The sequence below is a fragment of the Burkholderia sp. Bp8963 genome (genome assembly GCF_003854275.1).
GTDB lineage: Bacteria > Pseudomonadota > Gammaproteobacteria > Burkholderiales > Burkholderiaceae > Burkholderia.
Genome location: NZ_QTQP01000013.1, coordinates 112,412 through 167,599, shown reverse-complemented (window position 1 = coordinate 167,599; position 55,188 = coordinate 112,412). Strand labels below are relative to the sequence as shown.

Genomic DNA, 55,188 nt, shown 5'->3' with positions numbered 1-55,188 from the left:
CCTGGTCCCAGACACGTCAGACCAACGGGTTCCTGGAAGCCATCAACGGCCTGTTTCAGGCCGCCAAACGACGTGCTCGCGGCTACACGAACTTCGAAACTATGCGCACCGTGCTGTTCCTGATCGCTGGCAAGCTCGACTTCACTTCGATCAACCCGCATACCGCATAACCCATTCAGATTTCAAAAGAGCCAGATAATTCCTGGTCTGCTTCGAGTCGGCTGCGGAAGTTGGGTGCGGCAAGAGGGGGCACGGATCGGCGGTAGGCGATGAACTTCCGGGTTCGGCCAGAAGCCGACGGCCGCGCTGTTAGGGGGTCAAGGGCGGGTAACCGAACTGATCGGACATCCGAGCCGGCTTCTCGGGGACAGCAGTTCGGCCTTAGCCGACATTGGGGCGGGATGGGTTCTATGTCCGCAATATTGCGGATTGCTGTCAGCGGCTGCATCGAGCAGCCGACCGTCAGCTTCCTGCATCAGCGAACTCACACTCACGACCCGAGACGCCCGTTGCTCACCCTTGAGCGAACGACAGATACAGATCTACGTGCGGTCAACGGCTCCTAAAGGTTGCGCAGGAACTCGATCAGAGCGGCGTTGACGAGGTCCGGGGCCTCTTGTTGAAGCCAGTGACCCGCTCGTTGAATGATTTGAGAATCTCGCAGGTGGGGCACAAGCTTCCGCATGCCGCCGATGATTTCCTGCATGCCTGGAATCGCTAGTCCGGTGTCGTATTCCCCGACTAGATAAAGGGCGGGAGTTTGGACAGGCAGGCCATTGAAGGCTGCCTGCAATTCCCAGTTACGGTCGAGATTGCGGTAATAGTTCAGCCCGCCGCGAAACCCCGACGCCTCGTATGCCCGCACAAAAGCGTCGAAGTCGGCCTTATCGAGCCATGTGGGTGGCGACGCAGGTTCAGGCAAAGCGCCGAGGAGTCCCGCCTGCCGCGCAACGAGTCCGAAAGGATTGGGTGTTTTCTGGTCGCGCGGGCCGGCGTCCCCTGATGCCCAGAAATAAAGCTTACGCAGTGTAGCGGCAACGTCGAGCTCGAGTTCGCTCTCGGCTTGCCCCGGTTGAGAAAAGTAATGCGTGTAAAACCACGCTTGTTCAGTTTGCGGAAATATCCGGCTCGGCGCGATCGGGGCTCGGTCCATCATGGGAACCCCGAGCGCGACGACAGCGCGAAAGCGGTCGGGGCGCAACAGCGCGGCCTGCCACGCAATGGTTGCGCCCCAGTCATTTCCCACCACGACAGCCTTTGTCTCTCCGAGCGTGTCCATGATCCCGACGAGGTCACCGATGATGTCGAGCGTCGTATACCGCCCCGGTTCAATCGGACAATCGCTGAGTCCGAAGCCCCGCAGATCCGGTGCGACTGCGCGAAATCCTGCATTCGACAAGCCCGCCAATTGGTGTCGCCACGCGTACGACGTCTCAGGAAACCCATGAAGAAGCAGGACTAGCGGCCCCGCTCCTTGGGCGGCGACGCTCAGGCGGACGCCATTGGTTTCGATGAAGGACTGAGTAAATGCGTACACGATCGCGCTCCGATGGTTGCCTTAAGTCACGCGAAATCGTAACATCAAATGTCACGAATAGCTTGCTTCAAAAAACATGCAACGAGATATACGGCTGGCCCGGCTTCTTCACGTACTCGTACACATGCACCTGCGCGGCGGCACAACCACCTCCGAGACGATCGCGCAAATGCTACACACTCAGCCGTCGCTGGTTCGACGCACTATGGCTGCGCTGCGTGCGGCCGGTTATGTAGAGTCGATCGTCGGACCGGGGGGAGGCTGGGCTCTCTGTCGTGAACTCGGCGATCTCACCGTGCGTGACATATATGCGGCTATAGCACCCAAGAGCGCATTCGCAATCGGTACGGCGGACGACAATCCGGCCTGCCCGGTGGAGTCAGCAGTCAACCGGTTCCTCGACGATGCACTGAGTTCGGCAGAGGACGAATTGCTCCGGCGTCTCGCGAAAATGCGTCTTTCCGACATAGCACGGCACGTGAAGGTGCCGAAGGCCTAAGGAACGTCCACTTTTGGCGCGGTGGCAGTCGTCTGTCTGTAGGCCGCGTACGACCGCTTCTGGCCGACAGTTGCCTGTCGGTTTCGGACCGGACCTCGGCCTTAGCGGACGTTCGGGGAAGTGAAGCGTTGAGGCAGCTACAGGTCGCTGTCCGGACATTCGGACCACCGCGGCCGCGAATGTCTGATGTCACTGCCAGCGAATGCGTACTGTCGACCCGAAGCAGCCAACGGCGTTCGCGCGAGATCAGTGGCCACTTTCGCGGAAAAAACGACCTCTCACGCCCCTTGCGGTGCTCTTGCCAATCCCAGATACCCGAACACCGCCCGTCTGACACGCTGCTTCAGCGCAGCTTTATCGGATTCTCCGGCTACACCTGCCGCATTGATCATGCCTTTGCTAAGGGCGACGATATCGCGAGCCGCCACCATCTCGTCAGGAATGCCATGCCGATGCAGCAGATCGGCCACCCTTGTTTCAAGTTCGCGCTGAAGCTGATCCGCTTCAAGGTCACTTCCAATCATTGTCGAAGCATATTCAAGCGTCCGTGCCAAAGCCGGACGATCCAGCTGATGTCGTACTGCGGCCTCAATAATCCGATCGATCTGCCCCTCCAGGCCCGCGCCCGGTAGCACCTGAATCGCTTCGATCACGTCGTCGGTAAGCTGGGCTCGCCCCCGCCTGATTAACTCCACAATCAAGGCGTGCTTCGACGGAAAGTACTGGTAAAGGCTGCCAATACTGACGCCCGCGAGATCCGCCACCGCATTGGTGTTGAATCCGTCGAATCCGGAGGATTCGACAATGCGAGCAGAAGCTTCGAGAATGACCTCGAACATTGCAGCGGAGCGCGCCTGGCGTGGCCGTTTACGCGGATAAGAGAGGAGTTCGGTCATCAATGAAAAATGCGAGTATGAAATACGAGCAATTACTCACATACTGATCGAACCAGCCACCTCTTGCAAGACCCAACTCATGGACCATTCGACTCGCCGTTACAACGTATTTGTGCTGCTCAAAACCACGCCAGCGTGGCTTGCCATGTCGCGTTCTCATCGCGACGGACTTTCTGCCGCGATCATGGAAACGGCATTGACGGGTACCGATGTTCGGGTCAGCCATTTCGATGCCGAAGCATTCAGCGGGCGCTGTACCGACGTCGCCCAATTTGAGGCAAGTGACTTGCGCACGTTTTATGGCGTGATGGAACGTCTGCGCGATTCCGCACTGTTTTCAGTACCCTATTTCGAGGTGGTCGATATCATTCCCTCGATCCGGAATGGGTATCGGGAAATCGACGTGGTGTGATGGTGAGCCCGGGTTACGAAGTCACGGGCGCCAATACTCCGCCCAAGAGCGGCCCTTCGCTGCTTGGTCGAGTCAGTTGTTTGAACGGCTGCTCGCGTAACTGGAGCGGACTCTTGAGTGTCTGAAGAGCGAAGAACCCGAACGACGCTTTCTGGCCGGCTGCCACCTGATACGGTCGGCCGAAGGTGACGGTGGATTCAACCGGTCGATACACCGGCTGAACGATTCCATCAAACTGTTGCATCGACCGGTTGAATCCACCGCCAGTTTGAGCCATTCAGAGGAAGCGTTCGCGGGTCCGCTCCCGGCTCGACATGAGACGGTCGCTGATCGCGCTCTGAGCTTGCCGTCCGCCATTCCAGGGCGTCGCGAATTGCGGACGAAGGGTGACCTGCTGTGTGACCTGACGTCCAGGTGCGACGACGCCGGTGAATAATGCCCGGCCCACCCGTGAGGCCGTGCTGCAGAAAGGCAGAGGCTCGTTTGGCGGGCACACCACGTGAAGGCCGGCGCCTGAACGGGAACCGCGAACAGCTACCTGCGAAACGCGCTTCGCGTACGCCAAGCACGTCGAGGTCCACCGACAAGCGGCTCAAATCACGCAGTCGGAACGGTTCCGCCGTCGATGACGTACTCAGTGCCGGTGATGGCGCTGGCCCGCGCAGAGACGAGGAAACCGATGAGTTCTGCGACTTCTCGGGGAGAGCATGGCCGGCCGAGCGGAATGCCCCCGAGCGAATCCATGATGATCTTGCGGGCGCCTTCCGTGCCGATGCCGTTCTGCCGGGCGATCTCAGCAACGAGACTCGCGGCGGCATCCGTCTCGACCCAGCCCGGGGAGACACGCACGACCCGAACGCCTTTCGGACTGACTTCCTTGGACAAGGCTTTGCTGTAGTTCGACAGGGCAGCCTTGGCGGCGGCATAGGCAATCGTGGCCTCCGTCAACGGTAACTGCCGCTGGATCGATGTGACGTGGACGATGACGCCCGAGCGCTGCTCGACCATCAAGGGCAACAGCGCGCGATCGATGCGCACTGCCGGGAACAGGTTCAGGCTCAATGCCTTGTTCCATTCGTCGTCGTCGAGCACCCTGAAGCCACCCGCCGGCGCAGATGAGCCACCCGCCACGTGCGCGATTATATCGACGCCGCCGAGCCGTTCGAGCACGGCGTCGACAATGGTTTTACAGCCCTCGGCCGTCGTGATGTCCGCACCGATGAACCGTTCTTCGGAAAGGTCATCGGGACGCGAACGTGCCGTCGCAAGGACGTTCGCGCCGGCCTCGCAAAGTTGCGCGACAACGGCTTTACCGACTCCTTTGGTCCCGCCTGTGACAAGCGCCCGAAGGCCCTGAAGTTCAAGTGCGGCGCTCATCAGTGAATCTCCAGAGACGCGATCTTGCCGCCGGCTAGGACAAACGTGTAGGTCAGTTCGACCGGGCTACCGGGGAAGTCGCCGGTGAGCCTGGCGCGCATCGTCACGGCGGCGCCATCTTGGGACAGGTCCAACGGCTCGACGTTGTATTGGTACCGGGATTTGGCGTCTTTCTTCCAGGCCTGGATGGCTTCGAGCCCCTCGATAGTGCGGCCCTCGTCGCGCACGACGGCATCGGCAGCGAAACAGTTCGCGAGAGGAGCGGTGTCGCTGGTGGCTTCCGCGTTCAGATAGACATCCAGTGGCGGGGGCAGGGTCATGTTCATCGGACTTTTCCTGAACGTCACGTTTGCATGTCCCAATGATGGCGCTATAGTTACCACATCGCAAGAACGCACTAAAAAGTAAGTAAGCCGTGCCCAACCGAAGAGCCTACACTCCCACGACCGCTGCGATCGACGTCGAAGCCGCATTCAAGCTGCTGGAAGGACGTTGGAAGCTGGTCATCCTGTTTCACCTTTTCGGTGGTCAGGTGCGACGCTTTTCGGACCTGGAGAGGCTGATCCCAGGCATCACGCAAAAGATGCTTGCCCAGCAGCTACGCCGCCTCGAAGAGGACGGCATTGTGACGCGCACGGTCTATCACCAGGTGCCGCCGAAGGTGGACTACCGCCTGACCGATTGGGGGCAGGCGCTGTGCCCGGCACTGGACGCGATCCTGAAATGGGCGGAGCGCCGTGAAGACTTTCCATCGGCTGCGTCAAGCGTGCGTGCCTAAGGCTGACTGACCTGTTTTCCTGAATTCGAATTCGGTGGGTCGTCAACGAGGTGTCTGCTAAGTCAACGACGGATGCGTCTGCATCGGTTTTGGGTTCTCTCCCAACGTTTTTGGAGTCACGCCGTCGGGTCGCGGTATGGTCGGACCGCGTCAGCGATCCGCCACTTTCCGTGATGGCCGACGAGATAAAGGCCGACGCGCTATCCGCGGTCGTCTCATGTTGCCCCCGGAGCGGACGGTGCGGAATGATCACGCACTCACTGAACCTGAATGCGCGAACATGGCGGACGCATGTTCTGGATGAGCTGTCAATTCGTCACCGGCGTGGCGCCTGCCCAATTTCCGTCATTCCGGTCCCAAGGGGGCACGCCACCGAACGCATCGACCAGGTAATCGATCATGACGCGCACTCTGGCACTCAGATGCCGACGGCTCGGATACAGCGCGAGTATGTCGATATCCGGCAAGCGGTACTCAGGCAACACATGAACGAGCCGACCTTCGCGGAGATCGTTGCCGATCAGGAAAGTGGGCTGCCAGATCAAGCCGTGTCCGGCGAGGGCGGCTGTGCGTGCCGTATCGCCGTTGTTGGTATGCATGTGACAGTCGACCTTCACCGAGTGAAGCTTGCCGCGCGCGTCGATCAGTTGCCAGTCGTCGCCCGTGGCCGCATACGTATAGCCGATACCGCGGTGCCCGACCAGGTCCGCTGGACCTGCCGGAACGCCGAAACGAGCCAGATAGGCCGGCGACGCACACAGGATGTTTTGCGACGTCGCCAGCTTGCGGGCCGCATGACTGGTCGAACCGGCGCGTGAGATACGAATGGCGAGATCGTAGCCTTCATCCACGATATCGACGACGCGGTCGATCAGGCCAACGTCGAGCTCGATTCCCGGGTATTTCCGCATGAACTCAGGCCACAACGGCGCCAGATACAAAATGCCGAAGCTTACGGGGGCATTGATGCGTAGCCGTCCGCGCGGCTCGACTGACGCCGATGACACCAGACCCTCGGTCTCGGCAACGTCGTCGAGGATCGACTTGCAACGGGCGTAAAGCGTCTCGCCGCCCTCGGTAAGAGAAAGCGTGCGCGACGAGCGATTCAACAAGCGCGTGCCTAGATGTGCCTCCAGTTCATTCACATAACGGGTGACATTAGCGGGCGACGTGCCGAGCGCGTCCGCGGCGCGCGCGAAGCCGCCCCGGCTCACCACCGTCACGAAAACCTCGAAGGCGCGCAGGCGATCCATCAAACACCTCGGTTCATTCACAAAAGCTGAATGATAGAACCATATTTTAGGACCTTTCTGCTATCAGAACTGAAGCCTATATTGCTTTCCACGGGCCAACGCATAGGGCACTGGCCGATGAAGTCCATCAGGAGATTGACAATGCAACGCTTGACAGAAAAGGTCGCGATCGTCACGGGTGCCAGCGCAGGAATTGGCCGTGCGACTGCAAAGCTGTTCGCGAAGGAAGGCGCCAAGGTGGTCCTCGCGGCGCGGCGCGCGGCGGAACTTGAAACGCTCGCTGCGGAGATCGTCAGCGAAGGCGGCGAAGCCGCATATCTGGCGGGTGACGTGCAATCGGAGGACTTCGCGAAGGCGCTGGTCGCGCTCGCGGTGAGCCGCTTCGGCCGCCTGGACATTGCCTACAACAACGCCGGTACGCTCGGCGAGATGGGGCCGAGCACCGGTATTTCCGAAGCAGGCTGGAATGCCGCGCTGTCGACCAATCTGACGAGCGCCTTCCTTGGCGCGAAACATCAGATTCCGGAAATGGTGAAGCAAGGCGGCGGATCGATCATCTTCACGTCGACGTTCGTCGGTTACTCGTTCGCGTTTCCTGGCACGGCGGCCTACGCGGCGAGCAAGGCCGGCCTGATCGGCTTGACGCAGGCACTGGCTGCCGAATATGGCGCGCAAGGCGTGCGCGTGAACGCGGTGTTGCCGGGCGCCGTCGACACGGACATGTATCGCGGTATGAACGACACCCACGAATCGCAGGCGTTCGTCACGGGCCTGCATGCGCTCAAGCGCGTTGCAAAGCCGGAGGAACTTGCCCGGTCGGTGCTGTATCTCGCGTCAGACGATTCGTCATTTGTGACCGGTACGGCATCACTCGTCGACGGTGGCGCGTCCATTACCCGGACGTGATCTCTCTCCGCAGTCGGCATCTGATTCATACGAGGCGATGCCGCCAGTTTTACTCCACTCATGCAAAAAGGAAACGACTCATGAACCTGAATCTGCAAGGCAAACTCGCATTGGTAAGCGGCAGCACCGCAGGCATTGGCTTCGCTATCGCCAGCACTTTGGCGCGGGAGGGCGCGCGCGTGATCGTGAATGGCCGCTCGCAGTCATCGGTGAATGACGTGGTCGCACAACTAAAAGCCGAGACGGGCAGCGATGTATCGGGTTTTGCGGGCGATCTTGGCACAGCTGCGGCGGCCGATGAACTCGCAACGCGCTATCCGGACGTCGAAATCCTCGTCAACAACCTCGGTATCTTCGAGCCTAAACCGTTCGAGGAGATCCCCGATGCCGACTGGTCGCGTTTCTTCGACGTCAACGTGTTGAGCGGTGTACGCCTCGCTCGCCTGTTTCTGCCCGCGATGAAGCGTGCCAACTGGGGGCGCATTATTTTCATTTCGAGCGAAAGCGGCGTGCAGATTCCAGCCGAAATGATCCACTACGGGATGACGAAAGCCGCGCAGATTGCCGTGTCGCGCGGGCTCGCCGAAGCCGTTGCCGGCACTGGCATTACAGTCAATAGCGTGCTGCCGGGGCCGACGAAATCGCGTGGCGTGGGCGAGTTCGTGGAGGCTCTTGCAAGCGCCGACGGCAAATCGTTTGAAGCGTTCGAACAGGAGTTCTTCGAGAGGGTCCGCCCCACATCGCTCATCAAGCGATTCGGTTCGCCGCAGGAGGTTGCGTCGCTCGTGGCCTATATCGCCAGTCCGCTTTCATCGGCCACAACGGGAGCCGCGTTGCGAGCCGATGGGGGCGTTATAAAGAGCGCCTTTTAAAACCCCGGCCGACAGCAGCGCGGTCACATCGGGACATTGACCGAGACAACTTTGGAAACCCCGGCCCAATGCACCCGCGGGCCGCTATACCCCACGAAACGGCCATTGATGCCACGAGATCGTGAACGGCCGTTGCGGGTCGGATTCGGAAGTTGGCGGCTGGTGCTGCAGCGCACGATCGATACCCGGCGCCGAACTTCCGGGTTCGGCCATTAAGCGACGCTCGCTCGACAGCTACAAATGACTGAAACCCGACGCGTTCGTGCTTTCGACCAGCCTGGTATCGACGAAGGAGCGCATAGGCCGCGCCGCATTGAACGCTGGCCGACGAGGCTAGCCGCGTCCGGCGCCGGGCACCGCCACGCCAGCCTGGGTCGCCCATTGTTGCGGGGTCAGCGCGCGTGAGTACCCGCGCGTCCAGCTGCCGATGCCAAGCGTCGCACGCTGCTGGCACACGACCGCGACGAACTGTTGCGTTGCGAGTTCAGGCGCCGCGCGAAACGCGAGGTTCGCAACCTCGCGCACGCCGTCTTCGCTAACGAGTCCCGGATCGGTTGCGCCCACCGTGATCGTCGTCTGCTGGTACGACTGCCGCGCCATCCTGACGTTGCTTACCGTGACACCGCTGTAGCGGACGCCCTTCACGGTCGACATCGCGCGCAGTACGGATTCGCTGTACGGCACCAGAAGGTGCGAGACCCAACGGTTGAGCGCCATGCACCCGACTCCCACGACCACCGCGCCCACGCCCATAGCGGCCCAGTGCCGCTTCGCCATCGGTCGCGGCGCGAGGCCGCTGACGGCCACCGGCACCACCACGCTCGACGTGGCGAAATCCTGCAACGAGCGCCGGTCACGGCGGTTGAAGATCATGAGGTAACCCAGCGCGAAGGTCCACCGGAAGATGACGAAGCCGTTGAGTTTCCAGATGACCGGCATCGACGCGTACTGCACCGGATACGCGGCGGGTACGTCGATGAAAGCGATCCCGAACAGCACCGTCGGCACCGCGATTACCGCATAGCGCAGCCAGGCGCCGGCACGCGTGAGCGAACCACCCGTGCTGCCGTAGATGATCACCTTGATCTTCATCAGGCGCTTGCCCGGTGACTGGCCGACCGCATCGGTCAGCGCAAACATCATCATTTGGCAGACCCGCATCAGCATTTGCGTCTGCTGACTGTATTAAGTGAGCGCGCAAAGGTAGTTCGGAGGAGTTGCATGCCCTTGATCTGAGCGAATGGATTCTACCCAGGAAAGGAGTGCAGTATGAATCTAGCTACGGGGAGATTGCTCACAAAGCGAATTATTCTGTTTGGGGCACTCTTTTTTGTTCTGGTCAATCTTTCGCTGGCAGTGGATTAATTTGTTTTTCGCGTGCGGAAGATGGCGGGGTTCTCAATATTCGACCTGCTAACATCCGTCTTGATGGGAGGCGAGTCATGTCCATACTTGGTGGGACTCGAAAATGCCTTAAGGTAACCGCGGGTCACCATGTCGTCGTGGCGTATTCTTCTGACCCGTACGATCCAAACGCTAGGAATGAGGATGCTTGGCGATCCGATCCAACGTAAGCGCCCGGCAAAGGCGCCTTGAAGCGCAGGAGTTCTGACGCGAGCATCGTGTCCATTAACAACTTTTAATGGACAGGTGTACACGATGGAAGAACTCGCAGCGAATCCCGAAGTCGCCGTGCAGCCGGTGCGCCGCCGCCGGCATAGCAAAGAATTCAAGGCGGAAGTGATGCGTGCGGCGATGCAGCCGCACGTATCAATCGCAGCGGTGGCGCTGCACTATCGCCTCAATGCCAATTTGGTCCGCACGTGGATCACCCGGCAAGCCAAGTGCCAAGGCGGTGCACAAGCCAGTCATTCAACCGATGCGTCGCCTGCGGAATTTGTTCCGCTACAGCTCGCGGCGCCGCCGAGCACAGCACCGGCATCTGGCGCAATCGAGGTGGAAGTGCGCCGTGGGGCAACGACGATCACGGTGCGTTGGCCGTTGTCGGCCGCCGGCGACTGCAGCGCGTGGCTGCAAGGCTGGCTGCGGTGATTCGCATCGAGGCGATTTGGTTGGCGACCGAACCGCTGGATATGCGCGCCGGCACGGAGACGATCCTCGCGCGTGTCGTCAAGGTCTTCGGCTCGGCGCGCCCGCATCACGCGTACTTGTTCGCCAACAAGAACTCGACACGGATGAAGGTGCTCGTCTATGACAGCTTGGGTATCTGGCTGGCCGCTCGGCGCCTGAACAAGGGGCGGTTCGTCTGGACGAATGGGAATCTGATGATCGCCACCGCGCTCAACCCCGAGCAATTGCAGGCGCTGGTGATGGGGCTGCCCTGGCGCACGCTCGCCCACGATCACGCGATCACGGTCGTGTAATGTCCCTAAAGCCGTAAACCGGCTTGCTTCCGCGGCGCGGTGGGTTCTGGCAGACTGCCTGCATGAACCTACCCGCCAATCTCGACGCTATGAGCCCCGACGAGCTGCGCACGCTGGCTGCGCAGTTGATGGCTCAGGTCGGCGAGAACGAGCGGGAACTGCACTACCGTCAGACGCGTATCGACCAGCTCACGCACGAGATTGCTACGCTCAGGCGCCTGCATTTCGGCAAGCGCAGCGAGCAACTGAACGTCGAGCAGATGAGCTTGCTGAACGAGGCCATCGACGCCGACCTGGCTGCACTGGAAATCGAACTCGAGCAGTTGCAGTCGAAGACGCCCGAGGACAAGCAGCGCCCGCAGCCCAAGCGTGCACCGTTGCCGGCACACCTGCCGCGCACCGACGTCCACCATGAGCCCGACGACATCACGTGCGCCTGCGGTTGCCAGCGAGTGCGTATCGGCGAGGACATCAGCGAGAAGCTGGACTATACGCCGGGGGTGTTCACGGTCGAGCGTCACATCCGCGGTAAATGGGCCTGCAAGGCATGCGAGACGCTGATTCAGGCACCTGTGCCGCCCCATGTGATCGACAAGGGCATTCCCACCGTCGGGTTGCTCGCCCAAGTGTTGGTCGCGAAGTACGGCGATCACTTGCCGTTGTACCGTCAAGAACGCATCTTTGAACGCGCGGGTCTTGCCATCCCCCAGTCAACGCTGGGCGAGTGGGTCGGCGTATGCGGCGTGCGATTACAGCCGCTGGTCGACGCGCTTCGCGAGGTGCTTCTGCAGCACGACGTGCTGCATGCCGACGAGACGCCGGTGCAAATGCTCGTTCCCGGCAAAGGAAAGACGCAGCGCGCGTACGTGTGGGCATACGCCACCACGCAATTCTCTGACGTGCGCGCCGTCGTCTACGAGTTCGCCGATAGCCGCGCGGGCGAACATGCTCGCAAGTTCCTCGGTGACTGGCGCGGCAAGCTGGTATGTGACGATCACAGCGGCTACAAAGCCGGATTCGAGTTGGGTATCACCGAGATCGCATGTGTCGCCCATGCAAGACGCAAGTTCTTTGAGCTGCACGCCAGCAACAAGAGTGAAATCGCTGAACAGGCGCTGAAATACTTCGGCGAACTTTACGCGGTCGAGCGCGATGTTGCAGAACCCACACCCGATCACAGACGTGAAGTGCGCCAAGAGCGCGCTCGGCCGATCGCCGATGCGTTACATCAATGGATGCTCGCCCAACGCAAACTCGTCTCCGAGGGATCGGCGATCGCCAAAGCGCTCGACTACAGCCTCAGGCGCTGGGAGGCACTTACGCGTTATCTGGTCGATGGGCACGTGCCAATCGATAATAACTGGCTTCATGCCGCTAGCGGCATGAACCCAGTTATGCCGACTCCCCGATTATGCCGCGTCATGCATACGCGTGGCGGTGGGTATGGCCTTTCATGATCGCTGTGTCGGCATAAACGTATGATTTTCTCAGGCTGGCTATCGCGCTGGCCAGGAGAGATCAGATGAATGCGACACGCACAGTCAGCGAATCCGGCGGGCTGCCGGCCCATCACATCGATGCATTTCTTGATCGTCTACGGACGGCACACTATTCCGAGGTATCGCTTCGCAAGAAACGAAGAGTCCTGTGTGCGTTCTCTGGGTGGATGAAGAACAGGAACATCGACCTGATTGATCTCGATGAGTCTGTCACGGCTCGTTTTATGAATCGCATGATCGACGTTTCACGAGACCGTGTCCAGCGTGCGCGTCCCACCTTACGGCAGTTTCTTGCCTATCTGCGCGCGGAAGCCATTGTGTGTTCGCCGACGTTGGGCGGCCAGTCCGAGATTGCGCGCATTTATCGCCGATACCTGGACCATCTGAGGCAGGATCGTGGACTCGCGAAGAACTCGCTGCTCGTCTACGGCCCCTTCATTCGCGACTTTCTCGACAGCCACTCGGCCGGCGACGGAAGTATATTGCCAGATGCATTTTGCGCCGTAACGATCCGAGATCATTTTCTTGCTTACAGCAAAGGTCGATCGGCGGAGTACACGCGGCTGATGGCAGTTGCGCTTCGCTCGTTCTGCCATTTCCTCTTTCTGCGCGGCGATACGGCCCGAGACCTGTATGAGTCAGTGCCTTCGGTTCGTAGGTGGCGACAGTCAACTGTACCGACGTTCCTCACGCCTGAGCAGCAAGAAGCTCTCATTGCATCTGCAGACTGGTCGACTCCGACTGGGCGCCGTGACTACGCAATTCTGCTGTTGTTGGCGCGGCTCGGTCTACGTGCCGGAGAAATAGTTGCCATGCAGCTCGACGACATTCATTGGCGTTCGGGGGAACTCGTCGTTCATGGCAAGGGGCAGATGGTGGAGCACGTCCCCCTGCCATCGGAGGTCGGAGCAGCAATCGCTACTTATCTCCGCGATGGTCGCGGAGCAAGTGCATCGCGGCACGTATTCCTTCGCAGATTGGCACCCCGGGTTGGTCTGGCGGGACCGGCGGCGATTGGCAAGATTGTATGTCAGGCCTTCGCACGTGCAGGTTTCCGCCCCGCGTGCCGTGGTGCCGCACATCTGTTTCGTCACGGTCTGGCGACGACGATGATTCGTCACGGTGCGTCGATGGCGGAAATAGCCGAGGTCTTGCGGCATCGTTCACAGGACAGTACCGCGATCTACGCAAAGGTCGCGTTTGAGGACCTGCGCGGGGTCGCGCGTTCGTGGCCCACGGCGGGAGGTGCAATATGACTGCGATTCGCGAGTCTCTCGCCCGGTACGTGGCAGTCCGCCGTGCTCTCGGGGCGTCATTCTATGAGCCTGCCTTGGCACTCGGTCATTTCGTTGATCTGCTGGAGCGCGAAGGCGCCGAGTTCGTTACAACCGATCTGGCTCTGCGCTGGGCGACGACGCCCGTACTCGTCGAACGCGCTACCTGGGGGCGGCGCCTCTCTCAAGTGAGAGGATTCGCCAGATGGATGAACGTGATTGACAATCGAAACCAGATTCCTCCAGCAGGACTCCTGAGTGCCCGAAGACGGCGCAACGCCCCGCATATTTACACTGAGCAGGAAATTGATCTGCTTATGGCCCACGCCGCTCAATTGCGATCCCGAACCGGCATGCGAGCACTGACCTATTCGACGCTCATAGGGCTTCTTGTAGCGACAGGCCTCAGGCCAGGCGAAGCGCTTCGGTTGGACCGGTCCGACGTTGACCTCGTCAGCGGGATACTCTCCATCCGAGAATCGAAGTTTGGCAAATCCCGCTTTGTTCCTGTAGCAGAGTCTTCCCGGGTGGCACTCGAACACTATGCCCGGAAACGCGATCAACTCTGTCCTGTACGATTGAGCGAGGCATTCCTGGTTAGTGAGCGCGGCAAGCGCCTGAAGGCAGGCACTGCGCGAAGCATGTTCGTCAGAATGTCGCGCGCTGTTGGTCTGCGATCGGCGACAGAGGACGGGCGCGATGGTTACGGCCCGCGCCTCCAGGACTTCCGACATAGCTTCGCGACTGGAAGGCTGGTCGAATGGTATCGCGCCGGTCTGGACGTAAGTCGGGAATTGCCGAAACTTGCCGCCTACCTCGGGCATGTCAACATCGGCCTTACGTACTGGTACATCGAAGCGGTTCCTGAGTTGCTTGAACTCGCGGCAGCCTATCTCGACAAGGACTGTCCGGGAGAACGGCCGTGAGCGCCGCCAGCCTCCCAGCCCTCGTTCAGCGCTTCTTCACCCAGCGCCTGCTCGAGCAGCAAGGTCTGAGTTCGCATACGGTGGCAAGTTACCGTGACACGTTCCGGCTGCTGCTGGCGTTCGCCACGCAGCATATCGGGCGCGCGCCGTCAAAGCTGCGAATCGAGGACTTCGACGTGTCGTTGATCGAGGAATTCCTGCAGCACCTCGAACACGGCAGAGGCAATTCGGTGCGCACACGCAACACGCGGCTTGCCGCCGTGCATGCCTTCTTCCGGTTCGTCGCAGTCAGCGAGCCTGCGTTGTTTCTGCAGTGTCAGCGCATTCTTGCAATCCCATCCAAACGCTGCGAGCACGGCCCGGTTGAGTTTCTGACCGAGAGCGAGGCCGCCGCTCTGGTAGGGGCGCCCGACGCACGAAACTGGATCGGCAACCGCGACCGAACGCTGCTTCTTGTAGCGGTTCAAACGGGTCTGCGCAATAGCGAATTGACCGCACTCCGGCGTCAGGATGTGACGCTAGGCACAGGCGCCCACGTTCGTTGCCTCGGCAAAGGCAGAAAGATGAGATGCACTCCGCTGCGACCGGATGTAGTTGCCGTCCTGAAACAGTGGCTGCTGTATCAACCAGGCGAACCAGGCGATCCGGTCTTCCCCAGTTCGCGCGGTGGTCATCTCAGTGCCGATGCTCTTCAGCAACTCGTGTCGCGCAACGCCGAAATCGCGCGCCTCTCGTGCCCCTCGCTGAAGAAGAAATCTATAACGCCTCATACGCTTCGGCACACGGCCGCGATGAGCCTGATGCATCACGGCGTCGACCTGACCGTGATCGCGCTCTGGCTCGGTCACGAGTCCTCCGAGACTACCCAGATCTATTTGCACGCAGACATGCAACTCAAGGAACGCGCGCTCGCACACGCGACGGCGAGTGGTGTTGCACCGACACGCTACAAACCTCCAGATCCGTTGCTCGCCTTCCTGGAGGCTCTCTGATAATGCCGACAACCGGAGCGACCGGGAACAGAGATCCGCCCAACCGTTGTGTCCGTGGATTCATGACGCGGCATAATCGGGGAGTCGGCATAATTGGCTGGAAAATCAGATTCGACCGTGGGCCATCAGTCGGTCGAACTGGTTGTTCGCCGGTTCGTTGCGCGCCGGACAACGCGCCGCAGCGATCATGAGCCTCATTCGATCTGCGCAACTCAATGGCCACGATCCCTACGTCTATCTGAAAGACGTGCTCAATCGCCTGCCTCCTCACCGGGCCGACGACATCGCCGCGCTTCTACCGCATCGCTGGGCGCCTGCCGCCGTTTGATTAACGGCAAACATGCCCGGGGATGCCTTCGCCGGGTGCTTACGCCTCAACCAGTTCTTGCTTGGCCTGCGGGTCGAAGCGTCGGCGTCGCCCGCCGCGCTGAAAGCCTGCTACCAGACGTGCCTTCAGATCGCTGATGTCTTCTGCCATAGTGTCCACTTCGTAGTTCAAGTGGACACTATCGTCGCCGCTCTAGCCTCGCTGGAACAGGGCGTCGATGAACGATCGCTTACCTTCTTTCAGGTCCGCTCATGGTCTCACCTTCCGCCGAACTGCTCGGGAATCCGTATTCTCGAGATCGTGTGGACCTTCACCTGGCGAGCCCACGGTCCATCGATTGTCCGTTGATCCTGCGAAACGGCCGCGCCGTAATCGAGCGAAATGTTGGTGACAAGAACGTCCTCACCATGGAATACGAAAGCAGACGGCCAGAGAAAGCCGATGGGTGCCCCGTCGCGATCGATTCCGCCGAAGTCGCCGAGCTTGGCAATCACCCGGCCCTGCGTCGGCTCGAGCACGAGAATCTCATCGGACTGGTTGCACACGACCCAGATGTTGTCGTGCCCGTCGATTTTCAGACCGTCGGGCCCGCCGCCGACGCGGTTGACGAAGATCTCAGGCGTGCCGGGTTCGAGCATCGGGCCAGTCACCGGTATCTTGACAATCGTGTCGTTCGCCGTATTGGAGACGAACAACGCCGTCTTCTCGTTATTGAACGCCATATCATTCGCACCGATGCCCGGTGGTAGCCTCGTCGGCTTGAGCAGCGGGCTTGTGACCCACGCCGACCCTTCGCCGCCGTATGGTCCGACTTTCCAGATAATGCCCTGGTGGCCGTCGGTCACGTACACATTGCCCGCGGCGTCGAACATCAACCCGTCGAGGCCGGGGTCCTTGCCCGTGACCGTCATGAACACGGATGATGCACCCGTCCTGGGATCGACGCTCAGAACCTTCCCGGTCACGTTATCGACCACAAGCAACTTGCCCGTCTGGGGATGGAAGCCAATGTCAGTCAATATTCCGCTCGTGCCCCCGATGCCGACAGTCCGTAGGTACTTGCCCTGTGGGTCGAACACAAGGAACGTTCCCCCAAACGTGGTGACATAGATGTTGCCCTCGCGATCCACGGTGATCCCCGCGGGATGCGCTTCACCGGGGGGCACCGTGGCGAATCTCTCGACCGTCCCGCGCTCCCAGGCCTGCGTGGTGAGCGGCGTCGCCAGCAACACCAACCATATCAGCATCGGTAACATCAGCATTGACTTGGTTTTGTTCATTCTCTGTCTCCTAATATCGAGGGTCTCTGGATTCGTCGCCGGTCAATACGACTTTGGCAGACCGAGCGAAAACGTCATTGCTTGCGGTCCGCACCCACGGCGGATTCGGTTACGCCAAGGAGTACCGCGTCGAGCGCGGCTTGCGCGAAAGCGTGCTGCCGCTGCTCGCGAAGCTGGCCTCGGCGGCCAGGTACTTGGCCGCCGAGGCCGCGCCGCCGCAGGGCTTGCCGGCGTCGACTTCCACATCATCAGCGCTCGGCCGATTTCAGGCGCATCCAGCATTCCACCAGTGAATGCTGGATCGCCTGGTTCTTACCGATCGGGCGGCCGAACACGATGCATTCCCTGGCGTAGTCGGTTGCCCGCGCCAGCGCTGTCTCAGCGGCGCCGAGCGCGGCAGCGACGACGAGGATGCGCTCCGGGTTCAGACCGTGCAGCAGATACCTGAAGCCCTGGCCTTGCTCGCCGATGTAATCCTCGACCGGAATTTCCAGCCCGTCGATGAACAGCTCGTTGGAGTCCACCGCCTTGCGCGCGTTGACAAACCGCGCCAGTTGCTCAGCGCGGACATCTCGTTCTATGGTAGGTCGTCGCCCGGCGAATTCAACTCGCCATGACTACAAGCGTAGTGGCTGCCGATGGCCAGCGCCTATACGGCGTAAGCGCGAGTCACGCACCGGCCGTTCCGTACGCAGGCGACAACGTCGCTGTCCCGCCGGCTCCGCCAGCGCTGCCGCCGATCAACGACGAAGAGGCCTACCGAACCAACCTGACGCGTTGGCTTGACGGCGATGATGCTCAGAAAGGTGATGCACGCCAATTTTTTTGGCATGCCTTTGCCGGCTCGCAGGCCGCTGAGACGATTGATGAAGTCGAACGGTTCGGCAGCGCGGGACAGCGCATGTCGACTCACGACTTTCGGAAAGCGCATCAATTTCTGTGTTCGACGCTGTCCAACGGCCTTTCTGATCTCGACTTTAAAGGCGTGCTTGAACTCATTCTCTCGTGCCGGAGCGGCTGGCCTTATCCTCTTGCTGAGATCCTCGTCCGCCACGGTCGGGATGCTTCGGTGTTTAGGCAGTGGCTGATCTGCTACGCACTCGGCGAGATCGGTAGCGCTCCGCACGCGTCTGTGTGTGAATTTCTGGAAACGCGCGCTCATACTCACACCTGGCCCATCCGTCTCCAAGCCGCTCTTGCGCGCTTCAAAACGTTCGTGAAAGCCGAAGGGGTTTTTAGGCTCAATCATAAAGGGCAGACGAAGGCCAGCTATGACACCCTCGTGGATTCACTGCTAACGCCGATGTCGGAGCTCGAGCGCCTGATTTGCCTGCTCGCCTTTGCGAGCATTCTCAGCGGTCCTGGCGTGGGATCATTTTCCTCACCCTTCCAAAGTAACTACCCGGGGCTTCAAATCCAAATTGAGGCGCTCTGCCTTCCCATTCTGAAGAACGACGACAATAAATCGAAGGCAGCTACGCTAACCTAGGACCTTCTGCGCGGACCGATGACTTTGATCGTAACCACTAGCTGTGATTGTCGACGATCTAGGCGACGCCGTTGAACGACTCAAGCTAGCCGACAGCACACGTCGCGTTGGCATTTTGAAAGCAGTCGCTACCACTTCGGCATCGGGGCGAATGGCCGCTACCGGGCGCAGCGCCGCATCGTCAGAACTCGGCCATGAGCGGTCCTTCATGATTGATTCGCGAGGGCCCGTTCATGTGCGAAGCACCGCCATTTAACGAGCGGCCGGAACCGACGACTCTTCCGCCAGAATCACATGCTACGAGGTTACGGCTGCAACCCCTTCCAGCGCGATAATCCTTGTCGTCGCGCATCTTTCACGGATCGCCTTGAGGCGGGCATACTCCGGCGACTCATACCACGCCATCAAGGAATCCATGTCAGGAAACTCGATGATGACGAGGCGGTGCGGTTGCCAATCACCTTCGAGCACTTTAGTCAGACCACCACGGCCCAGATATTTCCCGCCATAGCGCGCCTCGGTAGCCGGCACTTCTCGTTTGTATTCTTCAAACAGAGCCGGGTCCTTCACATCGACATCGGCAATCAGGTATGCAGTCATGGCGCGATCCCTTTCACGGAAGTTCGACGGCCCACGGTCACTGTTTCATTGTAGGTGACTGCGTCGTTCGCGTATTACTGCCGGTAGTGTTGCGGAGCGACGCCGATGATGCGCTTGAACATCGTCGAAAATGCCGTCGGACTGCTATAGCCGAGGTCATACGCGACGCGCGTGATCGAGCGGCCCTGCGCAAACCAGGCGATGGCCGCCAGCAGGCACGCCTGCTCGCGCCACTCAACGTAGCTCACCCCCAGCTGTTCGCGGAACAGCCGAGTGAAGCTGCGGCGACTGAGCCCGACGCGGCTTGCCGCTTCGTCGAGGCTGAGCGATGCGGACGGAGCCGCGAGCACTTCCCGGCAAAACGCCGCCAGGCGAGGCTCTTTCGGCAGCGGGGCATTGAGCGCCAATGGCTGCATCGCGGCGATCTCGTCCACGAGCAGATCCATGATCCGTCCCGAGCGCGTCATGGGCTCATACAGCGCAGGTTGTCGTACAGCTTCCGAGATGAGGTCCCTGAGCAAGTGGGACGTGCTCAGCACACAGCAGTGACGCGGCAACAGGCTGGCCTGTTGCGCGTCCGAGTGGACAAAGGCGTTGAGCATCCGCACCTGCCCACTCATCTGCATTTCGTGCGGAAATTCGGCGGGGAGCCAGACCGCACACTGCGGAGGAACGATCCAGTTTCCCGCCGTCGTCGACACCGTCATCACGCCTTCGGCGGCGTACGCGAACTGGCCGCGCGCATGCGTGTGGTTGGGATGCGTGAAACCCGAAGGATAGTTGCGTTCTGTCGCTATGACGTCCCTGGGGACTTCCTCATAGCTCACCGGTATGGCGACTCGCATGGCCCGAATTATTGTGTGATTGACCTGATCGTGAGAGTGAAACAACGAACGGAAATCTACCATGCCTGTTGCACGCGGTACTCGTATTCCGCTCACTTTCCATCGATCGCTTTTCCGAAGAGGCAACAATGACGCTGCGCAACGAGCAAATGCTGGCCCGATACAGTCAATGGGCCAATAAGGTGATTTATGACGTGGTGGCAGGCTTGCCCGAATCGGAGATTGCGGCGCCCCGTGAAACCGTCTTCGGGAGTGTCCTGCGCACATTGGGGCACAACTACGCCGTCGGCGCGATCTTTCAGGCGCATCTGGCGCGACGTGCGCACGGGTTCACCGTGCGCAACGTTCCCGATACGACGACGTTCGGCGAACTGCGCACGATGCAACGCGAACTCGATACCTGGTATGTGACGTGGATCGACGGAATGCAAGACAGCGATCTGGATGAGTCAATCCGCTTTCAGTTCGTGGATGGCGGCGACGGCGTGATGACGCGAAGGGAAATGTTCTTCCATGTCGTCAATCACTATACGTTCCACCGCGGGTTCGCCGTCGATACGCTGCGCAGGATGTCTACGGTCGTCCCGGCGACGGACATCACGGTCTATCTCTGCGATTACGTCCGGAAGTAGGTCATGCCTGTCGCATGCCACTCATTCGTATCAATCCCACACGCGTTGGGTGGAAGCATGCAGAAAAGTCCGCATACGCTATCGTCAGACAATTGTATGATTTAAAACTTTTCGTCGTCCCACCGTTTTCATATCGCGGAGAATGCTGTGCGAGATTCCAGGCTGAAAGTTGCGGTATTTTTTGGTGGCAACAGCGCGGAGCGTGAAGTCTCCATTGCGAGCGCAGGCCAGGTAATCAACGCACTGCGAAGCCTGGGCCACGACGCGGTTGCGGTGGATTCTTCGCGAGGTCTGCTGGCATCGGAAGAAGAAGCACGCCTTCTGGCATCGCGCGTGGACGAAACGCCTCCATCGTCGCAGGCGTTGACGCCGACGAACATGCATTGATCGACCTCGCGAGCAGGTGGGTCGCCCCTCCCGACGTCGGCGCCCATCCCACCGGAGCAGCGGTCGACCTTACGTTGCAACATGTCGACGGCAGTCTTGTCGACATGGGTGGCGTGATGAATGCTACGGATGACGAATCGTCAGGAACCTGTTACACCCAAAACGCTTTTATCTCGCGCGAAGCCGCGCGACATCGTCAGATCGTTTTTGATGCGATGACTGCAGCCGGTTTCGTGAACTATCCGTCCGAATGGTGGCACTGGTCGTATGGGGATCGGTACTGGGCCGTGTGCGAGAAACAGCCTCACGCGCTTTTCGGGCCCGTCGAGGAAGAGGCGCTGATCGAGATGGCCCGGTCGCCGGTCTCGGCCATTTCGCGTATCGGATACGGCACGGGTACATCCGGCTAGAACGCTTGCCGAACCGCTCGTGCCGCGACGCTGCCGCGATCGCGTCCGCTTTCAACCGCGACGGTTTCCGGATGAACCGGTCAGGCCTTCGTGCTGCCCGCGACTCAAAAGTCCTTGCGCATCTTGCGAAGCAGGTCACCGCCCGATTCGTGCGTGTTTACCGCATTGATGATGTCGGTAAGAAACCAGGGCAGGGTCAGTTGCGTGTCGGAATCGGCAACGCACACGCGGATCAACGGCGGTTTTGACGGGGAGCGAGAGATTCGCGTCGCCTCGGGGGAGGTTGGCGGGACACAATTTCTTGCATTCGCCGGAACGGCGGGCACGTTGCCCTGACTTGCGCCGTAGGCTGTCGGCAAGCTGACGACGGCAAGCACAAGCAGGGCAGCGGTAGAGCCAACGTGCTTCATTCGAGTCTCCGACGATGTTGGTTTGACTCGGCCGCCGGATACGAGTTCGGTGATGCGACGTGAGCGCCGTTGTGCTTGCCGCGCGGAACCCGATGCTCGAACGTTTCGTGCACGCCCCTGGTCGGCGAGCCGCTACAACGCGACATCTCGTCGGCGGAGTCATGACGCCGACTGGCGCGTGGCTGGATCAGGCCGGCCGCAGTGCGTCGGCAACCAGTTCGATCACGGCTGCGCGTTCCCTCGCCGGCGCGAACAGTGGCGCGCGGCGCGCGCACTGCTGCCGCAACTGCGCGAGAAAACCGGCGTCGCGGCTCGCGCGCTCGAGCAGCAGCGCGAGCTGCGCGGCGTCACCCGCCGGGAAATAGCCGCCGTAATCGCGGCCCAGCATGCCGACGTTGCCGGGGATGTGGCTGGCCAGCACCGGCACGCCGCTCGTGACGGCCTCGATGATCACGTTGGCGCCACCTTCCATCACGCTGGAAATGACCATCGCCCGGGCCTGCGCGATGCGCCGCCGCGTGTCGGCGTGCGGCAGGTTCTGCAGCCAGACGTAGCGCTGCCCCGCCGGCCAGGCCTGCGCCTGCAGTGACCGGGCGGCTTGCAGATATGCGTCGTCGAGGGCGCTGCCGATATGGGTCAGGCGCACGCGTGAATCGTCGGGGAGCAGCGACAGCGCCCGCATCGGCGTCAGCGGATCCTTCTCCGCGCGCATGTGGCCGACCAGCACGACATCGAACGCGTCCTCCGGTGCCGCTGCCTCGTGGTACGCCGGGGCCGACTGATAGATCACCCGGCACTTGGCGCGATGCGCGGCAGGCAGTTCGTCAGGCCCTTCGTCCTGCAGCACGACGAGGCTGGTCGCGAGATCGAGGGACCGTCGGGCGGACGCATCGTTGCGGATGTCGCGGTACAGATCGGTGCCGGTCAGCACGACGATCAACGGGCGTCCCGGGCACGCAGCGGCGAAGCGGGCGATGGATTCGGCGGAGCGCCGCGCGTGCAGCGCGATCAGGCACGCCGGCGGCGCACCGTCCTGGCTTTCCGGCGTCCATTCGGCGGCCACCGTGACGGTGTAATCCTTCTGCAGAAAGCCAGACCAGCGATGGGCGGTCTGCCAGTTGCCGTTGTTGGCTTTGCGCAGTGCCGGGCTGATAATCGCGACGTTGGCCTTGGGAGGACGCATGACGATCGGGTCTGAAGGGGTTGCAGCCAGAAGCATAAGCAAGTTTGGGCTCCGTGCGGCGTTTTCCGCATCGCACAAGCGTACCTGGGCCATCATCGAGGATCTGGCGCCGTCTGGGTGGCAGGTCCGCTACGATCCGGGGATCAATCCGCCGTTGTGGGAGTACGCGCATGTCGCATGGTTCACCGAGCACTGGGTGCTGCGGGAACCGCGTCCCGACGCGAGCGGCCGCCTGGTCGCCACGCTGCCTTCGATCCTGGCGGATGCCGATTCGCTGTTCGACTCGATGCGCGTCGCGCATCAGTCGCGCTGGCATCTGCCGATGCCGCCGCTCGACGCGGTGCACGCGTACGTCGGTGTCGTGCTCGAGCGCGTGCTCGCCCGGCTCGACGACGCTGACGATACCGACGACGCGCTGTATTTCTTCCGGCTCGCGCTGTTCCACGAAGACATGCACGCGGAGGCGCTGATCTACATGCGCCAGACGCTCGACCTCGCACTGCATGCGCCGGTCGCGATGCCTGCGGTCCGGGCGGACGCCGGATCGGCCGGGGCGGGGGGCGACACCTTCCTGATGGGTTCGCCGGCCGGCAGCGGTTTCGTGTTCGACAACGAGAAGTGGGCGCATCCGGTCCGGCTCGCACCGTTCCGGATCGACACCGCGTGCGTCAGCCATGCCGCGTTCGCCGAATTCGTCGCGGACGGCGGCTACCGCGACCGGCGCTGGTGGTCCGATGCCGGCCTCGCGTGGCTGCAGCAGAGCGGGCTCGCTCATCCGGCGCGCTGGCGCATCGCCAGCGGCACGCCGTGGCAATGGGAATGGCGCTGGTTCGGCGAGTGGGTGCCGTTGCCGCTCGACCGGTCGGTGTGTCACGTGAACGCGTACGAAGCGCACGCCTATTGCCGCTGGGCCGGCAAGCGTTTGCCGACGGAGGCGGAATGGGAATACGCAGCCACGCATGACCTGATCGACTGGGGCGGATCGGTATGGGAGTGGACGGCCGATCCGTTCGAGCCCTTCGCGGGATTCTCGGCCGACCCGTATCAGGAGTATTCCGCACCGTGGTTCCATACCCATCGTTCGGTGCGGGGCGGATCGTTCGTCACGCGCGACCGCATGCAGCATCCGCGCTACCGGAATTTCTACCTGCCGCACCGCAACGACCTGTTCGTCGGATTCCGCTGCTGTGAATGATCACCGTGCATGATGCCCGTTGCGCACTGCGACCAGCACGGCCACCGGCAGGCTCGCGACGCATGTGTCGAGTCGCAAGCGGCCGTCCGGCGCGTCGATTTCCTGCCGGTTGTTCAGCCAGTCGGACCACGGTCCGGCGGCATCCGGCGGCAGCATGACGACCGTGTCGCGCCACTGTTCCGGCGCCACGCGCGGCAGTGCCGCCGCGCCGTCGAGTAGCGCGTAGGCAAGCCGCGTCGCGACGATGACGACGGTGGCCGTCGCACCGCAGCGCGCGAACGCGATCGCGTGGCGTGCGCGTTCGCCGCGCACGCGCAGCGGCAGATAGCCGCCATCGGCGAACGTTGCGGGCCAACGCGCGCGCAGCGCGAGCATCCGCTCGACGAGCGCGCGCTTCACGCGTGCATCGGGCCAGGTGCGCAGATACGAAGCGACCGGCCCGTCGACACGTTCCGCTTCGAGCAACGCAAACGGTACGTCGCGGCGGTTGTCCGGATCGACGAGCGAATGGTCCCATGCGTCGGTACCTTGATAGAGATCGGGCACTCCGGGCGACGCGATGCGCAGCGCAGTTTGCGACAGGCTGTTCACGACGCCGGCGGGCGCGATCCGCGCGATGAACGCGTGTAGCCGGTGTGCGAAATCGTCGCGGCCGCGCGGCGCGAGCAGCGCACGCAGAAATGCCGCGCAGCCGCGTTCGTAGTCCGCATCGGGCGCGAGCCAGTCGGTGTGCTGTTTCGCCTCGCGCAGCGCCTTCGTCTGCCAGCGCTCGACACGGTCGGCGAGGGCCGCGAGGCCCGGTGCGTCGTCGGGGGCGAGCGTGGGCGGCCAGCAGCCGACGAGCGTCTGGTACAGCATCGCTTCCGCGCCCGGGCCGGGCACCCACGGCAAGCCGCCGTGTGCCGGTTGCCGGTGCGGTGCGTTGAGCACCGACCATTCGAGCGAAGCCGCGCGCCATGCGTCGGGCGCTTCGCTCAGCACGGCGAGTCGTGCGCGTGCGTCCTCACCGCGCTTGTGGTCGTGCGTCGCAGTCGCAACGAGCGTGTGCGGCACCGTGCGCGCTCGGCGGCGGTTGCGCGCATGGAACGCACCGCGCGACAGGCTGAACTCGCCCGCATCGGCGCCGACTTCGTTGCGCGACAGCAGTCTGCCGTAACGATAGTTCGCCGTATCTTCGACGCCTTTGGCGGCGAGCGGCGCGGTGAGCTGCGCGAACGCGATGCGCACCGCACGCGGCGCGGCGTTGTCGCTCCGCGTGCCGACACTCGGCAGGCCGAGCCATTCCGCAACATGATCGAGCGCGGCACGGTCCGCGGCGGCGACTGCTTCGCTCGCACCGTCGTACGCGCAGGCGAGCAGCCGTCGATCGACGGGATCGAGGTCGCCATCGGCCGGATAGAGCCGATAGACGGGCACACGGATCGCCAGTTCGGCGAGCACGCGCTGGATCGCGTTGCGGCTGAAGTCGCGCGTATGGGCCGACGCGCGCGCGACCTGGTGCAGCGCCGCCGCGACGCGCGCATGCTCGGTGGCCAGCGCGTGCGCCAGCACCTGTCGCTTGCCGGCGAGCGCTTCGTCCGCGAACGTCGCCCGTGAGCCGGAAACCGCCGCCCAGTGCGCGGCGAGCGGCGCGGCGCCGGCCGGATCGTGCAGCAGCGCGGCGACGTCGTTCATGAAATCGTAGCCGGTCGTGCCATCGGCGGCCCAGTTCGCGCGCAGTGGCTCGCCTGGCGCGAGGATCTTCTCGACCACCAGATACGGCGCGGCGGTGCGCAGCTCGGCCAGCCGCGCGCGCAGCTGCCGGCAATAGCCGCGCGGATCGGCGAGCCCGTCGACGTGGTCGACGCGCACGCCGTCGACGAGTCCTGCCTCGTATAACCGGAACAGCAGCGCATGCACCGCGTCGAACACCGCTTCGTCGTCGACGCGGACCGCCGCGAGCGTCGCGATGTCGAAGAAGCGTCGCCAGTTGAGCTCGTCGGCGGCCGTGCGCCACCACGCGAGCCGATAGTGCTGGCGTTCGAGCAACCGGTGCAGCCACGCGCGCGAGCGCGCGAGCCCCGGATCGAAGCCGTGCAGCGCGGCATCGAGCGCGCCGGAACCCTGCGCGGCGACGAACTCGCGCAGTGCCGCGTGCGCGGACGCGACGCGCTTGGTTCCGGGCTCGAGCCGGGCCGTGCCGTCGAAGCGCGCGGCGAGCGCGTTCAGGTCCGCGCGGTTCGCGATACGCAGGATCTCCGCGTACGTGGCGACGGCAACCGGCAACCGGCGTCCCCCGCATGCGATCTGAAAGCCCCCCGACTGCGCGTCGGCGCACAGCCTGATGTCGCCCGCCGCGAGCGCGTCGCCGTATGGCGCGCCAAGGCAGGGCAGCAGCACCTTGCCGTCGAGCGCCGCATCGCCCGGATGCCAGTCGATGTCGAAATGGCGTGCGAACGGACTGGCGGAGCCCCATTCGAGTACGTCGTTCCACCAGCGGTTCGACGATCCGCCGACACCCATGTGGTTCGGCACGATGTCGACGATCACGCCCATGCCGCGCGCGTGCAGCGCATCGACGAGCGTGACGAAACCGCGCTCGCCGCCGAGTTCGGCGCTGATTTCCGTGTAGTCGACCGTGTCGTAGCCGTGCCGCGAGCCGGGCTCGGCGGTCGTGATCGGCGACAGGTACAGGTGGCTCGCGCCAAGCCGGGCGAAGTAGTCGACGTGCGCGGCCGCATCGTCGAACGTGAACCCGGCGTGAAGCTGCAGCCGCAGCGTGGCGCGCGGTGTCATTGCGTGCGCTCCCGTGTGCATCTTGCCTGTGCGACGGTCGCGATGCGCGCGCATACGTCGGTGTCGAACAGCGCATCGACCGGCCGCGCCAGGCGCCGCCGCCAGTTCGGATGACCGCACGGCGGGCCCGGCAGGTTCGGCTGCGCATCGAGCGCGAGCAAGTCCTCGAGCGGCAGCATCGCGAGCGGCGACGGCCCTTGCGCAACGTACGCGAGTATCGCGTCGACGGGCGGGGCGTCCGGCGGCGCAAGGTCGCGGCCGGCCGGCGCGCATCCCGCGCGCTGCAGCGCATGCCATAGCGCGGCGCGTTCGGTGTCGCGGGCGGCGACGGCGCGTGCGTCGGCTTCGGGCGGTCGGCCTGCTCGGACGTCGCGGCCGGCATCGGACGCGAAGTCGGCTTCGGCTTTGGCTTTGGCTTCGGCTTCCGCTTCCGCTTCGGCGCCGCCGTCGCGTCCGGTGCCGCCTCCGTCACGGTCTTCGCACCCGCGCGCCACTGCGCGCCGCCAGCCGAGGTCGCTGCCGCGCCACCAGCCGGCAACGGTCGGCAGGTCGTGTGTCGACGTCATCGCGACGGCGTCGCAATCCCATGCGCGGGGCGGCAGGAACGCGCCGTCGGCATCGCGTTCGAACCACAGCACGCGCATGCCGGCGATGCCGTGCGCCGCGAGCCGCGCGCGGAACCCGGCCGGCACCGTGCCGAGATCCTCGCCGATCGCGATTGCGTGATGGCGGGCCGACTCGAGCGCGACGAGCCGCAACAGGTCGTCGCACGGATAGCGCAGATACGCACCGTCGCGCGGGCGTGCGCCGTCGGGCACGATCCACATCCTTGCGAAGCCGAGCACGTGGTCGATGCGGATGCCGCCCGCATGCGCGAACGTCGCGCGCAGCAGGTCGACAAACGACGCGAAGCCTTCCGCGCGCAACGCGGCGGGCGTCCACGTCGTCACGCCCCACGCCTGCCCGTCGGCGTTGAACAGGTCGGGCGGCGCGCCGAGCGACGCGCCGTGCAGCAATGTCGCGCGATGCGCCCACACGTCGCTGCCGGCATGGTCGGAGCCGACCGCCAGGTCGGCAATCAGGCCGATCGCCATGCCGGCCGCGCGGGCCGCGCGTTGCGCGTCGGCGAGGGCGTTCGTCGCGCACCATTGCAGGAATGCGTGGAACGCGACGGTGTCCTCGTGCTCGCGCGCGAACGCATCGACCTCGGCGGAGGCCGGCATCTGCCACCGCGCGGGCCAGTGCCGCCAGTCGGCGCCGAAGCCGTGACCGATGCAGTACGCGTGCAATGCATCGAAGCGCGCATGTGCGTCGAGTGCCGCACCGCCCTCCGCGCGAAAACGCTGAAATGCTTCGTGGCCGGCGCCGCCGTGCGCGCGCCACGCATCGAACCGCACACGCAGCGCGTGCAGCTTGCGCGGCAGCACGCGCGGCCAGTCGATCAGCGGCGCGTCCGCCAGCGAATCGCCGTCAGCCGGCACCCGCTCGGCGCCCGGCACCGCATCGCAAGCGAGATAGGCGACGTTGTGCCAGCGGCGCGACGACGGCGAGTACGGGCTGTCGCGCTCGGGCTGGGCCGGGAACAGCGCATGGGTCGGGCTGATCGCAAGCGCTTGCGCGCCGTGCCGGGCCGCATGCGCCGCGAGCTGCGCGAGCGCGGTGAAGTCGCCGCATCCGTCGTCATGCGCGCGCCGCAAGCCATACAGCTGAGCCGCGATGCCCCAGCAGCCGTCGGCGTCCCGTTCGCGTGCGGCATCGGCGAAGGTCCGGCCCGGCGGCGGCGCAATGGCGAGCGTGATCTGCCGCTCGCCGATTTCCAGTGTGTGGTAGCCGGCGGCGAGCGGCGGCAGCGCGCCGCGATCGCCGGCACCGGCCACGTGCCCGTTGACGGTTGCGCCCGTTTCGAGCGCGATCCGGAAGCGCTCGCCGGGCCGCATGACCGTCAGCGGCAGCACGAGCGGCACGCCGGCGTCGCCCGTGACGAAGTGCGGCGGCGTCGCGGCCGCAGCGGCCAGCGCGTTCGCGCTGTCCACACGCTCGGCGGCGGTGCCGCACGGCCAGCCCAATGTGGCGACGAGCGCGTACAGCACGCCGTCGTCGACGCGACGCGCCACACCTGCCGCATCGGTCCACTCGATCTCGAATCCGGCCGCCCGGGCGAGCGTCGCGATCGGTATGTCGGTCGTCATTGTTGGTCGCTCCTTTCGCTGCGTTCACCGCTTTCGCGCCGATCGCGCGGCGCGCCGCGTCCCGCCGAGCCGTCGTGCCACGCGATGCACGCATGGCCGCACAGTTGCCGGTCGGCCAGCCGGTCGCGCGCGCGCGGCGGCGTCTCGAACACGATCCTGCCGGCCGGCAGCGCGGGCAGCCGCGCGGCGTGCGCGCCGAGATTCAGCGCGATCGTCAACGTGCTGCCGTCACCGAGCCGCCAGCACGCGACGAGCGCCCGCGCGTCGCTGCCGTCCGTTTCCGCCAGCACGGTAGCGTCGAGCGCGCGGGCGTCGCGCAGATGCGGGGTCACGAATGCCGAGCGGACCGCCAGCGCGCTGCGGTAGAAGCGGCGCCACGAGGCGGCGTCGGGCGGTTCCGCGGCCGGCGTGTCGAGCGTCGAGCGCGCGAATGTCGCCGCGTCGTTCGGATCGGGAATCGCGGTGCGGTGCGCGGGATCCGCGAACGCTGCAAACGCCGCGAATTCGCGGCGCCGGCCGTCGCGCACCGCATCGGCAAGCGGGCCCGCATAGTCGGTGAAGAACTGGAACGGCTGCGTGCTGCCGCATTCCTCGCCCATGAACAGCAGCGGAATCTGCGGCGCAAGCAGCATCAGCGCGGTCACCGCGCGCACCGCGTCGTCGTTCGCGAGCGTGCGCAGCCGCTCGCCGAACGCGCGATTGCCGACCTGATCGTGGTTCTGCAGGAATGTGACGAATGCGGTGGGCGGCAGATGTGCGCTCGGTTCTCCGCGCGGCGCGTTCGCGTGCAGCGGCGACGGCTCGCCCTGGTACGCGAACCCTTCGCCGAGCGTGCGCGCGAGCCGTCGCACCGGCGCGTCCGCATACGCGCGGTAATAGCCGTCGCGCTCGCCGGTGAGCAGCACGTGCGCGCTGTTGTGGAAGTCGTCGTTCCATTGTGCGTCGAAACCGCCCGCATCGAGCAGGCTCGCGGTGTTGCGCTCGTTCTCGAGCACGAGGTGCACGTGACGCGCGCTGCCCGCATGCGCGCGCACCGTGCGCGCGAGCATGCGCAGCCACGCGTCGTTGTCGATCGCGTGCGCGGCATCGATGCGCAGGCCGTCGAAGCGGTATTCGTCGAGCCAGTACAGCGCATTCTCGATGAAGAACCGGCTCACCTGCGGACACGAGAAATCGATCGCGGGGCCCCACGCCGTCTGGCGGTCGCGGCGAAAGAAAGCCGGCGCATAACGCGGCAGCCAGTTGCCGTCGGGGCCGAAGTGGTTGTAGACCACGTCGAGCAGCACCTGCAGCCCTAACCCGTGCGCGGCGTCAACGAGCGCCTTCAGCTCCTCGGGGCGGCCGTACGACGCGTCGGGCGCGAACGGCAGCACGCCGTCGTAGCCCCAGTTCCGCGTGCCCGGAAATGCGTTGACGGGCATCAGCTCAAGCGCCGTCACGCCGAGCGCCGCGAGCGCGGCGAGGCGCCGTTCGACGCGCGGATAACCGCCGCACGCGCCGACATGCAGTTCGTACAGCACCGTCTCGTGCCAAGGACGGCCGCGCCACGTGTCGTAGCGCCAGCGGTACGCGGCAGGATCGATCACCTGGCTCGGGCCATGCACGTCGTAGGGCTGGAAGCGCGACGCGGGATCGGGCACCGCGAGCCCGCCGTCGAGCCGGTAGCGATACAGCGTGCCTGCGCCGCACGGCGCGACGGTCTCGAACCAGCCGTCGCCGACGGCCGTCATCGCGATCGCGGTTGCACCGTGCAGCTCGACCGCGGCCGTGCGGCTCGCGGGCGCCCACAGACGAAAGCGCGTGTGGCCCGCATCGACGGCGGTCGCGCCGAACGACAGCGGGTACGCATGCGTGGCGGACGAAGAAGCGGACGACGGAGCGGACGAAGAAGCAGACGAAGGAGCGGACGAAGAAAGCTTCATGACTCAAACCTCACGAATGGGGCCCGTGCGGCACGTTTGCCACCGCGATCACCACGCCGTGTGCGGCTACGTGGAGGTCATCGAGCGGCCACGCATGGGGCACGGTGTCCGGCGCGGCGGTGTCGAGCAGCACGCGGTAGGCGAGCGCGGGCGGCGGCGGCGTGAACACGAGCGCGTCGGACGACGCATTGAGCATCAGCAGCAGCGCCTCGGTGCGGCCGCTGTGCGCGATGCCGACGCGCCGCATCATCAGCGCGCGGCGCTCGCGGTCCTGCCACGCGGGCACGGTCAATGCGTCGCCGCGTTCGTCGAACCAGTCGATCTCGCTCAGGCCTGGCGCGCCTTCGCGCTCGCCGGATAAAAAGTGGGGCTCGGACAGCACCGGATGCAGGCGCCGCAGCGCGGCGAGCCGCGCGATGAAGCGCGTCATCCGCACGCCATCGTCGCTCTGTGCGGCTTGCCAGTCGAGCCAGGACAGTTCGTTATCCTGGCAATACGCGTTGTTGTTGCCGCGCTGGCTGCGCCAGAATTCGTCGCCACCGAGCAGCATGGGCGTGCCGAGCGCCGCGAACAGCGTCGCAAGCATCGAGCGCGCGACGCGCGCGCGCACGTCGCGGATCCGCGGGTCGTTGGTCGGGCCCTCGACGCCCCAGTTCGAACTGCAGTTGTCGTCCTGGCCGTCGCGATTGTCTTCGCCGTTCGCATCGTTGTGCTTCGATGCGAACGCGACGAGATCGGCGAGCGTGAAGCCGTCGTGCGCGGTGACGAAATTGACCGACGCCCAGGTCCTGCGCCGCTGGTGGTTGAACAGGTCGGCGGACCCCGCGAGGCGGGCGGCGAGGTCCGGACGCTGGCCGGGGTCGCCGCGCCAGAAGCGGCGCACCGTGTCGCGAAAGCGGTCGTTCCACTCCACGAAGCCGGGCGGATGGCGCCCGAGCTGATAGCCGCCGTGACCGACGTCCCATGGCTCGACGATCAGCTTGCGCTGTGCGAGCACGGGATCCTGCCGCAGCGCATCGAAGAAGCCCGCACCGGGATCGAAGCCGCCGTGCTCGCGGCCGAGCGTCGCGCTGAGGTCGAACCGGAAGCCGTCGACGTTGAACGCGGTTGCCCAGTAGCGCAGCGAATCCATCACCATCTGCAGCACGCGCGGATGCGCGAGATTCAGCGTATTGCCGCAGCCTGTCTCGTCGACGTGAAAGCGATGGTCGCCCGGCACGAGCCGGTAATAGCTCGCGTTGTCGAGGCCGCGCCACGACAGCGTCGGGCCGAGCTGGTTGCCCTCGCACGTGTGGTTGTAGACGACGTCGAGCACGACTTCGATGCCGGCCGCGTGGAACTGGCGGACCGCGATGCGCATCTCTTCGAGCCGCCGGGTCGCGAGGTACGCGGGTTCCGGCGCGAAAAACGCGAGGGTGTCATAGCCCCAGTAGTTGCGCAGGCCGCGGTTCACGAGCGCACGGCTGTGCAGGAACGCGTGCACGGGCAGCAGTTCGACGGTCGTCACGCCGAGTGCGCGCAGGTGTGCGATGAAATCCGGCGACGCGAGCACGGAGAAGGTCCCGCGTTCGGGCGGGCGCAACCCGGCGCGGCGCATCGACGCGCCGCGCACGTGGGTCTCGTAGATCAGCATGTCGCGCCACGGTACGCTTGGGCGCCGGTCGTTGCTCCAGTCGAACGTTTCGTCCACCACCACGCATTTCGGCATCGCGGGCGCGGAGTCGCGCCGGTCCATCGACAGGTCCGCCCGGTTCGAATGAAGCCGGTAGCCGAACAACGCGTCGGACCAGCGGAACTGGCCGACCAGCTTGCGCGCGTACGGATCGAGCAGCAGCTTGGTCGGATTGAAGCGGTGGCCGTACTGCGGCTGATACGGGCCGTCGGCGCGGAACCCGTACACGGTGCCCGGGTGCGCGCCGGGCAGGTAGCCGTGCCACACCTCGTCGGTGCACTCGGGCAGGTCGTAACGCGCGAGTTCCTTGCGTCCGGTCGGGTCGAACAGGCAGAGCTGGATGCGCTGCGCATGCGCGGAAAATACCGCGAAGTTGACCCCGAGGCCGTCCCAGCGCGCGCCCAGCGGATAGCCGCGGCCGGGTTCGAGGCGGTCGGGCAGGGCGGGTGGCATGGTCGCGAATCTCCTGTCGGGGTACCGCTCATTCGGGGCGCAGCCACAGCGTCGCGAGCGGCGGCAAGCACAGCGCCGCCGACCACGGCTCGCCGTGCGCGGGCACGTCTTCCGCCCAGACCGCGCCGTCGTTGCCGGTATTCGTGCCGCCGTACACGTCGGCGTCGGTGTTCATGTATTCGTTCCAGCGGCCGGGCGCCGGCAGTCCGAGCCGATAGTCGCTGCGCACGACCGGCGAGAAGTTGCTGACGGCGACGACCGTGCGCCCCGCGCCGTCGCGCCGCGCGAACGCGAACACGTTGTTGAAGTGGTCGTCGCCGATCAGCCATGCGAAGCCGGCCGCGTCGCAGTCGAGCGCATGGAGCGCGGGCTCCGTCGCATACGCGTGGTTCAGGTCGCGCACGAGCCGCTGCACGCCGCGATGCGCGGCCGAATCGAGCAGGTCCCAGTGCGGGGTCGCGTCGTGCGCGAATTCGGCCCATTGCGCGAACTCGCCGCCCATGAACAGCAGCTTCTTGCCCGGATGCGCCCACATGAAGCCGAAATACGCGCGCAGCGTCGCGAGCCGCTGCCACGCGTCGCCCGGCATCTTCGCGACGAGCGAGCCCTTGCCGTGCACGACCTCGTCGTGCGACAGCGGCAGCACGAAGCGTTCGGAAAACGCATAAAGCAGCCCGAACGTCATCCGGTCGTGGTGATAGCGGCGATTGACCGGATCCTCGCGCAGGTACGCGAGCGTGTCGTGCATCCAGCCCATGTTCCACTTGAAGTCGAAGCCGAGCCCGCCGCCAGCGGTCGGCGCAGTCACGCCGGGCCATGCGGTCGATTCCTCGGCGATCGTCACGACGCCGGGCGGCGCGGCGGCGCCGTGCAGCGTGTCGTTCAGCGTGCGCAGGAACGCGACCGATTCGAGGTTCTCGCGGCCGCCGTGCACGTTCGGCACCCATTCGCCCGGTGCGCGCGAGTAGTCGCGATACAGCATCGACGCGACTGCGTCGACGCGGATCCCGTCGACGTGATAACGGCGTGCCCACGCGAGCGCGGACGCGACGAGGAACCCGCCGACCTCGTGCCGGCCGACGTTGAACACGTGCGTGTGCCAGTCGGGATGCCAGCCCTCGCGCGGGTCGGCGTGCTCGTACAGCGCGCTGCCGTCGAAGCGCGCGAGGCCATGCGGGTCGTCGGGGAAATGCGCGGGCACCCAGTCGACGATCACGCCGATGCCTTCCGCATGCGCACGGTCGACGAGGCGGGCAAAGCCGTCCGGCGGCCCGAAGCGGGCGGAAGGCGCGAACGGCGACAGCGGCTGGTAGCCCCACGAGCCGCCAAACGGGTATTCGGCGATCGGCGTGAATTCGACATGCGTGAAACCCATCCCGCGCACGTACGGAATCAGCCGGCCCGCGAGTTCGTCCCAGGTCGCGCTGCGGCCGTGCTCGTCCGACTGACGATGCCAGGATTCCGGATGCACTTCGTAGATCGACCACGGCACGCGGAACCGGTCGGCGTGCGTCCGCGCTTCCAGCCACGCACCGTCGTGCCAGTCGAAATCGTCGAGCGCCGCGCAATCGGTCACGACGGACGCCGTGCGCGGCGGCGCTTCGGTCGCACGCGCGCACGGGTCGGCCTTCTGCGCCTGCACGTGCCCGTCGGCGCCACGCAGTTCGAACTTGTAGCGCTCGCCGGCGCCGATTCCCGGCACGAACAGCTCCCATACGCCCCACGGGTGCCGCAGCCGCATCGGATGGCGGCGGCTGTCCCACCCGTTGAAGTCGCCGACGACCGATACCCTGAGCGCATTCGGCGCCCACACCGCGAAGCGCACGCCGCTCGTGTCGCCGACCCGTGCCGGCACCGCACCGAGGCAATCGAGCACCGCGTCGGGGGCGCCTGCCGCGCAGCGCGCGAGCGCCGCGTCATCAAGCAGCGTGCCGAACGCGTACGCGTCCGCGACGACCTGCCGCGTATCGGGCCAGTCGATCGACAGCCGGTAGGGCGCGTCGCGCGCGAGTTCGCCGGCGAAGCAGCCGGCCGGATCGACCCGCGCCAGCGTGCCGAGCGCGTCGCCGTCGGGAGACACGGCGCTCACGCCGATGGCGCCCGGCAGCAGCGCGCGCACGACGACGCGATGCCCGACCCGATGCGGGCCGAGGCATCCGAACGGATCGGGATGGCGCCCGTGCAGCAGCGCGTCGATGTCGGTGCGGTCGAACAGGTCATGTTTCATTGCGCGCCTCCGGTGCCGCCGCCCAGCAGCCGCTCGACGAGCGCCGCGAGACCGCCCGCCGGCACGCTGAGCCAGTCGGGCCGGTTCGCGGCTTCGTAGCACACCTCGTACGACGCCTTGTCGATCAGGAACAGTGCGAGCAGGCGATCCTCGTAGCGCGGATCGATGAAGCGCACCGGCGCCTGTTCGGTTGCCGCGCGGTAGCAGTCGACGAACCGGTCGGCGGCCGCCTGCCCGAACCGGTCGAACAGCGTGCGCTTGCGGTCCGCCGCCTGTTGCGGCGCCTTCTCGATCGTGAACTGCGCGATGCCGCTGACGTACGACAGCGACCGCAGGAGCCCCGCAACATCGCGCAGCGGATGCGACTTCATCCGGCGCCGCGCGAGCGGGCGCGCGGGCTCGCCTTCGAAGTCGATCAGCAGCGCATCGCCCTGCACGTCGAGCACCTGTCCGAGGTGGAAATCGCCGTGGATGCGGATGCACTGCGCGTCGAGCGTGCGCGGCACGAGTTTCGCGAGCGCGCGCGCGGCGGCATCGCGCGAGGCGATCAGCGTCTCGGCCGCCGCGCGGCAGGCCGGATCGAGCGCGTCGAGCGCATCGAGCCGCGTGCCGAGCACGTCGACCGCGCGTTCGAACGACGCGATCGTGTCGGCGATCCAGCCGTCGACCAGCTTGGCCGTCGCGGGCGCCGGCGCGAAAGCCGGATCGTCGGACGGCTGCGCGAGCGCGACATGCAGCTCGCCGAGCCGCGTGCCGATCACTCCGGCAAACGCCGCATAGCCGTGCATCGCCTCGGGCTCGTCGTCCGGCTCCGGCGGCTCCTCGTCGTCGGAGCCGGGCAGCGCGAGTTCGTCGACGGCCCGCTTCAGGAAATCGAACGAGCGCGTCCACGCGTCGCCCTGGTTGTCGACGTAGCGCTGCAGGATCGCGACCGTATGCGGTGCACCGTCCGGATCGACGTGCACGACTTCGCCGCCGAGCGGCGCGGTGTTCCGGTAGCCGATGCGCGTCAGGTGGCGGCTCATCTCCGCTTCGGGATGCACGCCGTGCGCGACCTTTCGCACGAGCTTCAGCATGATGGCATCGCCGATCACGAGCGAGCTGTTGCTCTGCTCGGCCGCGAGCCAGCGCACTTCCGCGTCGTCACCCGGGTCGAGCGCCGCGAGCCCGTCCTCGGGCAGGAACCGGAGTTGCCCGCCGTCGGACGTCGGCACGGTCGAGCCGGCGCGCAGCTTGCGCAGCATGCCGTGCGCGAACGCGGGCAGCGCGAACGCATCGGTCAGGTAGCCGACCGTCGGGCCGCGCCGCACGCGCGCGAGCGCGAGCTGCGTGAACAGCGGGTGAGGGGTCTCGCTGCCCCACGCAGCGGCCAGCGGCACGACGTACCGTTCGACGCCACCTCCGCCATCCGCGTTGACCCGTGCCTCCGCATACTGGAACGGCTCGCCCGGAATCGGCGTGACCGCCTCGAGGCGCGCGTCGCGGATGGTGTGGTCCTTCGACGCGAACCAGCGGCGCCGCGCGAGCCACGACGGCAGCGCGTCATGCGCGAGCGTTTGGAGCTGCGCGATGTCCGGCCGCGTGTCGCCGCGCCGCATCACGAGCGTCACGAGCTCGGGCAGCGGCTGCGCGTGCGGCTGCCGCCACGCGGGCTCGTGTCCATGCGCGGACAGCACGAACCACAGGAAGCCGTACGGCGGAAAGGTGAGCAGATACGGGAGCTGGCCGATCGGCGGGAACGCCGAATCGGAGGTCATCTCGATCGGCACGCGGCCCGCGAATTCGGACAGGTCGAGCTCGACGGCCTGCGACGCGCGCGACAGGTTCGCGACGCACAGCACCGGCGCGTCGTCGCCGAGTTCGCGCAGGTACGCGAGCACCTTGCGATTCTCGGGTTGCAGGAAGCGGATCGTGCCGCGCCCGAATGCCTGCGTCGAGCGACGGGTCGCGAGGATGCGCCGCGTCCAGTTCAGCAGCGAATGCGGATCGCGCGTCTGCGCCTCGACGTTCACCGCGTCGTAGCCGTACAGCGCACCCATCACCGGAGGCAGCACGAGCAGCTCGGGATCGGCCCGCGAGAAGCCGCCGTTGCGATCCGACGACCATTGCATCGGCGTGCGCACGCCGTCGCGATCGCCGAGGTGGATGTTGTCGCCCATCCCGAGTTCGTCGCCGTAGTAGATGACGGGCGTGCCCGGCATCGACAACAGCAGCGAATTGATCAGCTCGATGCGGCGCCGGTCGCGCTCCATCAGCGGCGCGAGGCGGCGCCGGATGCCGAGGTTCAGTCGCGCGCGGCGGTCGCTCGCGTACGTCTGCCACAGCAGGTCGCGCTCCGAGTCGGTCACCATCTCGAGCGTCAGCTCGTCGTGGTTGCGCAGGAACACGGCCCACTGGTTGCTGGGCGCGAGCGCAGGCGTCTGCCGCATGATGTCGACGATCGGAAAGCGGTCCTCGCTTGCGATCGACATGTAGATGCGCGGCATCAGCGGAAAATGGAACGCCATATGGCACTCGTCTTCGGCGCCGAAATACTCCTGCACGTCCTCGGGCCACTGGTTCGCCTCGGCGAGCAGCATCCGGTTCGGGTATTCGGCGTCGATGGTCGCGCGGATCCGCTTCAGGATCGCATGCGTTTCCGGCAGATTCTCGTTGCTGGTGCCTTCGCGCGCGACGAGGTACGGCACCGCGTCGAGCCGCAGGCCGTCGATGCCGAGGTCGAGCCAGAAACGCATCACCTGCAGCACCTCGCGCACCACCGCCGGATTGTCGAAATTCAGGTCGGGCTGATGCGAGTAGAAGCGGTGCCAGTAATACTGGCCGGCGACGGGGTCGTGCGCCCAGTTCGACGTTTCGGTGTCGAGGAAGATGATCCGCGTGCCCGCGTATTTCGTGTCCGTGTCCGACCACACGTAATAGCCGCGGTGCACGGAGCCGGGCTTCGCGCGCCGCGCGCGCTGGAACCACGGATGCTGGTCCGACGTGTGATTGATCACGAGCTCGGTGACTACGCGGATGCCGCGCGCATGGGCCTCGCGGATGAAGCGCCGCACGTCGGCGAGCGTGCCGTAGTCGGGATGCACGTCGCGATAGTCGGCGATATCGTAGCCGTCGTCGCGGCGCGGCGACGGGTAGAACGGCAGCAGCCACACGGTGTCGACACCGAGTTCCGCGATGTAGTCGAGCTTCGCGATCAGGCCGGGGAAATCGCCGATGCCGTCGTTGTTCGAATCGAAGAACGACTTCACGTGCACCTGGTAGATGATCGCGTCCTTGTACCACAGCGGATCGTCGGCGCAGAGCGCCGCCTCGCGCCGTCGCGCGCGGCGGCGCCGCGGCGTGCCGGTGGGGCCGACCGAAGGAAACTGGGCGCGGCGGACATCGCCAAGCGAATCTTCGTGCTGCATCATTCCTGTGCTCCATGCTGATCGGCACCCGCTGCCGCAGCCGGCTCTGCGGGCACCACGCGCTCGGCGTCCGGCGCCGGCCGGACACGCCAGATCGCGTATGGCCGCGCATACGGGTCGAGTGCGACGTACTGGCGATGCCCGCGCCAGGTTTCCGTGTGCGCCGAATGCTGGTCGAGCGCGTCGAGCGGCTCGCCGTCCACGATGCCGAGCCCGCGATACAGCGCTGAATCCAGCGTGAAATCCGCGGCCTGCGGGTGCCACGGATCGAGGCTGATCGCGACGACGACGACGTTGTCGTACGCAGGGGTTGCCTTCACGAACGTCAGCACCGCGTCGTTCGTCGAGTCGACGAACGCGAGGCCGAGATGCGTCTGCAGCGCGGGGTTGTCGCGCCGCGCGCGATTCAGTCGCGCGATCTCGTCGGCGATGTGGCCGTGCTTGTGCCAGTCGCGTGCGCGTAATTCGTACTTCTCTGCATCCAGATATTCCTCGCTGTCGGGCAACGGCTCCGACTCGCAGAGCTCGAAACCCGAGTACATCCCCCACGCGCCGGCCAGCGTCGCCGCGAGCGCCGCGCGGATCACGAATTGCGCTTGCGGCGCATGCTGCAGATGGCGCGGATTGATGTCGGGCGTGTTGACGAAGAAGTTCGGCCGGAAATACTCGCGTGCGGGGCTGGTCGTGAGTTCGGTCAGGTAGTCGATGAACTCGCGCTTCGACTCGCGCCACGTGAAATACGTGTAAGACTGCGAGAAGCCGAGCTTCGCGAGCCGGTACATCATGCCCGGCCGCGTGAACGCTTCGGACAGGAACACGACGTCCGGATGCCGCGCGCGGATGTCGGCGATCATCCATGCCCAGAACGGCAGCGGTTTCGTATGCGGATTGTCGACGCGAAAGATCCGCACGCCCGTGTTGACCCAGAACTGCACGACGTCGCGCAGCGCGAGCCACAGGCCGGGCATCGCGTCGGGTGAGTAGAAATCGGGGTTCACGATGTCCTGATAGCGCTTCGGCGGATTCTCCGCGTAGCGCAGCGAGCCGTCGGGACGCCACGCGAACCAGCCTGGATGGGCGGACAGCCACGGATGGTCGGGCGAGCACTGCACCGCGAAATCGAGCGCGATCTCGAGGCCGTGCACGCGCGCCGCGGCGATCAGCGTGCGAAACGACTCGAGCGTGCCGAGCTGCGGATGCACGTCCGTGTGGCCGCCGTCCGGCGAGCCGATCGCATACGGGCTGCCGACATCGTCGGGGCCCGCCTGCAGGCTGTTGTTGCGTCCCTTGCGCGCAGCCGTGCCGATCGGATGGATCGGCGGGAAGTACAGCACGTCGAAGCCCATGTCGCGGATGCGTGGCAGGTGCGCAATCACGTCGTCGAACGTGCCGTGGCAGTGCGCGTCGTCGCTCGCCGAGCGCGGGAACATTTCGTACCAGCTCGAGAAGCGCGCGGCGCGGCGTTCGACGTCGACCGGGTAGACGCTCGGGTCGTGCGTGACGAACGGCCGGTAGCGAAGCGCGGCGAACGCCGCCGCGGCATCCGGCGCACCGAGCAGTGCGAGCCGTTCGTCCGGCTCCGCGTCGTCGAACTCGGCTGCCAGGCGCCGCGCGTCGGCCAAGGCCCGTTCGTCGTCGACGTGCGCGCGCGCGATCGCGGTGGCGAGCAGCGCCTGTGCCTCGAGCAGTTCGAGCCCGACGTCCTGGCCCGCCGCGCGTTTTTTCGCGACGTCGGCGACGAGCGACGCCCAGTCGTCTCGCCACGCGATCACGCGGAATTCGTGACGTCCGAGCCGATCGGGCCGGAGCTCGGCGCGCCACTGGTCGTTCGGCTCGGCGACGAACGGCGCCTCGCGCCAGTCGCGCTCGCCGGCGGCGCGCCACGCGAGCGCGGCCGCGAGATGCGTGTGGCCGTCCGAGAAGATCGCGGCGCGCACGACGATGCGTTCGCCGATCACGCGCTTGATCGCGAAACGGCCGCCGTCGACCGACGGTTCGACCCGCTCGATCGCGATCCGGTCCGCCGCGAGTGCAGTCGTGAGCGCGGCGCGGTCGCGCGCGGCGTCGGCTGGCGCCGTGACCGGCGCGGCGGGCTGTGCGCGCAGCAACAGGCAGGCGGCCGGCGCGAGCGTGAACGGTGCGAGCGGGGCCGGGTCTGCTGCATCGCCCGTGTTGCGCGTGTTTCCCACATCTCCCGAATTTCCCGCGTCCCGGTTACCGGCCGGACCTGACGGCGCGAAGCGCGTGAATGCGCCCGGCACGCCGGTGAGCACCGCGGAAGGATCGACACGCGCGTCGGCATCGAGGTCGGGATTCAGCGCGATCAACAGCGCGTCGTCGTCGTGTTCGAGCGACGGCCCCATGCCGCGCAGCAGCACGGTTGCGCGCGCGTCGGGCGCGCTCAGTTGTGCGATTTCGCCGCGCGCGGCGGCCACCGGTGTCGTGCGTCGCCACGCGTTCGCGTCGGCAAGCGTCGTCGACAGGTCGAACGCGCCCTCGCGATACGCGGCCCGATAGCGGTCCGCGGGCGCGTCGCGCGCCATCAGCGGCAGCGCAACGCCGCGTTCGAAGCCCATCGGCACGAGCCAGCCTGTGCCGACCGCAGCGGCCGTCCACAGTGCGCGCCGGTACGCGCGCTCAATCCGGCCGGCCGGTGCGCCGCGCCAGTCGTCGGCGAGACGCGGGCCGTCGAAGGTATCCGGAAAGGCAATCGGCGAGCCGATGCGGCGCAGCAGCCGATGCTCGTCGACGAACCACGGCGCGCGCAGATCCCACCAGCGCGCCGACGAGAACACGCCGTCGAACCCCGCGCCGTCGAGCCGTGCGAGCGCTTCCCGCGCATGGCCGGGTGCGCCCGCGATTACCGCGATATCGGCCCGCACGCGCCGCAGTACCGCGCGCCAGCCGGGCCACCATGCGACCGGAAGATGTTGCGGCGCGTCGATCAGGAAGCCGGCGGCGCCGGCTTGCGCGAGTGCGACGAGGCGCGCGCGCCACCACGCCGACAGCGCGTCGCGTGCGTCGGGCGCGCCGAGGTTCGCGTGCACGGCGTCGTGCGCCTGCGCTGCGCTGCGTGGGTCGATCCGCGCATCGTCGCGGATGCGTTCGACGTACCAGTCCGGGTGGGCGTCACGCAGCGGGCTGTCGCGCGCGATCCGGTCGAGCACCACCTCGAGCAGCACGCGCAGCCCGTGTTCGTGCGCGGCCTGCGCGAGGCGGGCCAGCGTATCGAGCGCGTCGGCATGCGTGCCGAACGCGTCGGCAGCGCGGTCGGGGTCCGACACGTGGCGCGAGAAGCCCGCACGGCTCGCAGACCAGAAGGCACCGACGAGCACGTGGTCAAAGCCCATGCCCGCCACGTGCTCGAACAGCGGCGACCACGCGTCGGGCGGACCGACGAGGCGCGCGTCGCAAAAGTAGATATGCGGAGCGAAGGTCGGGTCGGAATCCATCGGACGAAACGCCGGTGCGGCGCAGATAGTCAACGATGCGTGGTGCGGCGCAATGTGCGTGCCCGGCGGACGACGCCCGACGTGGCGTACCGGCCATGAAATCCGGCATGGAGTTTTTACACAGTTGGCGATTTGCGCTGTCGGCGATGGCCGGATGGGGATCGTACAGCTCGTGCATATTGGACACGCGACGTGCGCCCGCCACGACGTCGCGGCGTCGCGATGGCTTTTATCCGTGTTTTCCCGGATTCAGAAGTCGCGGTGCAGGCCGATGTTGCAGAGGTGGCATGAAGAAAACCAACACGAGGGCCATCATGACGACGCCTGCAACAAGCGGCACCCGTTCCACGCAGGATGAAACAGTCGACGCGACGCAGCCGGCCGGCGATTCGCCCGCCGCCGTGATCCTGCTCGTCGACGACGAACCCGGCGTGCTGTCCGCGCTCAGGCGCCTGCTCAGGCAGTCCCGTTACGACGTCCGCACCGCCGACAGCGGCGAGGCGGCGCTCGACATCCTGGCGTCGGGCGACGTCGATCTGATCGTGTCGGACATGCGCATGCCGCACATGAGCGGCGTGGAGTTTCTGGCCCGCGCACGCGCGATGTATCCGGACACGATGCGCATCCTGCTGACCGGCTATTCGGAGATCGAAGCGGTGGCGCGAGCCGTCAACGAGGGCGGCATCTATCGCTACCTGAACAAGCCGTGGGACGACCACGACCTGCTGCTGACGATCGACCAGGCGCTCGAGCAGCGGCGGCTGCGCAGCGAAGCCGAGAGGCTCGCGGCGCTGACGCAGACGCAGAACGAAGCGCTGCGCCGCTTCAACGCGGAGCTCGAAAGCGAGGTGCGGGCCCGGACCGAAGAACTTGGCCAGACGGTGATGTTCCTCGAGGCCGCGCAGCGCGACCTGAAAAGCAATTTCACCGCGATGGTCCAGGTTTGCGCGAGCATGGTCGAACTGCGCTGCGGCGTGGTCGGCGGGCAGTCGATGCGGATCGGCGAGATTGCGCGGCATCTCGCGCTCGCGTGCGGGATGAGCAGCCACCATGCGAAGGACGTCTATTTCGCGGGGCTGCTGCACGGCATCGGCAAGCTGTCGCTGCCGGACGAGCTGCTGCACAAGCCGTTGGTGCGGATGACGACGGACGAGCAGCGCTTGTACCAGCAGCATCCGCTGCGCGCGCAGATGGTGCTGACGCCTGTCGCGCAGCTCCATCACGTTGCGTCGATCGTGTTGCACCAGTACGAGCGGTTCAACGGCCGCGGCACGCCGGACGGGCTCGCGGGCACCGACATTCCGCTCGGCTCGCGGATCATCGCGGTCGCGCGCGATTTCGAAGGGTTGCGCCACGGCGAGATCGGCGCGCCGCAGTCCGCCGAGCAAGCGATCGATGTGCTCAGGTCGCAGGCCGGCGTGCGCTACGACCCGCAGATCGTCGAGCGCTTCGTCGCGCTGATGAAGCATCCGGCGGAATTGGGCATCGCGCCGTCCGTGACGGAAGTGAAGTCCGAGCAGCTGTGCGAAGGGATGCAGCTCGCGGACGATCTGCGGACGCACCGCGGCGTGCTGCTGATCACGAAGGGGAGCGTGATGACGGCGCACCAGATCGACCTCGTCCGCCGTTTCGAAGCACGGGAAGGGACGCCGTTCGACATTCTGGTGCTGGCCGCCGCCGGCACGCCAGCGTCAACGTCTGCGCCTGCACCCGCGCCGGCCGCCGGCGAACCGCCGGGCTGATGGCCGGCTGCGGCGCGGCGGCCGTGCTTCGCGACCGATCGCGCGGCACGGCAACGCGATCCCGACTCTCCCGAGCGCTCGACCATGCACGGCACGTACAACCTTTCGCTCGTCCTGCTGTCGCTCGTTATCGCGACGCTGGCTTCGTATACGGCTCTCGACCTGGCCGCGTTCATCTCACTGCTCGACAAGCGGAGGATCAGGCTGGCGTGGCTGAGTGGCGGCGCGGCCGCGATGGGCACCGGCATTTGGTCGATGCATTTCGTCGGGATGCTCGCTTACTCGCTGCCGATTCCGCTCGGCTACGACCTGACCGAAACCGGTGCGTCGCTCGCGATCGCGGTGCTGGTGTCGTATTTCGCACTGCATGTCGTGACGCGCGCGGAACTGACGCGGGCGCGTCTCGCCTTCGGCGGCATTCTGATGGGCGGCGGGATTGCCGGCATGCATTACACGGGCATGGCCGCGATGCGGATGCAGCCGGCGATCCGCTACGACGTCGCGCTGTTCGCCGCATCGATCGGCGTCGCGATCGTCGCGTCGACTGCCGCGCTGTGGATCGCACAGACGCTGCGCGCGCAGGCGGCACGCGCCGCGAGCGCGCGTCGCATCGGCGCGGCCGCGATCATGGGGATCGCGATCACCGGCATGCATTACACGGGGATGGCGGCCGCGTATTTCGCGCCGGACGCGCGCTGCGGTGCGGCAAACGGCATCGACTCGCCGTGGCTCGCGACGACGGTCGCGCTGTTCACGCTGGCGACGCTGGTCGTCACGTTGATGATTTCACGCTTCGACGCGAGCACGGCGTTCCTGCGCGGCATGGCCGATACGCTCGAGGAACTCGTGCAGGTGCGCACCTGCGAACTCGAGCGGGCGCTGCGCCGTTACGAGCGGACCACACAGACGCTGCAGCGCACCCGCGAAAACATGGAGCGCGAGATCGAGGAGCGCAAGGCGGCGCAGGCGCGTCTCGAGCGCGAGAAGGACGAGCAGCGCCGGCTGCTGCACGAACTCGAGGCAACCCACGTGCAGTTGCTGCAGTCGGAAAAACTCGCGTCGATCGGACAGCTCGCGGCCGGTGTCGCGCACGAGATCAACAATCCGATCGGCTTCGTTAGTGCAAATCTCAACATGCTGAAGACCTGGGTCCGAAACCTGCTCGACGTGGTGGCGGCGCATGAAGCTGTCGTCGCGCAACTGGACGCCGACGCGCGCGGCACGCTGGCCGCCGCGAGAAAAGACGCGGATCTCGACTACATCCGCGGCGAGATCGCGACGCTGATCGACGAATCGATCGACGGCACGATGCGGGTGCGGCGCATCGTGCAGGACCTGCGCGATTTCTCGCGGCCGGGCAGCGACGAATGGAGCGTGGTCGACCTCCGCGCGGGCCTCGAGAGTACGCTGAACGTCGTCCACAACGAGCTCAAGTACAAGGCCGACATCGTGCGTGAGTACGGCGACGTGCCGCCTGTCGAATGCCTGCCGTCCCAGCTGAACCAGGTGTTCATGAATCTGCTCGTCAATGCCGCGCAGGCGATACCCGAGCACGGCATCATCACGCTCCGCACGTCGCATGACGGCGATACCGTGTCGATCGCGATCAGCGATACGGGCCGCGGGATGCCGCCCGATATCGTGCGACGGATTTTCGATCCGTTCTTCACGACCAAGCCGGTCGGGCAGGGCACGGGCCTCGGGCTGTCGGTGTCGCACGGGATCGTCGAGCGTCATCGCGGCGTGATCGACGTCGCGAGCGAGCCCGGGCGCGGCACCACCTTCACGATCCGGTTGCCGGTCCGGCGCGCGCGCGCGGAGACGGATGCCGCTTCGTTGCAGCAGAACGCATGACCTTGCCGGCCTGGCTGTGCGCGGACGTGCACGACGTCAACGTGAGCTGAGCGCCGCCGGCATGGACGTCGTTCAGCGAGCGATCGCACGAGGCGGCCGCGGATTGCATGATTGCTCGTCCGGATGATGTTGAGCGATGCTCGCGTCTCAGGGATGATCCGGAATCAGGCGAACTCCTTGGGCGATATCCGTCGTGGAAACCGGTCACGCTTCGCGCAGCACGCCGACAGTCCTGTTCGGCGCGTTCGATCGACACAATTTCGGCGACCTGCTGTTCCCGCACGTCGTCGCGCGGATGCTCGACTGCCGCGACCTGCGTTTCGCCGGCCTGGCCGCGCGTGATCTGCGTTGCGACGGCGGCCATCGCGTCGACGCGTTCGAGCGGATCGCGGCGGCCTCGCGCGATCGTGCGCTGAACGTCGTCCACGTCGGCGGTGAACTGCTGACCTGCGATGCGTGGGAGGCGGCCGTCATGCTGTCGCGCCCGGACGAATTCCCGATCAACCTTGCGCAGGCCGGCGCGTGGGAGCGGAACCAGCCCGCTTTTGCGCATGCACGGTTTGGCGCCGCATCGCTGGCGCCATACGTGCTGTCGCGGCACGCGTATCCCGACGTGCCGATGCGCCGCGTTGCCTTCAACGCGGTTGGCGGCGTCGCGCTCGACGGTTGCGACGCGGCGCTGCGCGCTGAAGTGCTGGCCGCCGTCGCGGCGGCGGACGACGTCAGCGTGCGCGATCGGTCCACGCACGCGCAGTTGAGCGCGGCGGGCATCGCGGCGCGGCTCGTGCCCGATCCTGCGGTCATGACCCGCGCGCTGTTCGGCGCGCGGATTCGCCGCCATGCGGGCGAGCGCGCGGTGCGGGACGTGCTGCAGGCCTTTCCCGACGGCTACGCGGCCGTGCAGTTCAGTGCCGATTTCGGCGACGACGCAACGCTCGACGTGATCGCACGCGAGCTCGACCGGACGGCTGCGTCGCATCGGCTCGGCATCGTATTGTTCCGCGCCGGCGCGGCGCCGTGGCATGACGATCTCGCGTGCTGCCGACGCATTGCCGGCAGGGTGCGGTGCGCATCGGTCAGGGTGCTTGCATCGCTGAATCTGTGGGACATCTGCGCGCTGATCGCGCAGAGCCGAGTGTATTGCGGCAGCAGCCTGCATGGCAGGATCGTCGCGATGGCGTTCGCGCTTCCGCGCGTCAACATTCGCCATTCGACCGACGGTACGCGGACGACGAAGCTGACCGCATTCGCGGCGACATGGGAAGCGGCCGGCAACCCGGCCGTCGCTGGCGTGGATGAGCTCGCCGACGCGATCGGCGATGCGCTGCGGGCCGATCCGGCGATGCTGGAGGACAAGGCGACGGAGCTGGCCGATCTGTACCGTAAAGGATTCGCGCCGGTGCGCGAGTCGTGCTTGCGGGATGCAGATACCGGTTGAGCCGTGATGCGGCGTGGCGGCCACCGACGAGATCATTTCCGCGTGGGCGCAGGCATACGGCAACCTCGCCGACGCGCTGAAGAACCTCGGCGTGCATGAGGCGCGGATTCACTACGAGGTGTTCGGGCCGGACCCGTTCGACGAGTGATCGAATGCCGTTGCGCGTGCGCGCGGCGGGCCGTGCCCACGAGCGCGCATGTCGCATCGTTCTAACGCGCGAGCACGGCCGCATACGTTTGCGCGAGCGCAGTCGGACATGAACCCGGCGCCGCCGCTCACGACACGATTTGTCCCGATGCGCGAATAAAGTGGCGACACGCGATCGCCGGCGATGCCGCGCGCGCGACTCGCGTGTGGAACCGGACAACCGTGATCGACATGTCCCGCCCGACAGGAACCCGATTTCCCGAACCATGCAGTTAAAGAAATGGCGCAGTGCGCCGTTATCCGTTCGAACGCAGCGCGTGCGCGCCCTGCCGTTGAATCAATCATCATGACGGTGTCACACATGCAGATGTCGTGGGGGCTGCTGGGCCCTGAAATATTGCCGGCCGAACGCCGGACGCGGACGCTTAACCTCGGTGCATCCGTGCGTGCGTTCAATGAACTGGCGGTGCCGGGGCTGGGCGGCCTGTGGTTCGCCAAGCAGCTTTTCCTGGCCACGCTCGGCGTGCGCGCGGCGGAGCACGCGCGTACGGGCCGGGTGCAGGTGACCAATATCGAGGCGGGCAATGCGATCGAGGCGATTGCGTGCTGGTCCGGTTTCCGACGCAACGGGCACGCGCCGGATGCGCGCTTGCGCGGATTCCGCAAGCTGAGCGGCCAGCAGGATCTGACCTTCGCGCGGGTGCGCAAGCCCGGGTTCTACGTCAGCCAGCCGATGCGCATGTCGATCGTCCAGGCATTGCCGTCGCTCGGCCTCGTCGACGCAGGCGCAAGCCGCTTCAATGCGTTCCGGTGCACGCCGACCGGCGACGCGCTGATCGACGCGCAGGCCAGCGGCTACGAGCCGTGCTACTACTCGCAGGGCGTGCTCGATTATCTGGTGCAGTGGATGAGCCGTGGCGAGCGTCTGACGGATAGCAGCAAGCTCGCCGTCGCGCTTTCGCCGCTTGAGCCGATGATGCCCGACGCGCTGGCGCTGGTCGCGCAGCAACTGAGCATGGGCGGCGACGTTGACTCAGGGCAGGCGCGGCGCCGTGCCGCGCTCGCGTGGGTGAACGCGGTGCGCGAAGCCGGGGATGCGGATCGCGAGCTCGGCTGGGGCCAGCGGCCCGTCGCGATCGATGACGCCCACTGGAACGATCTGCGTGCGGGCGCGCGGTTTTTCCGAGCGCGGGACGAAGCGCTGGCCGTGCTCGATGCGCTGGAAGTCGCGGTTGCCGCCAACGGGAGCCGCCCGTGCTTCGAGCTCGGCGCTGACCGCATTCCCGATACCGTCGCGGAGCGGCTCGACGCGCTGAAGCTCGCCGCGCAGGCATTCCTCGACGAAGGGCACGACGACGCCGGTGCGAATCAGTTTTGCCGCGAATGCATCGATCCCGACGACACGAAGCGTGTCGAGACGCTGGTGATGCGGGACGAGCGGGTATTGCGCGTCAAGCACGGGCAGATCGTTCCGGGGCCGGCTTTCCGCGACGGCGCGACCGGCGCGCCGGATCCGGCCGATCCCGACGAAGCGGCGCCGACGGTGCGTGCGGGGATCGTCTGGCCCGCGGGCATCTCGTATCGCATCCAGAACCTGTTCCTGCTGAACGCCGATCTGCACGGCGAGCTCGGCCACTGGCTGGAATCCCGGAAGCCGGAGGCGGACGAATGAGCAGGAATGCACGGGCCGTGAAGCGGCCTTCGCTGGCGCAACTCTTCGACGCGCCGGATGCTTATCTCGGTCACTTCGGGTGGCTGTGCGGCTATTCGGCCGATGCGGCCTTTCTCGACGACGCGGCGGAGCGCTTCACGGGCCAGACCCACGCGCGGCGCGCGGCGGGCGGGCGCATTGCGCTCGCGATGATGCTCGATCCCGGTAACTCGCTGATCACGACCGTCGACGTGCCGGGGCTGATGCATCTGCCGTTGCTGAAGCGAGTGCCGCGCCCGTTCCGGCTGCTGCACGCGAAGGTCGCGGTGCTGGGCTTCCGCCATCAGACGGACGCGTCGCGCTGGCGGCTGCGCGTGATCGTCTCCACCGGGAACTGGACGCGCCAGACGCTCGAGGAGAGCCTCGACCTCGCGTGGAGTATCGACGTTGCCAGCGACGCGCTGGATCACGGCGACGACGAAGTGAAGACGGCGTGCGCGGATGTGCGTGCCGCATGGCGGATGATCGAGCGGCTCGCACCGCACTTCGATACGCGCATTTTCACGGCGATCGGCGATGCGTTGCCGGGCGAATCGGCGCATGCGGACGGGCAGCTGCGCCGCTGGATCGCGCTGTGCGAGCAAGCCGCCGGCCGCGCGCGCGCCCGCTTCGTCGACAACTGGGACAAGCCGTTGCTGACACAACTTCCTGCGCTCGCGGAACGCGCGACGGGCGGCGCAGCCTGCAATCGGCTCGCGATGGGTTCCGGATTCTTCGAGTCGATGTCGGCCGACGCAGGCGGCGCGCCGCCCGCGCTGCTGAAGATCATCGGCGAGCTGAAGCGCGCCGGACGGATCACGCAGAACTGCCAGATCGACGTGTTCGTCAATCCGGACGCGTGCCAGGCCGTCGCGCAATCGGTCACCGCGCTGGCGGAGCACGGGGTGACGGTCCGGCGCGCGCGCACACCGGAAGCGGTGTTCGGCGCGGCGGCGGGCGGCCAGCGCACGCTGCACGCGAAGTTCCTGTTTGCGGCGAACGAGCGGGGCTCGAATGCGTGCACGAGCGCGTGGCTGTATCTGGGATCGGGCAATCTGACGAAGCCGGGTTTCCTGTCGTCGGCGAATACGCGCGGCGGGAACCTCGAGGCCGGCGTCGTGTTTGCCGCCGAGCCTCTGCAATGGGAAGCGCGGCGCGGCGTGCCGCCGGAGCAGGTCGTCGGCAACGTGCTGCCGGTGCATCGGGGCGAATCCGTCGACACCGATCACGTGCTCACGCCCGGCGGCGACATGCCGGAGCGTCCGGACGAATGCATCGCGTCGCCGATCGCGTGGCTGACCTGGCGCGGCGCGGACGCGGCGGAGCCGGCCAGCTTGCGGCCGTCCGAAACGATGGACGGGCTGTTGCACGTCGCCGTGCTCGATCCGGCCGGCGCGCCGTGCGCCAGGCTGGCGGACGGGTTCGCGTGGCCGGGCGAGCGCCCGCGGCAGGTCGAGGTTCGCTGGGCCGATGCGGACGGCGCCGGCAGCGCTGGCAGCACCACCGTGCCGGTGCTCGACGAGTACGGGCGCGTCGCGGCAACGCCGCTGACGTCACTGGATGTCGAGGACCTCTGGTGGCAGCTCGCGAGTTTCCCGATGGCACCGGACGACGATGCGCCGGATCGCTTCGGCGAAGGTTTCGATCCGATGCTGTCCGGCGCGCACGCGCTGCCGTCGGCGGACGGGCGGACCTATCCGATCCGCCAGATGATGGAGTTGATCGAGAACATCGCGCAGCGGCAGACGGCGATCGACGAGGCCGACTGGCACGCGTGGTGCAGCCGGCTCGAGCAGACACTCGTCCGTGCCGCCGGTAGCGCGGGCGTGACGGCCTTTGCCGAGCTCGAACTGAATCCGCTGTCGCCGCTTCGCGCCGCGCCGTTCCGTCCGGGTTTCGCGGAGACCGGTGGCAACGCGGCGGGTGCGCGCTATGAAGCCGCGCTCAGGACGATCGAACAGGCGTGGGCGGTTGGCGCGCTGCCGGCATTGAGGAGCATGAGATGAGCGAAGTATTCCTCGGGTGGGACGCGGTCAGCGCGCGCCTGATGCGCGTCGCGGAGACCGCGCGCGCAGCCGCCGACGAGCCGGTGCAGGCCAACGGCTGGCGATTGAACGACGGACAATGCGCGAGCCTGCGCGCGATTGCCCGCCGGCTGCCCGCGAACGGCCTGATCGTGGCGGACGAAGTCGGCATGGGCAAGACGCGGATCGCGGTTGCCGTCGCGCGGGCCGTGATCGAATGCGGCGGGCGTGTCGCGATTCTCGTGCCGCCGGGCCTCGGGTATCAATGGCGCGCGGAGCTGCGCGACGGGAAGGTGCAGGCGCCGATGCTGCTGCGCAGCCTGTGGCAATACCTGTGTGCGTGGCAGAGCAACGATCCCGCCGCGCGCCAGCCGTGGTTCGGCGAGCGCGCGGTGCTGATCTCGCATGCGTTTGCGAATTGGTCGCTCGGGGGAAATCGCCAAGCGTGGCGCTGGCGGCTGTTGCCGGCGCTGTGCGCGCGATGGCGCGACCGGCCGCGCGGCAGCCAGCCGTCGCGGCAAGGCGACCGGCCGCCGGAATACCTGCGCCGTGCGGTGGCCGACATCGTCGACGCGGCGTCGAACGATCCGGACGGACCGATGGCGCAGCGGCTGACCGAGCTGGGCGACGCGATGATGCCGGCCGACGGGCGCCGCATGCGGCTGAATGCCGCCGACGCATATCGCAGCGGCGGCACGCTGCGCCCGGCGCTCGAACGCGCGGTCGGCGCGGGCCTCGGCGGTTTCGACCTGGTCATCATCGACGAAGCCCACAAGAGTCGCGGCGACGACAGCGGCTTGTCGAAGCTGCTCGACAACGTGGTGCTCGCGTCGCCGTCCGCGCGGCGCATCGCGCTGACGGCGACGCCCGTGGAGCTCGATTCCGGGCAATGGAAGCAGACGCTGCGGCGGATCGGTGCCGATGCCGACGGCGTCGGCGACGTGATCGCGCGTTACTCGGACGCGGTCCGGCGGATGCGCCAATGCATCGGCAACGACGCTGCACGCGACGCGTACAAGGAGGCGGCGTCGGCGTTCCGGCACGCACTCGCGCGATGGGTGTTGCGGCGCGACAAGCGAAACGACCGCTACGTGCAGGCGTTCGCGCGCATCGCGAACGAGCCGGGCCACGCGTATCGGCGCGAACAGGAGATCCTGGTCGATACCGCACGGCTCGACGACCGGTGGAAGCAGGCAGTCTGCGCGGCCGAAGCGCTTTCGTTCGTCGGCAGGCAGGCGGAGGACGCCAACCTGGCGCGTGTCGCGACACGCCTGCGCCTGACGACGGGGAGCGGTCATGGCATCGCGATGCTGATGGACCGCGCGACGCGCGATGCCGATGCCGACCGCAAGCAGGAGGAGCACGACCGCGCGTCCGCCGACGAGCCTGCGCCGACGGAGGCCGCATCCGGGGCCGACGAGAAGGCGCGCCAGCGCGCGCAGTGGTGGATCGACGTGGCGACGCGTCCGTTTGGCAACGGCGAGGAGCCGCTCTACGACCACCCGGCGATCGTGGCAGCCGTCGACGCGATCGAAGCGGTCACGGCGCGCGGCGAGAAAGTCCTCGTGTTCGGCCGCTTCACGCGCCCGTTGCGGGCGCTGGTCGACCTGCTCAACGCGCGGGAGATGCTGCGCTGTCTCGACGAAGACAAGTCTTGGCCGCAGCGTAAGCTGCACGATGGCGAGTGGCCGGCGGTTCAGGCCGCCTATCGTCAACTGAAGCGAGCTGGCAAGATCCGGCGTGATGCACTCGAACGCGACGCGCTCGATCGTGCGCTCGAACAACGATACAGGGCGCTCGAAACCGAGCGCGAGAAATACCGCGACGACTTGCTGAGCCTGATCGAGCGTGGCTTGGCCGACGATGCGTCGAATGCGTGGGCGAGGCGTCTGTTCAAGGCATTCCAGAATGCCGACCGCGACCGACGCGCCGGCAGCGGTGACGCGAACCCGCGTGCCCTCGTCGCGCGCGCGATGCACGCGCTGCGGGCCGGGGATCTCGAGCGACGCGATCCGTCGGTTTATGCGGCCGCGTTCGTCGAGCTGATGGAGGCGACCAGCGATCGCGACGTCGAGCATGCCGATCAGGATGCCGCGGGGGACGCGGAATTCGACGGTGTCGATTTCGATGCGGCGTGGAAGACGGTCGAGGCGAGGCTAAGCGAGGAGTTCAACCGTCCCGAAGGCGGCTTCGCGCGCTTGATGCACGGCGATACGAAACCGGAGACGCGCCGGATGCAGCAGCTCGCGTTCAACCGGGCCCATGTGTATCCGCGCGTGCTGGTCGCGCAGTCGATGGTCGGACGCGAGGGGCTCAACCTGCATCGTGCGTGCCGGACCGTGGTGCTGCTGCATCCTGAATGGAACCCCGCAGTCGTCGAGCAGCAGATCGGCCGCGTCGATCGCCTCGGCAGCCTGTGGGAATCGATGATCGAGCGCGCGATGCATGGCGCGGGATCGAGCGACGTTCCGCGGATCGAGTTCTGCCCGGTGGTGTTCAAGGGCACGTACGACGAAGTGAACTGGCGTGTGCTGCGCGAGCGCTGGGAGGATTTGCGTGCGCAGCTTCATGGCGTCGTCGTTTCGGCGCATCTGGCGGCCCGGCATCCGGAACAGGCCGCGTTGATCGACGACATCAACGGCGCTGCGCCGGACTTCACGCCGCGAGGGGAGCCCGATCCGGCGCCGCCCGCCGGCGCGCCGCGCGCGGCGGAGAACGACGACCGGTTTTCGGCGCGCGGTAATGATCGGGAGCGTCGCGGCTCGCGACGATGACTGATCGATGAGCTTCAGACCGCGATCATGCGCCACGTAAAACGGAGACCCTCGTACCTGCAAGGTTCAGGCTGAAACCCAAATCAGACGTGTTCCTTTACCACGACCGGGCGCGCCTTCTTCCGCGAGTGGCTTCGGGCCGGCACCTTGTCGACGAGGCTGAGCGCTTCCATGCGACTCGACACGCACGGCCCGGAACCGGGCAACGGCTTGCCGGCCGTCTCGCGCAGCGCGAGCACCGATACGATACCGATGACCGACGCACCCATCAGATAGTAGGCGGGCATCATCAGGTTGCCCGTCACGTCGACGAGCCACGCGGTCACGAGCGGCGTCGTGCCGCCGAACAGCGATACCGACACGTTGAAGCCGATCGCGAGCGCGCCGTAGCGGATTCGCGTCGGAAACAGCGCCGGCAGCGACGACGGCATCACGCCGGTAAACGTCGACAGCAACGTGCCGAAAATCAGCATGCCGCCGAGCATCGGCAACGTCGCGCCGGTGCGGATCAACAGCAGGGCCGGAATCGACAGCATGAGGAGTCCGACGCATCCGGCGAGCATCACCGGTTTGCGTCCGACCTGGTCGGACAGATGCCCGGCGTAAAGCGTCATCGGCATCATCAGCATCATCACGATCAGCACGAGAAAGAGGCCATGTGATTCGTCGACGTGCAGTGTCGCCGACAGAAAGCTCGGCAGATACGACAGGGCCATGTAGTCGGTCACGTTGAAGATCAGCACGAGGCCGACGCATTGCAGCAGCGGCTTCCATTGCTCGGCAAGCAGTTCCGGAAATCCTTGCTTCGGCCGCGCGTTTTCGTTCGCCTCGCGCGCTTCCGCTTCCTTCTTGAAAGCAGGTGTTTCCTCGAGTTTCATCCGCACGTAGAGGCCCACGAGGCCGAGCGGACCGGCGATGAAAAACGGCACGCGCCAGCCCCACGACAGCAGCGCGTCCTGCGACAGCATCGCGGTCAGTGTCGCGACCGTGCCCGCGCCGAGAATGTAGCCGGTCAGCGTGCCGAACTCGAGGAAGCTGCCCATGAAGCCGCGGCGCTT

43 protein-coding genes and 3 pseudogenes (1 of these 46 running past the window's edge) are annotated in these 55,188 nt (G+C 65.9%); 25 read left to right on the top strand and 21 right to left on the bottom strand.

Features of this window, described 5'->3' with window-relative positions; genetic code table 11:
- Positions 1-170 (top strand): transposase (locus tag DID96_RS13950; protein ID WP_148094503.1); only part of this gene is annotated, 170 nt, incomplete at its 5' end.
- A gap of 392 nt (positions 171-562) precedes the next feature.
- Here the strand turns inward: DID96_RS13950 and DID96_RS13945 are convergent.
- The gene (locus DID96_RS13945; RefSeq protein WP_124599877.1) at positions 563-1,537 is read right to left on the bottom strand and encodes an alpha/beta fold hydrolase; all 975 of its coding nucleotides are present in this window, start codon (positions 1,535-1,537) and stop codon (positions 563-565) included.
- 76 nt (positions 1,538-1,613) lie between these two features.
- Between DID96_RS13945 and DID96_RS13940 the strand changes: the two genes are divergently transcribed.
- Positions 1,614-2,036 carry an Rrf2 family transcriptional regulator gene (locus tag DID96_RS13940; RefSeq protein WP_124599876.1) on the top strand — a complete coding sequence of 141 codons (423 nt, stop codon included), beginning with the start codon at positions 1,614-1,616 and terminating at the stop codon, positions 2,034-2,036.
- A 278-nt stretch (positions 2,037-2,314) separates the two neighbouring features.
- On the opposite strand, the gene DID96_RS13935 is transcribed toward DID96_RS13940, so the two are convergent.
- Positions 2,315-2,932, bottom strand: coding sequence for a TetR/AcrR family transcriptional regulator (locus DID96_RS13935; protein WP_124599875.1), 618 nt, complete (start codon positions 2,930-2,932; stop codon positions 2,315-2,317).
- Positions 2,933-3,011: 79 nt separating this feature from the next.
- On the opposite strand from DID96_RS13935, the gene DID96_RS13930 reads away from it, so the two are divergent.
- Positions 3,012-3,344, top strand: coding sequence for a darcynin family protein (locus DID96_RS13930; protein ID WP_124599874.1), 333 nt, complete (start codon positions 3,012-3,014; stop codon positions 3,342-3,344).
- Between the two features lie 597 nt (positions 3,345-3,941).
- Here DID96_RS13930 and DID96_RS13925 read toward each other — a convergent pair.
- Entirely contained in the window at positions 3,942-4,721 is a 780-nt protein-coding gene (locus DID96_RS13925; protein WP_124599873.1) for an SDR family oxidoreductase, read from the bottom strand.
- Positions 4,721-5,047: a nuclear transport factor 2 family protein gene (locus DID96_RS13920; RefSeq protein WP_124599872.1), complete on the bottom strand. Its 327-nt coding sequence runs from the start codon at positions 5,045-5,047 to the stop codon at positions 4,721-4,723. Before DID96_RS13920 ends, DID96_RS13925 begins: the two co-directional genes overlap by 1 nt.
- An 89-nt stretch (positions 5,048-5,136) precedes the next feature.
- Here DID96_RS13920 and DID96_RS13915 point away from each other — a divergent pair, with 89 nt between their 5' ends.
- A complete protein-coding gene (locus tag DID96_RS13915) occupies positions 5,137-5,499 on the top strand; it encodes a helix-turn-helix domain-containing protein (protein WP_124599871.1) in 363 nt (120 codons plus the stop codon).
- Between the two features lie 308 nt (positions 5,500-5,807).
- Here DID96_RS13915 and DID96_RS13910 read toward each other — a convergent pair whose 3' ends face one another.
- Positions 5,808-6,752 carry a LysR family transcriptional regulator gene (locus DID96_RS13910; protein ID WP_124599870.1) on the bottom strand — a complete coding sequence of 315 codons (945 nt, stop codon included), beginning with the start codon at positions 6,750-6,752 and terminating at the stop codon, positions 5,808-5,810.
- Positions 6,753-6,893: 141 nt separating this feature from the next.
- On the opposite strand from DID96_RS13910, the gene DID96_RS13905 reads away from it, so the two are divergent.
- A complete protein-coding gene (locus tag DID96_RS13905; RefSeq protein WP_124599869.1) occupies positions 6,894-7,658 on the top strand; it encodes an SDR family oxidoreductase in 765 nt (254 codons plus the stop codon).
- Between the two features lie 80 nt (positions 7,659-7,738).
- Positions 7,739-8,530: an SDR family NAD(P)-dependent oxidoreductase gene (locus tag DID96_RS13900; protein WP_124599868.1), complete on the top strand. Its 792-nt coding sequence runs from the start codon at positions 7,739-7,741 to the stop codon at positions 8,528-8,530.
- A 333-nt stretch (positions 8,531-8,863) separates the two neighbouring features.
- On the opposite strand, the gene DID96_RS13895 is transcribed toward DID96_RS13900, so the two are convergent.
- The gene (locus tag DID96_RS13895) at positions 8,864-9,691 is read right to left on the bottom strand and encodes an RDD family protein (protein ID WP_185732252.1); all 828 of its coding nucleotides are present in this window, start codon (positions 9,689-9,691) and stop codon (positions 8,864-8,866) included.
- Between the two features lie 498 nt (positions 9,692-10,189).
- Between DID96_RS13895 and tnpA the strand changes: the two genes are divergently transcribed.
- From tnpA to DID96_RS13860, 7 genes and pseudogenes are all read left to right on the top strand, one after another.
- Positions 10,190-10,582 carry an IS66-like element accessory protein TnpA gene (tnpA, locus tag DID96_RS13890; RefSeq protein WP_124599866.1) on the top strand — a complete coding sequence of 131 codons (393 nt, stop codon included), beginning with the start codon at positions 10,190-10,192 and terminating at the stop codon, positions 10,580-10,582.
- Positions 10,579-10,914, top strand: coding sequence for an IS66 family insertion sequence element accessory protein TnpB (gene tnpB / locus DID96_RS13885; RefSeq protein WP_148094502.1), 336 nt, complete (start codon positions 10,579-10,581; stop codon positions 10,912-10,914). Before tnpA ends, tnpB begins: the two co-directional genes overlap by 4 nt.
- Positions 10,915-10,976: 62 nt before the next feature.
- Positions 10,977-12,275: pseudogene (gene tnpC / locus DID96_RS13880) on the top strand (IS66 family transposase); the annotation flags it as partial.
- Between the two features lie 161 nt (positions 12,276-12,436).
- Entirely contained in the window at positions 12,437-13,669 is a 1,233-nt protein-coding gene (locus tag DID96_RS13875) for a site-specific integrase (RefSeq protein ID WP_124599865.1), read from the top strand.
- 74 nt (positions 13,670-13,743) lie between these two features.
- Complete coding sequence (locus DID96_RS13870) at positions 13,744-14,613, top strand: tyrosine-type recombinase/integrase (protein ID WP_260463900.1); 870 nt, start codon at positions 13,744-13,746, stop codon at positions 14,611-14,613.
- Positions 14,610-15,605: a tyrosine-type recombinase/integrase gene (locus DID96_RS13865; protein ID WP_124599863.1), complete on the top strand. Its 996-nt coding sequence runs from the start codon at positions 14,610-14,612 to the stop codon at positions 15,603-15,605. The genes DID96_RS13870 and DID96_RS13865 overlap by 4 nt, the downstream gene beginning before the upstream one ends.
- Before the next feature lie 88 nt (positions 15,606-15,693).
- Positions 15,694-15,933, top strand: a pseudogene (locus DID96_RS13860) (transposase domain-containing protein); the annotation flags it as partial.
- 39 nt (positions 15,934-15,972) lie between these two features.
- Here the strand turns inward: DID96_RS13860 and DID96_RS13855 are convergent.
- From DID96_RS13855 to DID96_RS13845, 3 genes and pseudogenes are all read right to left on the bottom strand, one after another.
- Entirely contained in the window at positions 15,973-16,104 is a 132-nt protein-coding gene (locus DID96_RS13855; RefSeq protein ID WP_260463899.1) for a hypothetical protein, read from the bottom strand.
- Between the two features lie 86 nt (positions 16,105-16,190).
- Complete coding sequence (locus DID96_RS13850) at positions 16,191-17,213, bottom strand: SMP-30/gluconolactonase/LRE family protein (protein WP_260463898.1); 1,023 nt, start codon at positions 17,211-17,213, stop codon at positions 16,191-16,193.
- Between the two features lie 169 nt (positions 17,214-17,382).
- Positions 17,383-17,746: pseudogene (locus DID96_RS13845) on the bottom strand (acyl-CoA dehydrogenase family protein); the annotation flags it as partial.
- A gap of 80 nt (positions 17,747-17,826) precedes the next feature.
- On the opposite strand from DID96_RS13845, the gene DID96_RS13840 reads away from it, so the two are divergent.
- Positions 17,827-18,702, top strand: coding sequence for a hypothetical protein (locus tag DID96_RS13840; protein ID WP_124599862.1), 876 nt, complete (start codon positions 17,827-17,829; stop codon positions 18,700-18,702).
- 297 nt (positions 18,703-18,999) lie between these two features.
- Here the strand turns inward: DID96_RS13840 and DID96_RS13835 are convergent, their stop codons facing one another.
- Together DID96_RS13835 and DID96_RS13830 are read right to left on the bottom strand one after the other, a co-directional pair.
- Positions 19,000-19,302, bottom strand: coding sequence for a DUF1330 domain-containing protein (locus DID96_RS13835; RefSeq protein WP_124599861.1), 303 nt, complete (start codon positions 19,300-19,302; stop codon positions 19,000-19,002).
- Positions 19,303-19,376: 74 nt separating this feature from the next.
- Positions 19,377-20,129: a helix-turn-helix transcriptional regulator gene (locus tag DID96_RS13830; RefSeq protein ID WP_311767743.1), complete on the bottom strand. Its 753-nt coding sequence runs from the start codon at positions 20,127-20,129 to the stop codon at positions 19,377-19,379.
- A 146-nt stretch (positions 20,130-20,275) separates the two neighbouring features.
- Here DID96_RS13830 and DID96_RS13825 point away from each other — a divergent pair, with 146 nt between their 5' ends.
- From DID96_RS13825 to DID96_RS13815, 3 genes are all read left to right on the top strand, one after another.
- The gene (locus DID96_RS13825) at positions 20,276-20,779 is read left to right on the top strand and encodes a DinB family protein (protein WP_124599859.1); all 504 of its coding nucleotides are present in this window, start codon (positions 20,276-20,278) and stop codon (positions 20,777-20,779) included.
- A gap of 147 nt (positions 20,780-20,926) precedes the next feature.
- The gene (locus tag DID96_RS13820; RefSeq protein ID WP_124599858.1) at positions 20,927-21,166 is read left to right on the top strand and encodes a hypothetical protein; all 240 of its coding nucleotides are present in this window, start codon (positions 20,927-20,929) and stop codon (positions 21,164-21,166) included.
- Positions 21,163-21,576 (top strand): M15 family metallopeptidase, encoded by a 414-nt coding sequence (locus tag DID96_RS13815; protein WP_260463896.1) that lies wholly within the window; start codon positions 21,163-21,165, stop codon positions 21,574-21,576. The genes DID96_RS13820 and DID96_RS13815 overlap by 4 nt, the downstream gene beginning before the upstream one ends.
- Positions 21,577-21,680: 104 nt before the next feature.
- On the opposite strand, the gene DID96_RS13810 is transcribed toward DID96_RS13815, so the two are convergent.
- Complete coding sequence (locus DID96_RS13810) at positions 21,681-21,986, bottom strand: hypothetical protein (protein ID WP_124599856.1); 306 nt, start codon at positions 21,984-21,986, stop codon at positions 21,681-21,683.
- Positions 21,987-22,173: 187 nt separating this feature from the next.
- Positions 22,174-23,169, bottom strand: coding sequence for a selenoneine biosynthesis selenosugar synthase SenB (gene senB, locus DID96_RS13805; protein WP_124599897.1), 996 nt, complete (start codon positions 23,167-23,169; stop codon positions 22,174-22,176).
- On the opposite strand from senB, the gene senA reads away from it, so the two are divergent.
- Positions 23,168-24,364, top strand: coding sequence for a selenoneine synthase SenA (gene senA, locus DID96_RS13800; RefSeq protein ID WP_124599855.1), 1,197 nt, complete (start codon positions 23,168-23,170; stop codon positions 24,362-24,364). The genes senB and senA overlap by 2 nt on opposite strands.
- Here the strand turns inward: senA and treY are convergent, their stop codons facing one another.
- Genes treY through DID96_RS13765 form a run of 7 tightly spaced genes read right to left on the bottom strand, consistent with a single transcriptional unit; the run spans position 24,365 to position 42,461 of the window.
- Entirely contained in the window at positions 24,365-27,139 is a 2,775-nt protein-coding gene (gene treY, locus DID96_RS13795) for a malto-oligosyltrehalose synthase (RefSeq protein WP_124599854.1), read from the bottom strand.
- Complete coding sequence (gene malQ, locus DID96_RS13790) at positions 27,136-29,328, bottom strand: 4-alpha-glucanotransferase (protein WP_124599853.1); 2,193 nt, start codon at positions 29,326-29,328, stop codon at positions 27,136-27,138. Before malQ ends, treY begins: the two co-directional genes overlap by 4 nt.
- A complete protein-coding gene (gene treZ / locus DID96_RS13785; protein ID WP_185732251.1) occupies positions 29,325-31,250 on the bottom strand; it encodes a malto-oligosyltrehalose trehalohydrolase in 1,926 nt (641 codons plus the stop codon). The genes malQ and treZ overlap by 4 nt, the downstream gene beginning before the upstream one ends.
- A 10-nt stretch (positions 31,251-31,260) precedes the next feature.
- Positions 31,261-33,375: a glycogen debranching protein GlgX gene (gene glgX / locus DID96_RS13780; protein WP_124599852.1), complete on the bottom strand. Its 2,115-nt coding sequence runs from the start codon at positions 33,373-33,375 to the stop codon at positions 31,261-31,263.
- Positions 33,376-33,403: 28 nt separating this feature from the next.
- Positions 33,404-35,602: a 1,4-alpha-glucan branching protein GlgB gene (gene glgB / locus DID96_RS13775; RefSeq protein ID WP_124599851.1), complete on the bottom strand. Its 2,199-nt coding sequence runs from the start codon at positions 35,600-35,602 to the stop codon at positions 33,404-33,406.
- Positions 35,599-39,012, bottom strand: coding sequence for a maltose alpha-D-glucosyltransferase (treS, locus tag DID96_RS13770; protein ID WP_409333778.1), 3,414 nt, complete (start codon positions 39,010-39,012; stop codon positions 35,599-35,601). Before treS ends, glgB begins: the two co-directional genes overlap by 4 nt.
- Positions 39,009-42,461 (bottom strand): maltotransferase domain-containing protein, encoded by a 3,453-nt coding sequence (locus DID96_RS13765; RefSeq protein WP_124599850.1) that lies wholly within the window; start codon positions 42,459-42,461, stop codon positions 39,009-39,011. Before DID96_RS13765 ends, treS begins: the two co-directional genes overlap by 4 nt.
- Before the next feature lie 314 nt (positions 42,462-42,775).
- On the opposite strand from DID96_RS13765, the gene DID96_RS13760 reads away from it, so the two are divergent.
- The 7 genes from DID96_RS13760 (at position 42,776) to DID96_RS13735 (ending at position 54,130) form a co-directional block, all read left to right on the top strand.
- Positions 42,776-44,203: an HD domain-containing phosphohydrolase gene (locus DID96_RS13760; protein WP_124599849.1), complete on the top strand. Its 1,428-nt coding sequence runs from the start codon at positions 42,776-42,778 to the stop codon at positions 44,201-44,203.
- Between the two features lie 84 nt (positions 44,204-44,287).
- Entirely contained in the window at positions 44,288-46,057 is a 1,770-nt protein-coding gene (locus DID96_RS13755; protein ID WP_124599848.1) for a histidine kinase, read from the top strand.
- Between the two features lie 193 nt (positions 46,058-46,250).
- Positions 46,251-47,495 carry a polysaccharide pyruvyl transferase family protein gene (locus DID96_RS13750; protein ID WP_124599847.1) on the top strand — a complete coding sequence of 415 codons (1,245 nt, stop codon included), beginning with the start codon at positions 46,251-46,253 and terminating at the stop codon, positions 47,493-47,495.
- 13 nt (positions 47,496-47,508) lie between these two features.
- The gene (locus DID96_RS38895) at positions 47,509-47,643 is read left to right on the top strand and encodes a hypothetical protein (RefSeq protein ID WP_260463895.1); all 135 of its coding nucleotides are present in this window, start codon (positions 47,509-47,511) and stop codon (positions 47,641-47,643) included.
- Positions 47,644-48,084: 441 nt separating this feature from the next.
- Positions 48,085-49,314, top strand: coding sequence for a hypothetical protein (locus tag DID96_RS13745; protein WP_124599846.1), 1,230 nt, complete (start codon positions 48,085-48,087; stop codon positions 49,312-49,314).
- The gene (locus DID96_RS13740) at positions 49,311-51,338 is read left to right on the top strand and encodes a hypothetical protein (RefSeq protein ID WP_124599845.1); all 2,028 of its coding nucleotides are present in this window, start codon (positions 49,311-49,313) and stop codon (positions 51,336-51,338) included. The genes DID96_RS13745 and DID96_RS13740 overlap by 4 nt, the downstream gene beginning before the upstream one ends.
- On the top strand, positions 51,335-54,130 hold the full coding sequence (locus DID96_RS13735; protein WP_124599844.1) for a DEAD/DEAH box helicase: 2,796 nt from the start codon (positions 51,335-51,337) through the stop codon (positions 54,128-54,130). Before DID96_RS13740 ends, DID96_RS13735 begins: the two co-directional genes overlap by 4 nt.
- 83 nt (positions 54,131-54,213) lie before the next feature.
- On the opposite strand, the gene proP is transcribed toward DID96_RS13735, so the two are convergent.
- Positions 54,214-55,188, bottom strand: the 3' portion of a protein-coding gene (gene proP, locus DID96_RS13730) for a glycine betaine/L-proline transporter ProP (protein ID WP_124599843.1). Its footprint extends 492 nt past the window's final position; the window shows 975 of its 1,467 coding nt (coding positions 493-1,467); its start codon lies off the right edge, out of view; the stop codon is at positions 54,214-54,216.

Coding starts and splice junctions, on each gene's coding strand:
- DID96_RS13920 (WP_124599872.1), bottom strand. CDS start 5,047: ATGAACATGACCCTGCCCCCGCCACTGGATGTCTATCTGAACGCGGAA.
- DID96_RS13735 (WP_124599844.1), top strand. CDS start 51,335: ATGAGCGAAGTATTCCTCGGGTGGGACGCGGTCAGCGCGCGCCTGATG.
- senB (WP_124599897.1), bottom strand. CDS start 23,169: ATGCGTCCTCCCAAGGCCAACGTCGCGATTATCAGCCCGGCACTGCGC.
- DID96_RS13740 (WP_124599845.1), top strand. CDS start 49,311: ATGAGCAGGAATGCACGGGCCGTGAAGCGGCCTTCGCTGGCGCAACTC.
- DID96_RS13925 (WP_124599873.1), bottom strand. CDS start 4,721: ATGAGCGCCGCACTTGAACTTCAGGGCCTTCGGGCGCTTGTCACAGGC.
- DID96_RS13760 (WP_124599849.1), top strand. CDS start 42,776: ATGACGACGCCTGCAACAAGCGGCACCCGTTCCACGCAGGATGAAACA.
- DID96_RS13935 (WP_124599875.1), bottom strand. CDS start 2,932: ATGACCGAACTCCTCTCTTATCCGCGTAAACGGCCACGCCAGGCGCGC.
- DID96_RS13895 (WP_185732252.1), bottom strand. CDS start 9,691: ATGCGGGTCTGCCAAATGATGATGTTTGCGCTGACCGATGCGGTCGGC.
- treS (WP_409333778.1), bottom strand. CDS start 39,012: ATGATGCAGCACGAAGATTCGCTTGGCGATGTCCGCCGCGCCCAGTTT.
- malQ (WP_124599853.1), bottom strand. CDS start 29,328: ATGACGACCGACATACCGATCGCGACGCTCGCCCGGGCGGCCGGATTC.
- DID96_RS13930 (WP_124599874.1), top strand. CDS start 3,012: ATGGACCATTCGACTCGCCGTTACAACGTATTTGTGCTGCTCAAAACC.
- DID96_RS13875 (WP_124599865.1), top strand. CDS start 12,437: ATGAATGCGACACGCACAGTCAGCGAATCCGGCGGGCTGCCGGCCCAT.
- DID96_RS13765 (WP_124599850.1), bottom strand. CDS start 42,461: ATGGATTCCGACCCGACCTTCGCTCCGCATATCTACTTTTGCGACGCG.
- DID96_RS13850 (WP_260463898.1), bottom strand. CDS start 17,213: ATGAACAAAACCAAGTCAATGCTGATGTTACCGATGCTGATATGGTTG.
- DID96_RS13910 (WP_124599870.1), bottom strand. CDS start 6,752: ATGGATCGCCTGCGCGCCTTCGAGGTTTTCGTGACGGTGGTGAGCCGG.
- DID96_RS13755 (WP_124599848.1), top strand. CDS start 44,288: ATGCACGGCACGTACAACCTTTCGCTCGTCCTGCTGTCGCTCGTTATC.
- DID96_RS13905 (WP_124599869.1), top strand. CDS start 6,894: ATGCAACGCTTGACAGAAAAGGTCGCGATCGTCACGGGTGCCAGCGCA.
- glgB (WP_124599851.1), bottom strand. CDS start 35,602: ATGAAACATGACCTGTTCGACCGCACCGACATCGACGCGCTGCTGCAC.
- DID96_RS13835 (WP_124599861.1), bottom strand. CDS start 19,302: ATGACTGCATACCTGATTGCCGATGTCGATGTGAAGGACCCGGCTCTG.
- DID96_RS13825 (WP_124599859.1), top strand. CDS start 20,276: ATGACGCTGCGCAACGAGCAAATGCTGGCCCGATACAGTCAATGGGCC.
- glgX (WP_124599852.1), bottom strand. CDS start 33,375: ATGCCACCCGCCCTGCCCGACCGCCTCGAACCCGGCCGCGGCTATCCG.
- DID96_RS13840 (WP_124599862.1), top strand. CDS start 17,827: ATGACTACAAGCGTAGTGGCTGCCGATGGCCAGCGCCTATACGGCGTA.
- DID96_RS13810 (WP_124599856.1), bottom strand. CDS start 21,986: ATGAAGCACGTTGGCTCTACCGCTGCCCTGCTTGTGCTTGCCGTCGTC.
- treY (WP_124599854.1), bottom strand. CDS start 27,139: ATGACACCGCGCGCCACGCTGCGGCTGCAGCTTCACGCCGGGTTCACG.
- senA (WP_124599855.1), top strand. CDS start 23,168: ATGACGATCGGGTCTGAAGGGGTTGCAGCCAGAAGCATAAGCAAGTTT.
- DID96_RS13940 (WP_124599876.1), top strand. CDS start 1,614: ATGCAACGAGATATACGGCTGGCCCGGCTTCTTCACGTACTCGTACAC.
- treZ (WP_185732251.1), bottom strand. CDS start 31,250: ATGAAGCTTTCTTCGTCCGCTCCTTCGTCTGCTTCTTCGTCCGCTCCG.
- DID96_RS13900 (WP_124599868.1), top strand. CDS start 7,739: ATGAACCTGAATCTGCAAGGCAAACTCGCATTGGTAAGCGGCAGCACC.
- tnpA (WP_124599866.1), top strand. CDS start 10,190: ATGGAAGAACTCGCAGCGAATCCCGAAGTCGCCGTGCAGCCGGTGCGC.